Source organism: Endothiovibrio diazotrophicus, from assembly GCF_054657215.1.
In genome coordinates this window covers 56,695-105,149 of record NZ_BAAHXB010000004.1, presented here as the reverse complement: position 1 = coordinate 105,149, position 48,455 = coordinate 56,695, and the positions used below count along the sequence as shown (strand labels likewise).

The 48,455-nt window shown below is 68.2% G+C and carries 44 protein-coding genes (1 of these 44 running past the window's edge); 21 read left to right on the top strand and 23 right to left on the bottom strand.

All coding sequences use genetic code 11. The annotated features are described in order from the left end of the window. Positions 1–77: 77 nt before the first annotated feature. Entirely contained in the window at positions 78–1,478 is a 1,401-nt protein-coding gene (locus ACYQ2W_RS02365) for an MBL fold metallo-hydrolase (RefSeq protein ID WP_459862987.1), read from the bottom strand. 88 nt (positions 1,479–1,566) lie between these two features. On the opposite strand from ACYQ2W_RS02365, the gene ACYQ2W_RS02360 reads away from it, so the two are divergent. Together ACYQ2W_RS02360 and ACYQ2W_RS02355 are read left to right on the top strand one after the other, a co-directional pair. After that, on the top strand, positions 1,567–1,821 hold the full coding sequence (locus tag ACYQ2W_RS02360) for a CCDC90 family protein (protein WP_459862986.1): 255 nt from the start codon (positions 1,567–1,569) through the stop codon (positions 1,819–1,821). 64 nt (positions 1,822–1,885) lie between these two features. Then, positions 1,886–2,023: a hypothetical protein gene (locus ACYQ2W_RS02355; RefSeq protein WP_459862985.1), complete on the top strand. Its 138-nt coding sequence runs from the start codon at positions 1,886–1,888 to the stop codon at positions 2,021–2,023. A 162-nt stretch (positions 2,024–2,185) separates the two neighbouring features. Here ACYQ2W_RS02355 and ACYQ2W_RS02350 read toward each other — a convergent pair whose 3' ends face one another. Beyond that, positions 2,186–2,377: a hypothetical protein gene (locus ACYQ2W_RS02350; RefSeq protein ID WP_459862984.1), complete on the bottom strand. Its 192-nt coding sequence runs from the start codon at positions 2,375–2,377 to the stop codon at positions 2,186–2,188. A 106-nt stretch (positions 2,378–2,483) separates the two neighbouring features. Here ACYQ2W_RS02350 and ACYQ2W_RS02345 point away from each other — a divergent pair, with 106 nt between their 5' ends. The 4 genes from ACYQ2W_RS02345 to ACYQ2W_RS02330 all read left to right on the top strand — a co-directional run bounded on the left by ACYQ2W_RS02345 (position 2,484) and on the right by ACYQ2W_RS02330 (position 4,652). Beyond that, entirely contained in the window at positions 2,484–3,518 is a 1,035-nt protein-coding gene (locus ACYQ2W_RS02345) for a phytanoyl-CoA dioxygenase family protein (protein WP_459862983.1), read from the top strand. 144 nt (positions 3,519–3,662) lie between these two features. Continuing rightward, positions 3,663–3,917: an antitoxin gene (locus ACYQ2W_RS02340; RefSeq protein WP_459862982.1), complete on the top strand. Its 255-nt coding sequence runs from the start codon at positions 3,663–3,665 to the stop codon at positions 3,915–3,917. Then, entirely contained in the window at positions 3,914–4,231 is a 318-nt protein-coding gene (locus ACYQ2W_RS02335; protein ID WP_459862981.1) for a type II toxin-antitoxin system RelE/ParE family toxin, read from the top strand. The genes ACYQ2W_RS02340 and ACYQ2W_RS02335 overlap by 4 nt, the downstream gene beginning before the upstream one ends. Positions 4,232–4,241: 10 nt before the next feature. Next, on the top strand, positions 4,242–4,652 hold the full coding sequence (locus tag ACYQ2W_RS02330; RefSeq protein WP_459862980.1) for a phytanoyl-CoA dioxygenase family protein: 411 nt from the start codon (positions 4,242–4,244) through the stop codon (positions 4,650–4,652). Positions 4,653–4,702: 50 nt separating this feature from the next. On the opposite strand, the gene ACYQ2W_RS02325 is transcribed toward ACYQ2W_RS02330, so the two are convergent. Further along, complete coding sequence (locus ACYQ2W_RS02325; RefSeq protein ID WP_459862978.1) at positions 4,703–5,578, bottom strand: 2OG-Fe(II) oxygenase; 876 nt, start codon at positions 5,576–5,578, stop codon at positions 4,703–4,705. After that, positions 5,575–6,165 carry a hypothetical protein gene (locus tag ACYQ2W_RS02320; protein WP_459862977.1) on the bottom strand — a complete coding sequence of 197 codons (591 nt, stop codon included), beginning with the start codon at positions 6,163–6,165 and terminating at the stop codon, positions 5,575–5,577. The genes ACYQ2W_RS02325 and ACYQ2W_RS02320 overlap by 4 nt, the downstream gene beginning before the upstream one ends. Positions 6,166–6,299: 134 nt before the next feature. On the opposite strand from ACYQ2W_RS02320, the gene ACYQ2W_RS02315 reads away from it, so the two are divergent. Next, a complete protein-coding gene (locus ACYQ2W_RS02315; protein WP_459862976.1) occupies positions 6,300–7,202 on the top strand; it encodes a hypothetical protein in 903 nt (300 codons plus the stop codon). A gap of 3 nt (positions 7,203–7,205) precedes the next feature. Then, entirely contained in the window at positions 7,206–8,066 is an 861-nt protein-coding gene (locus ACYQ2W_RS02310) for a sulfotransferase domain-containing protein (protein WP_459862974.1), read from the top strand. Here the strand turns inward: ACYQ2W_RS02310 and ACYQ2W_RS02305 are convergent. The 3 genes from ACYQ2W_RS02305 to ACYQ2W_RS02295 form a co-directional block, all read right to left on the bottom strand. Next, entirely contained in the window at positions 8,030–9,301 is a 1,272-nt protein-coding gene (locus tag ACYQ2W_RS02305; RefSeq protein ID WP_459862973.1) for a sugar-transfer associated ATP-grasp domain-containing protein, read from the bottom strand. The genes ACYQ2W_RS02310 and ACYQ2W_RS02305 overlap by 37 nt on opposite strands. Beyond that, a complete protein-coding gene (locus tag ACYQ2W_RS02300; RefSeq protein ID WP_459862972.1) occupies positions 9,301–11,202 on the bottom strand; it encodes an asparagine synthase-related protein in 1,902 nt (633 codons plus the stop codon). The genes ACYQ2W_RS02305 and ACYQ2W_RS02300 overlap by 1 nt, the downstream gene beginning before the upstream one ends. A gap of 138 nt (positions 11,203–11,340) precedes the next feature. Further along, on the bottom strand, positions 11,341–11,628 hold the full coding sequence (locus ACYQ2W_RS02295; protein WP_459862971.1) for a lasso peptide biosynthesis PqqD family chaperone: 288 nt from the start codon (positions 11,626–11,628) through the stop codon (positions 11,341–11,343). 741 nt (positions 11,629–12,369) lie between these two features. Here ACYQ2W_RS02295 and ACYQ2W_RS02290 point away from each other — a divergent pair. The 4 genes from ACYQ2W_RS02290 (at position 12,370) to ACYQ2W_RS02275 (ending at position 14,720) form a co-directional block, all read left to right on the top strand. Next, on the top strand, positions 12,370–12,903 hold the full coding sequence (locus ACYQ2W_RS02290) for a phage tail protein (protein WP_459862970.1): 534 nt from the start codon (positions 12,370–12,372) through the stop codon (positions 12,901–12,903). Positions 12,904–12,930: 27 nt separating this feature from the next. After that, complete coding sequence (locus tag ACYQ2W_RS02285) at positions 12,931–13,452, top strand: phage tail protein (protein WP_459862969.1); 522 nt, start codon at positions 12,931–12,933, stop codon at positions 13,450–13,452. Between the two features lie 28 nt (positions 13,453–13,480). Further along, positions 13,481–14,020 (top strand): phage tail protein, encoded by a 540-nt coding sequence (locus tag ACYQ2W_RS02280; RefSeq protein WP_459862967.1) that lies wholly within the window; start codon positions 13,481–13,483, stop codon positions 14,018–14,020. Between the two features lie 91 nt (positions 14,021–14,111). Next, positions 14,112–14,720: a GNAT family N-acetyltransferase gene (locus tag ACYQ2W_RS02275; protein WP_459862966.1), complete on the top strand. Its 609-nt coding sequence runs from the start codon at positions 14,112–14,114 to the stop codon at positions 14,718–14,720. A gap of 98 nt (positions 14,721–14,818) precedes the next feature. On the opposite strand, the gene ACYQ2W_RS02270 is transcribed toward ACYQ2W_RS02275, so the two are convergent. The 3 genes from ACYQ2W_RS02270 to ACYQ2W_RS02260 form a co-directional block, all read right to left on the bottom strand. After that, a complete protein-coding gene (locus tag ACYQ2W_RS02270; protein ID WP_459862965.1) occupies positions 14,819–15,124 on the bottom strand; it encodes a DUF6916 family protein in 306 nt (101 codons plus the stop codon). Positions 15,125–15,371: 247 nt separating this feature from the next. Beyond that, positions 15,372–16,088: a 2OG-Fe(II) oxygenase gene (locus tag ACYQ2W_RS02265; protein ID WP_459862964.1), complete on the bottom strand. Its 717-nt coding sequence runs from the start codon at positions 16,086–16,088 to the stop codon at positions 15,372–15,374. Between the two features lie 61 nt (positions 16,089–16,149). Next, positions 16,150–17,295: an FIST signal transduction protein gene (locus ACYQ2W_RS02260; protein ID WP_459862963.1), complete on the bottom strand. Its 1,146-nt coding sequence runs from the start codon at positions 17,293–17,295 to the stop codon at positions 16,150–16,152. A 196-nt stretch (positions 17,296–17,491) separates the two neighbouring features. Between ACYQ2W_RS02260 and ACYQ2W_RS02255 the strand changes: the two genes are divergently transcribed. Next, a complete protein-coding gene (locus ACYQ2W_RS02255) occupies positions 17,492–18,337 on the top strand; it encodes a phytanoyl-CoA dioxygenase family protein (RefSeq protein WP_459862962.1) in 846 nt (281 codons plus the stop codon). A 369-nt stretch (positions 18,338–18,706) separates the two neighbouring features. Here the strand turns inward: ACYQ2W_RS02255 and ACYQ2W_RS02250 are convergent, their stop codons facing one another. Further along, positions 18,707–19,576 (bottom strand): RpnC/YadD family protein, encoded by an 870-nt coding sequence (locus ACYQ2W_RS02250; RefSeq protein WP_459862961.1) that lies wholly within the window; start codon positions 19,574–19,576, stop codon positions 18,707–18,709. A 41-nt stretch (positions 19,577–19,617) separates the two neighbouring features. Beyond that, complete coding sequence (locus ACYQ2W_RS02245) at positions 19,618–19,926, bottom strand: hypothetical protein (protein ID WP_459862960.1); 309 nt, start codon at positions 19,924–19,926, stop codon at positions 19,618–19,620. A gap of 834 nt (positions 19,927–20,760) precedes the next feature. Between ACYQ2W_RS02245 and ACYQ2W_RS02240 the strand changes: the two genes are divergently transcribed. Both ACYQ2W_RS02240 and ACYQ2W_RS02235 read left to right on the top strand, forming a co-directional pair. Next, positions 20,761–20,979, top strand: a complete 219-nt coding sequence (locus tag ACYQ2W_RS02240) for a hypothetical protein (RefSeq protein WP_459862959.1) — start codon at positions 20,761–20,763, stop codon at positions 20,977–20,979. A gap of 390 nt (positions 20,980–21,369) precedes the next feature. After that, positions 21,370–21,855, top strand: a complete 486-nt coding sequence (locus ACYQ2W_RS02235) for a hypothetical protein (protein WP_459862958.1) — start codon at positions 21,370–21,372, stop codon at positions 21,853–21,855. A gap of 223 nt (positions 21,856–22,078) precedes the next feature. Here the strand turns inward: ACYQ2W_RS02235 and ACYQ2W_RS02230 are convergent, their stop codons facing one another. After that, positions 22,079–22,945: a hypothetical protein gene (locus ACYQ2W_RS02230; protein ID WP_459862957.1), complete on the bottom strand. Its 867-nt coding sequence runs from the start codon at positions 22,943–22,945 to the stop codon at positions 22,079–22,081. 332 nt (positions 22,946–23,277) lie between these two features. Continuing rightward, the gene (locus ACYQ2W_RS02225) at positions 23,278–25,140 is read right to left on the bottom strand and encodes an ABC transporter ATP-binding protein (RefSeq protein ID WP_459862956.1); all 1,863 of its coding nucleotides are present in this window, start codon (positions 25,138–25,140) and stop codon (positions 23,278–23,280) included. 81 nt (positions 25,141–25,221) lie between these two features. Between ACYQ2W_RS02225 and ACYQ2W_RS02220 the strand changes: the two genes are divergently transcribed. Next, positions 25,222–25,509: a lasso peptide biosynthesis PqqD family chaperone gene (locus ACYQ2W_RS02220; protein WP_459862955.1), complete on the top strand. Its 288-nt coding sequence runs from the start codon at positions 25,222–25,224 to the stop codon at positions 25,507–25,509. A gap of 134 nt (positions 25,510–25,643) precedes the next feature. Here ACYQ2W_RS02220 and ACYQ2W_RS02215 read toward each other — a convergent pair whose 3' ends face one another. Next, positions 25,644–26,789 carry an FIST signal transduction protein gene (locus tag ACYQ2W_RS02215; RefSeq protein WP_459862954.1) on the bottom strand — a complete coding sequence of 382 codons (1,146 nt, stop codon included), beginning with the start codon at positions 26,787–26,789 and terminating at the stop codon, positions 25,644–25,646. Positions 26,790–26,822: 33 nt separating this feature from the next. On the opposite strand from ACYQ2W_RS02215, the gene ACYQ2W_RS02210 reads away from it, so the two are divergent. The 5 genes from ACYQ2W_RS02210 (at position 26,823) to ACYQ2W_RS02190 (ending at position 30,413) form a co-directional block, all read left to right on the top strand. Continuing rightward, entirely contained in the window at positions 26,823–27,206 is a 384-nt protein-coding gene (locus ACYQ2W_RS02210) for a Txe/YoeB family addiction module toxin (RefSeq protein WP_459862953.1), read from the top strand. Positions 27,207–27,268: 62 nt separating this feature from the next. Beyond that, a complete protein-coding gene (gene prmA / locus ACYQ2W_RS02205; RefSeq protein ID WP_459862952.1) occupies positions 27,269–28,156 on the top strand; it encodes a 50S ribosomal protein L11 methyltransferase in 888 nt (295 codons plus the stop codon). 59 nt (positions 28,157–28,215) lie between these two features. After that, on the top strand, positions 28,216–29,052 hold the full coding sequence (locus ACYQ2W_RS02200; protein WP_459862951.1) for a DUF3426 domain-containing protein: 837 nt from the start codon (positions 28,216–28,218) through the stop codon (positions 29,050–29,052). A gap of 257 nt (positions 29,053–29,309) precedes the next feature. Continuing rightward, entirely contained in the window at positions 29,310–29,780 is a 471-nt protein-coding gene (locus ACYQ2W_RS02195; protein WP_459862950.1) for a hypothetical protein, read from the top strand. A 156-nt stretch (positions 29,781–29,936) separates the two neighbouring features. Continuing rightward, positions 29,937–30,413, top strand: coding sequence for a hypothetical protein (locus ACYQ2W_RS02190; protein ID WP_459862949.1), 477 nt, complete (start codon positions 29,937–29,939; stop codon positions 30,411–30,413). 16 nt (positions 30,414–30,429) lie between these two features. Here the strand turns inward: ACYQ2W_RS02190 and ACYQ2W_RS02185 are convergent, their stop codons facing one another. From ACYQ2W_RS02185 to porA, 8 genes are all read right to left on the bottom strand, one after another. Continuing rightward, positions 30,430–31,518, bottom strand: a complete 1,089-nt coding sequence (locus ACYQ2W_RS02185) for a hypothetical protein (protein WP_459862948.1) — start codon at positions 31,516–31,518, stop codon at positions 30,430–30,432. Between the two features lie 271 nt (positions 31,519–31,789). Next, a complete protein-coding gene (locus ACYQ2W_RS02180) occupies positions 31,790–32,533 on the bottom strand; it encodes a SapC family protein (RefSeq protein ID WP_459862947.1) in 744 nt (247 codons plus the stop codon). Continuing rightward, a complete protein-coding gene (locus ACYQ2W_RS02175; protein WP_459862946.1) occupies positions 32,530–33,621 on the bottom strand; it encodes a FecR family protein in 1,092 nt (363 codons plus the stop codon). The genes ACYQ2W_RS02180 and ACYQ2W_RS02175 overlap by 4 nt, the downstream gene beginning before the upstream one ends. Beyond that, complete coding sequence (locus tag ACYQ2W_RS02170; RefSeq protein ID WP_459862945.1) at positions 33,621–43,067, bottom strand: two-partner secretion domain-containing protein; 9,447 nt, start codon at positions 43,065–43,067, stop codon at positions 33,621–33,623. Before ACYQ2W_RS02170 ends, ACYQ2W_RS02175 begins: the two co-directional genes overlap by 1 nt. A gap of 11 nt (positions 43,068–43,078) precedes the next feature. Beyond that, on the bottom strand, positions 43,079–44,701 hold the full coding sequence (locus ACYQ2W_RS02165; RefSeq protein ID WP_459862944.1) for a ShlB/FhaC/HecB family hemolysin secretion/activation protein: 1,623 nt from the start codon (positions 44,699–44,701) through the stop codon (positions 43,079–43,081). Positions 44,702–45,106: 405 nt separating this feature from the next. Then, positions 45,107–46,798 (bottom strand): FAD-dependent oxidoreductase, encoded by a 1,692-nt coding sequence (locus tag ACYQ2W_RS02160; RefSeq protein ID WP_459862943.1) that lies wholly within the window; start codon positions 46,796–46,798, stop codon positions 45,107–45,109. Positions 46,799–46,912: 114 nt separating this feature from the next. Then, positions 46,913–47,902 (bottom strand): thiamine pyrophosphate-dependent enzyme, encoded by a 990-nt coding sequence (locus tag ACYQ2W_RS02155; RefSeq protein WP_459862942.1) that lies wholly within the window; start codon positions 47,900–47,902, stop codon positions 46,913–46,915. Positions 47,903–48,023: 121 nt separating this feature from the next. Next, a protein-coding gene (porA, locus tag ACYQ2W_RS02150) for a pyruvate ferredoxin oxidoreductase (RefSeq protein WP_459862941.1) crosses the window boundary here: on the bottom strand, positions 48,024–48,455 show its 3' portion. 744 nt of this gene lie beyond the right edge of the window; 432 of the gene's 1,176 nt are visible here — the last part of the coding sequence; the start codon falls outside the window, past its right edge — the gene reads right to left on this strand; it ends in the stop codon at positions 48,024–48,026.

Sequence of the window (48,455 nt, the reverse complement as noted above, 5' to 3'; positions counted from 1 at the left end):
TTCGCGTCGGCGCGGTAGCGCCGACCTACGCCTATGAGCGTAGCGGCGGCCGCCTGATCGGCTGGCAGGGGAGGCCGTTACCCCGGAACAACGATCTCGGCCCCCGGACAGTGGGGGCGGAGCGCTCCGGCCAGCGCCCGCTTCGCCTCGTCGTCACCATGGACCAGGCGAATCTCCCGCGGCTTGCGGCGCATCCGGCGAACGAAGCGGATCAGGTCGTCGCGATCCGCATGGGCGGAATAGCCGCTCAGGGTGTGAACCCCGGCGGCGATGTCGTAGCGCTCACCATCGAGTTCCACCCACCCGTGGCGCGGCCCGTAACGCTGGATCGTCCGGCCGGGGGTCCCCGCCGCCTGATAGCCGACGAACAGCACGTCGGTCCGCGAATCGCCGAGCAGCGCCTTGAGGTAGTTGACGATCCGACCGCCTGAACACATCCCGCCCCCGGCGATCACCACGCAGGGGCGGGCACGGCGGCGCAGGTACTCCACCGTGCGCAGGTGGTCGGCGTGATCGTCGATCACCGTCACCTGTTCGAAGGCCAGCGGGTGGCGGCCGGCGGCCCGGCGGCGCTTCGCCTCCCGATCCCAATACTCCGCCAGCGCCCGGTAACCGGCAGTGAAGCGGGCCGCCAGCGGCGAGTCCACCACCACCTCCAGGTCATCCCACACCATCCCATCGGCGAGCCGGCGGTCGCGGTGGCGGTGGATCAACTGCTCCAGCTCATAGAGCAGCTCCTGGGTACGGCCGATGCTGAAGGCGGGGATGAGGATCGTACCGCGGTCGCGCAGCGAGCGCTCCACCACCGACCGCAACCGCTCGCGGCGCGCCTTGCGCCCCTCGTGGAGGCGGTCGCCGTAGGTACTCTCCAACACCAGTTGGTCGCAACCGTAGGGGACGCGCGGCGCCGGCAACAACGGCGTGTAGGGCGCGCCCAGATCCCCGGAGAAGAGCACGTTCCACGGGCGCCCGCCGGCATCGCGCAGGCGGAAACGGAGGTAGGCCGAACCGAGGATGTGGCCCGCCGGCTGCAACGTCAGTTCCAACGCCGCGGCGGTCTTGCCGATGGACGTGCGCCGACCGTAGGGCAACGGGCGCAGACGGGAGCGGATCAGCTCGAGGACGCGTTCGATCAGCCGCCGGTCGCGGGTGAACCCGATCTTCAGCGCATCCTCCAACATCTCCGGCAGCAGCAGCGCGGTGGGTTCGGAACAGTAGATGGGGCCGTCGAAGCCGGCGGCCAGCAGGTAGGGGAGGCGACCGCAGTGATCGAGGTGGCAGTGGGTCACCACCAGCGCACGCACCCGGCGCAGGTCGAAATCGATCTCCGGCCCCGCCGCGCTTCCCCCGCCGTCGCCCCGCTCATCGCCCTGGAACAGACCACAATCGACCAGCACCGACTCATCATCGCTCACCACCAACTCGTGGCAGGAGCCGGTCACCCCGCGGGTCGCGCCGTGGTGCAGGATCTCGAACATCGTCAGCCTCCTTGCTGAAATAGCGAGTCGGGACGTTAACAACCGCAGCGGTTTGACTCAAGTTCACCGCGACACTATTTTGCGTCCCATGACTACGGTGACCTTCGACACGCTCGACTTCACACGACGGCTTCGTGATGCCGGCTTCAACGAACAACAAGCGGAAGTCGTGGTTCGCGTGCTCGCCGAAGCCCAGGACACCCTGGTTACCAAGGAGCACTTCGATACTCGCATGGAGACGATGGAAGCCCGCATCAACGGGGAGATGAAGCTCATCAAATGGATGTTGGCCTTGGTCGCCGCGGTCAACGTCCTACCGATCCTCAAACACCTCTTTCCATAATGGCCACCATCACTTTCGATACGCTCAAATTCGTCCACAAACTGAAGAGCGCAGGCTTGCCGAGTTGGTCACCAAGGAGTACCTGGATTATCGCGCCGCCGAATTGAAGGCCGATCTGATCAAATGGATGGCTGGCCTCCTGCTTGCCCAGGCGGCCTTGGTCGCCACCCTGGTCAGGCATTCTCTGAATGCCGGCTCCTAGGAGCCTGTCGGACTATGGATGAATCGGCCGCGAAAGCGGGATGGCGGCCCTGCCCTTTTCCGAAAATCCTCGTCAAATAGCTCACTATTCTCCTCGAATTTTCGAAAAATTGGTGCCGCCCTCCCACTCCCGCAACTCGATCCCCCATAGTCCGACAGGCTCCTAGGCGCGGGCCTGGAATCCCGCCCCGTTGGCCAAGCGCATCCCATCTCCCACCAGCAACCGATCGATCTCGGCACTGCGTCCGTCGCGCTTCGCCCGCGCCCGCGGGTAGGTCTCATGGACCTCGATCCCCCACTCCTGCATGAGGCGCAGGGCACAGGGCATCACCTGCTCCTCCACGAACTCGCCCAACCGGTTGCCCAGTCTTCTGAACCATCGCGCCGACTGGCCTTTTTTGGATAAGATCGGCCGGGACACTACGTCTGTTTCGATGCGGCAATCCGATGGGGGGCAGGGGATGGATCACGAGGAACGGGAGATCGACGCCGGGGATAGCGGCACACTCGGCGTGCGTTGTCTGAAGCGCTTCTGGCGCGGGCGACTCGACATGCTGGAAAACGGGGGGCAACGGACGATGGGTCCGCGGGATGAAAACCTGGACCTGATCCTGCAGGACGGACTGGGGCTGGGGATCGTCGAACCCGACCAGTTCCTCTTCCGGGAGCGGCCGAGTTTCGAGGCGTTCGAGCAGTGGATCCGCGATACGCTCGGCGGTGAGGTCGATGGCGCAACGGTCGCGCGCGTCAACCGCGCCGTCGCCGACTGCCTCGACCGGCCCCACCACGACTACCCCCTGCCGACGCCGATCGCCGATCCGGTGCTCTCCGCCGACGACCTGGCCTTCTGGGAAGAGCACGGTTACGTCGTGCTGCGCAACGCGGTACCCGCGGAGGACGCACGCGCCGCGGAGCTTGCGGTGTGGGAGTTCCTCGGCATGGACCCGCAACGGCCCGAGACCTGGTACGACGCCTCGCACGCCTTCTGGGCCGCACTGTTCCACCATCCCGCACTCGCCCGCAATCGCGGATCGAAGCGCATCCACAAGGCGTTCGCCCAGCTCTGGGGCACGGAGAACCTGCTGATGAGCGTCGACCGCGCGAGCCTCAATCGCCCGCTGCGCAACGACGGCGTCGACCTCTCCGGCCCGAGCGCCCTGCACTGGGATTCGAGCATCCATCAGCCGATGCCGTTCGGCGTGCAGGGGATTCTCTACCTGAACGACGTCGTCGCGGAGCAGGGGGCCTTCCAGTGCGTCCCCGGCTTCCATCGCCGCATCGGCGAATGGCTGCGGGAGCTCGATCCCGCGGAAGACCCGCGCGCGGCGGCACGGGAACTGGAGGCCGTTCCGATCGCCGCCGGGGCCGGCGACCTGATCATCTGGCGGCACGAGCTGCCCCACGGCAGCAGCCGCAATCTCGCCCGCTACCCGCGGGTCGCGCAGTATATCAAGATGTATCCACCGGACTTTCCGACCAATCCGGTCTGGGAGTGAATCGGCGCCCCCCCGTCGCCTGCCGACGATCTCCTCGCCGGTGCAGCGGGCGAAGCGCTACGGCCATAACACAAATCATGACGATAATCGCAAGGCGTAATTTGTGCTAATGTGGGTTTGTGGGAATTTATGGAGCAAATACACATGAGCCGTTTAACCATCGACATCACCAGCCAGCAGCATCAGAACTTGAAAGCGCTGGCTGCTCTGCAAGGCAAGACGATTAAGCAATACGCACTCGAACGGCTATTCCCCGGCGATGCGAATGGCGACCAGGCATGGGAGGAACTGAAAGTCATCTTGGGCGAACGCATCAACGACGGGCTGGCCGGGAAGGTGTCCCGCCACAGCATTGGTGAAATGCTCGACGAAGAATTGGCCGAAGACAACCGCACTTGAGCCAACCCGATTACATCCTGACGGCGGCGGCGGAAGCCGACATGCGCAGCATCATCCGCTACACGCGCAAGCGGTGGGGAAATGCACAGGTACGCCGATACGTTGCCGCTCTGGAACAGGGAATTGCCCGCCTCGCAGCCGGTCAGGGGGCTATCGAAGACATGGACGCGCTCTATCCATCGCTACGCATGGCGCAATGTGAACATCACTACGTGTTCTGTCTGCCGCGCGAAAAAGCGCCGGCGTTGATCGTGGCGATTTTCCACGAGCGTATGGACTTGATAACTCGATTGAACGATAGGCTGAACAGGTGAAGCATCACCGATGAACACGGTTACGTCGTTCTGCGCAACGCAGTGCCCGCGGATCAGCGTCGACCTCTCCGGCCCGAGCGCCCTGCACTGGGATTCGAGCATTCATCAGCCGATGCCGTTCGGCGTGCAGGGGATTCTCTACCTGAACGACGTCGCCGCGGAGCAGGGGGCCTTCCAGTGCGTCCCCGGCTTCCATCGCCGCATCGGCGAATGGCTGCGGGACCTCGATCCCGCGGAAGACCCGCGCGCGGCGGCACGGGAACTGGAGGCCGTTCCGATCGCCGCGGGGGCCGGCGACCTGATCATCTGGCGGCACGAGCTGCCCCACGGCAGCAGCCGCAATCTCGCCCACCACCCGCGGGTCGCGCAGTACATCAAGATCTATCCGCCGGACTTTCCGACCAATCCGGTCTGGGAGTGAATCGGCGGATATAGGCTATCGACAACAGGAGGTTGCCCTTTCGCGAGCCCCTAACCGCGGTGCATCCAGGCGACCAGGGCAAAGCGGCTCTCTTCGAGGTTGGCCGGTCCATGGACCGGCGTCACCTGGTGGTAGCAGTCGCTGGGGAAGATCAGCAGGCTGTTGTCTTCGGGGGTGAGCCGGGTGAAGCGTGTCTCCATCTGCCCCGCGCGACGATCCGTATCGAACAGCAGCACGTCACCACCGGTAAAGCGGCGCGGGGTGCGGTGGAAGTAGTAGACCGCCGTCACCGCCCGGCGGGTGCCCCCCTCCCTGGCGAGGGTATCGGTATGGATCGAGAAGTGGTCCCCATCGCCATAGGAAAGCAGGTGCAACTCCCAGCGGGCCGGCACAAACGGCGCGATGCCGAGGGTGGCGAGACACGGTTCGATCAGCCGGCCCAACCGCTCCGTATACCAGTCACGAATCCCGCGCAACTCACCGCGGTGGAGGCCACGGGAGACCCGGTCGGCGGAGACCACCCCGTAGGCATTGTCGTAGCGGAAGACGCGCGAGGAGGTAAACGCGTTGCGCTGCTCCTCCACCACCCCCCACAAGCTTGAGCGCTGCGCCTCGTCGAGCGCCTCGTCGAGCAACACGAAGGGCGCCGGCGCTGCCGCTTCATCGTATTGCCCGGCACCGCTCGCATCGCCCGCCAGCAGCCCCGCGACGTAGCCCGCAGCCTCCCGCCGCGGCCCCTCCTCGGCAAGCCGGCGATACTCCCGCAGCGCCCCGCTCAAATCGCCGGTGCAGCGCAGCATCTCCGCCAGCCGCCAGCGCAGCCCGCCGTCCGCGGGCCGCTCCGCCAGACGCTGCACCAGGACCGCCAACGCCCGCTCATGCAGGATCTCGGCGCAATCACAGACATCGTCGTAGGTGACATTCATGGCTCATCGTCCGCGGCAACGGGGTCGAGGGCGGGGGTGGGATCGGCGGCAGCCACTTTGGATACAAAACCGGTGCCCGGCCGCCGGTCGTAACGCCACTGCGCCAGCGGGCCGTCGCGATCGACGAAGTGGAAGAAGACCTGGGCGTGGTGGGTACCGCTGAAGGGCTCGCGCCAATGGGGCACCTCGCGACCGAGCAGCAGCAGACCGTCGCCGGGCGGCAGTTCGACGCACATCGCCTCGCCGCCGCTCTCCAGACAGATCGGCCACGGCGAGGGCGCCTCGTATCCCAGGGTCACCGTCAGCGTGAACTCGCAGGCCTCACGGTCGACGTGCCGCGGCAGATCCGTGGCACGGGTGTAGATACGCAGATAGGAGTAGGTGGGCAGCAGCGACCTCCCGGTGAGCGCCTCGATGCGCGGCCGGATGTGGCTCAGCAACGTCTCGAAGAGGGGATCGGCGTACTTCGAGCACCTCTGCCGGCCGGTGAAGGCGTCATTGTCGAGCTGCCCCCGGGTCATCCGCAGCATGGCGTAGTCGTAGGCGAGCGCGGTCATCTCGGGGGAGAGCAGGCGGGAGATGTGCACATAATCTGCGCGAAGAAACTCGCCGAGTGGAGCCATAGGGTTGCGGAAACGGATGAGTTGCTTTGGTCCCCGGCAGTATCCACCGCGAGGATGTGCGATGCAATCGGTGACATGCACGCGGGTATAATGCGCCGATGCTCTATACGTCCTACGGTCTCGTCATCGCCAGCGAATTGGCACTCCCTGAACTGATCGCCTTGCCGGAAGGCCGGGAAGAGGCGGAGGCCGACGTCCGGATCGGCTTCGGCGCGATCGCGCCCGAGGGACTGGCCGGCGGCGAGCAATTGGGCCCGTTCCTGTGGGCCAGCCGCGACGCGCTGTGGCTCCACATCACCGGCGTGGCCCGTTTCCTGGTCACCCGCGGGCGCGAGATCCGCGTCGACCCCGAGGCGGGAATCGACGAGGAGAGCCTGCGGACCTTCCTGCTGGGCTCGGCCTTCGGGGCGCTGCTGTTCCAGCGCGGTCTCCTGGTCCTGCACGGCAACGCGATCCGCATCGGCGACCAGTGTCTGGTCTGCGCCGGTCCCTCCGGCGCCGGCAAATCCACCCTGGCGGCCGGATTCATGCAGCGGGGCTACCCGATCCTGGCCGACGACGTCGTCCCCGTGGACGCCCGCTGCCGCGCCCTGCCGGGCTTCCCGCGCATCAAGCTGTGGCGGGACGTGGCCGACTACTTAGCCATCGACACGGCGGGGCTGCGCCGCCTCCGGCCCGGCTTCGAGAAGTTCAACCTCCCGGTGGTAACCGACGGCGCAAGCGAACCGCTCCCCATCCGCTGGGTCTACATCCTGAACAGCGAGCATGTCGATGCCCTGCGGATCGACCCCATCCAGGGCATGCATCGCTTCGGACCGCTGTACAAAAACACCTACCGCATGCGCTTCCTGAACGGCATGGCCCTGAAGCCGGAGCACCTCAAGCTGTGCGGCCAGCTGGCCGCCCGCATCCATCTTGCCCGGATCACCCGCCCCCGGGCGAACTTCGACCTCGATACGATGATCGACGCCCTCCTCGCCGACATCGCCGCGAACCCCTGAAACATGGGCGGCATCTACTGGCTGGCCTCCTACCCAAAATCGGGCAACACCTGGTTCCGGATCTTCCTGAGCAATCTGCTGGAGGACGGCGACCGCCCGGTGGACATCAACGAACTCGCCACCGGCATGATCGCCAGCGATCGCATGTGGCTCGACGAGGTGCTCGGCTTCGACACCGCCGAACTGAATCCCGACGAGGTGGAGCAGCTGCGGCCCGCGGTCTACCGCTGGTCCCTCCACGACCCGGAGGTCAGCTACCACAAGATCCACGACGCCTATACCCGGACCCCCGCCGGCGAACCGCTGGTCAGCCGTGAGGGGACACTCGGCGCCTTGTACCTCCTGCGCAACCCGCTGGACGTCGCCCCCTCTTACGCCAACCACAACCGGAGCAGCATCGATCAGGTCATCGAACGGATGGGCGACCGGAACTACACGCTGTGCGATCCGCGCAGGGGCCTGCACCACCAGGTCAGGCAGCGGCTGCTCAGCTGGTCCGAGCATGTCCTGAGCTGGGTCGACGCCCCCGGTCTCAATTGCCAGATCGTCCGCTACGAAGACCTGCTCGCCGACCCGCTGCCCACCTTCACCCGCGCGGCCCGTTTTCTCGGGCTGCCGGATTCCGCCGAGCGGGTCGCCAAGGCGATCCGTTTCAGCGACTTCCGGGAGCTCGCCCGCCAGGAGGATGAGAAGAGGTTCAAGGAAAAGCCACACCAGGACGTGCGCTTCTTCCGCCGCGGCAGGAGCGGCACTTGGCGGGAACAGCTCGACGAGGCCCAGGTGCGGCGACTCATCGCCGACCATGGCGAGGTGATGCGACGGTTCGGCTATCTGGACGGGGAAGGGAACCCGCTATCCGGCTGAGCATGCGGGTCCGCCTCCGCGTGCAGAAACCCGCCCCGCAGCATTTGCGGCGTCGCCACCTCCCAACCGCTGTTGCCCTCCAGCAGCCGCGGCCCCTGCGGGGTCACCACCCAATCCCAGGCGATGGCCCACAACTGCGGAAACCGCCCATGGGCGCGGTGGCAGGCCTCCACCAGCTCCGGCCAGTGAGGTACCGGCGTCTCCGGCGCCAGCTGCTCCATCACCGCGGTGTAGCGCTCCTCCCCGGCCCGATCCAGCGGAAAACCTCCGGGCAACGGCAGGATCCCGCCGCCATCGGGCGCGACAGGCAGGATTAGATAGCGGGGACGGCCTCTCCGCGGATCCCAGCCGGCCGGAAGTTCCAGGGTGGCGCAGAGACATTTCACCCGCTCCCCGAGTCGGTGCGAAATGTAGCGTAGGGTAATCGCATCCCCGCCCACCGCCAGGGGCGCCAGCGCGGGGTGGTTCTCCAGGCAGGGCTGGACCAGGGCGTCGTCCTGCCCGCGCAACGCCCGCCAAGCGAGCTCGACCGCCGCGGGATCGCTCAGCGGCTGCCCGTCGAATCCCCGCCCCCGGAGCTCCTCGCCCTGGCGCCATACGGTGAACGCGCCGATCCCCCGGTTGCCCGAGCGGGTCTTGCAGAACAGCCGCCCCCCCTTCGCCAGCCAGGAGGAGAACGCGGCATCACCGCCCCGGGGAACGCAGGCCAGGGTCGGAACCGTCGGCACCCCCAGCGCCGCCAGCACCTCATCCAACCGCGGCTTGTCCGCCAGCAACGCCACCGCTTCCCGCCCGCCGCCCAGGCCCCGATTACGCCACCGGTGATAGGCGGCGACCTCCGGGACGAAAACATAGTCCCATGCCCGCGCCGGATCGAGAAGGAGACGGTAGCGGTAGACCTCGCCGGGCGGGATGCCGTGGCCAAGCGAAAGGGCCACCAGCCGCGCCAACTGACGCGCGCGCGACAGGCCGCCGCGGGCTTCGGTCTCGCCGCTCCGGGCTCGCCACACCCGCCACACCGCCCGCCAGCCGGAGAAACCGACCCAACGCAGCCACAGCCACAGCTCGACCGCCAGCCACACCGCTCGCGGCCAGTGGGGCCGGGCCTCCCACCACAGCCGGCGGTGCAGACGAACCCGCTCATCCGCACCCGGCCAGAGATAGCGCCAGCTGACCACGCCGTGGGGCAGGGGGGTGCGCAGCAGTGCCCGGATCCGCCGGCTCCAGGTGGCCACTAGTCCACCGGCTCCCCGTACAGCCAGTGGTTAAGCCAGCGAACGGCCCGGCTGGTACGGCGGAAGGGAATACGGAAATCGGCCGGGACCTTGCCCCGGGCCGCCCGTTCGATCTGCTCGCGCCACTTCTCCCGATCGAGCAGCTCCTCCAGCGCCGGGTGCAGGCGGGCCTCGTGGCGGCGGGCCCGCTCGCTGGCGCTGACGACGCCGCGATCGTGCCGCCTCTCAAGCGGGGCCGCATAGCCCATATCCTTGTTCGACGCCCAGACGGCCCGCCGGGGCACCGTGCCGTCGATGGCGCGGCGGTGAAGATAGCGGCCGACTCCCCCGGGGCCAACCTTTTCGATGCTCGGCGTGGAGAGGTACTGCTGGACCAGGCGCACATCCCACAGCGGCCAGCGGTAGTCGACCCCGTAGGAGGCGGCCACCAAGGTACTGTTCTCCAGCCGGGTGGGGATGTAGGGCATCTGCAGCAGGCCGTCGACGATCCACTGGTTGATCCGTCGGTAGGGAGCGTCGTAGCGGGCCGTCTCCAGGTACTCGCGATGCAGACCGAGCCGCTCCACCACCTCGGGGCGCAACGCCTGGTGGGGCCAGCGCAGGGTCCAGGTGCGGAGGAAATCGGGCCGGTAGTCCGGACTGCGACGGCCGAGGGTGGCCGCCTTGCCCAACCGCAACAGGCGGGTCAGCGGATTGCCCGGCAGGATTCCCCACAAGGCGCCGTAGGCGTGCCGGTCGAGCAGCTCCATGCGCAGCTGGGAGCCGGGGTTGGTCACCACCTCGTCGCCACCGAAACCGGAGAACAGGGTGCGGATGCCACGCAACCCGCACTCCTGGTAGAAGGGGGCATAGCCGGTGCCGTCGCCGTGCTCCTCCGGGTAACCCAGCACCTGGAGGCCGCGCAACTGGCTGGCCGAGTCGACCCCGTCGAAGGCCTCCGGGGCGGTGATCAGATAGTTGTGGCGGATCCCGCTCGCCCAGCAGTTCTCCAGGATGAAGGCCGGCTCCCGCTCGCAATAGGCGAAGCCGAAGCCATGCAGGCGCTCGGCGGGATCATCCAGTTCGCGGGCCAGATAGGCGATGACGGTGGATGAGTCGACGCCGCCGCTGTTTTCGCTGCCCAGGGGGTAGTCGCTGGGCACCCGGCAGCGGATCGCCTCGTCGAGCACATCGCCGTAGGCCTCCAGCCACTGCGGATCGCGCCGCACGGCAGGCGGGGCGTCATCACGCCAGGCATGCCAGCGGCGCAGGCGGGTTCGCCCCTCGCCGTCCGCGACCAGGCAGTGTCCGGCGGGGAGTTTGCGGATCTCCCGGTAGCCGGTGCGCTCATGGCTCTTGGAGAGGCCGACCAGGTAGCGCGCCATCCAGTCGAGGTCGGGGGTGGGTTCCAGCCCCTCCAGGCCGCGCAACGCAGCGGCGGCGGTGGCGAACAGCAGGCCCCGATCCGAGGGCCAGTAGTAGAGGGGTTTCACCCCCAGGGGATCGCGGGCCAGGAACAGGGTGCGGGCCTCGGTGTCGACGACCGCCAGGGCGAAGTCACCCAGCAGCCGCTCCGGCAACCCTTCGCCCCAGCGGCGCCAAGCCGCCGCGACCAGCGGGGCATCGGGGAGTGTGGCCAGACGGCCGGCGTCGACGCCCACCTGCCGGGCCAGCTCGGCGCGGTTGTCCAGCCGCCCCCAGAAAGCCACCGCCAGCGCCCCCTCGCGCCACGGGGCCTGCGTGGCGTGGCTCGACCAGGGGAGATTGAAGCGCTGGGACTCCACCAGCAGGGCCGGCGCCCGCGACCAATGGCCGGCGAGGTCCGGCGCCAGGAAGGGGTGGAGGCGCTGAAGCCAGCGCTGCGGATCGATCCAGCTCGTTGGGGGCGATGCCCCGAACCGGGCGAACAGGCCGGCAAACATCTTAGAGTGCCTTATGCCTGCGGAGTACGGAGGGGGGGATTCAACCGGGAGAAGGAGGTAGCGCCATCAACGTAGCGGCCCCTGGGAACCAACCGCCTCGCGTCGCAGGCGTATCGACGCGGAATCCCGCAGGTCATCTCAACGCGGGACCGTGCTGATCAATCGATGGGCCTGAAGTTCGCCGATGAAGGCGATCATGTCGGCTTGGCAGGTGGCCTCGTCCACATCGAATTCCGCGCAAACGGCGCGGACGATCTCCTCGATGGAGAGGGGGTGCTCCAGCAACTGCCAGACGCGTGAACCGACACCGCCGATGCCGAAATATTCGCCTCGCTCAATGCTCATCATCACCGTATCGCCATCCATGTCGGCGGCGACCAGATCGGGGGAGCGGACATAAGAGACGAGCGAGTCGGATGCAGACATTGGGGGACCGTTGTTGGACACGACTGGTTAACAATTTCAAAGTGGGGAGCTGTGCTCCGGCAACCGACAGCACACGCCAGGAAAGGCATGTCGTCAACTGGGACCGTATGCAGGCCCTCCCGTCTCGCCGGGGCTGGGGGATTTCCCCTCCGTGGCGCCTACTCCCAACTTGCATACCGATGGGGGGACATAGCGCAGCTTTTGCCGGCGCTCCACGGCAGCATAGGGGGGAGCTTCGGGGTGGGGCGCGGAGTCGACTTCCCCTTGCGGACGGTTATTACACTGTTGTTTCATTTTGACTTCCTCCTGAACGTCCAAGCCTCAAGACCAGTCCCGCGAACGCCGACCATCATAGCGAAAAATGCGGTTCACCATCAAAACCTGTTGATAGTCTCAGGCTCGGATGGATCGGCGCACAGGATACCGAAAGAGGGCACCAAAGAGTACCACGAGACCAGCGACGCCTACACCGTCGCCAACGGTGGGGCGGCAGCGAAAAGAAACGACGCGGGAAATCACAAGCGACACCGCTACCCCGTCGTGCAAATGACACGCCGGGAAGGCGTATCCAACGGCGCGGAAAATGCGTCGGAAGACCGACCCGCAGGCGCGCACTCCCAACGAGTTGACAGCGCCAAAGAGCGTGCGGATACTCCGAACGACCGGTCAGCTCCGCTAACCTGGGACCGGCCGGCCCCACCACCCCACACCAACGAACAATCAAGTCAGGGAGACGCCCCTATGTCAACCCCTTTCATCGGAGAGATCAAACTCTTCGCGATCAACTTTGCGCCGGAGGACTGGTCCGTCTGCGACGGCCAGGAGCTGCCGATCAGTCAAAACGCCGCGCTTTTCTCGCTGCTCCAGGAGCAGTTCGGCGGCAACGGCAACACCACCTTCAAACTGCCGGACTTCCGCGGCCGCGTCCCGGTCCACCCCAGCGGCGACTATCCCTTCTACCAACAGGGCTTTTTCGGCGGCTCTGAGACGGTCATCCTTAGCCAAGATGAGTTGCCCGCCCACCGCCACACCGCCCAAGGCGTCACCGCCGACGGCGTTGTTGCAGCAGGCGTAAGCAGGGTCCCCGCCAAAGCGATCGACGCCGTCACGAACCAGCCTACGAACAACTGGAGCGCCCCCCCCGCCAACCTCGTCGAGATGGCGCAGGGCTGCATTTCCCCCACCGGCGGCGGTCAGTCGCACGCCAACGTCCAGCCCAGCACGGTCCTGCTGTTCTGCATCTCGCTGGCCGGCCTCTATCCCCAGCGCGGCTAACCCACCCGATTTCCAGGAGAAAACAAGATGACTGAAGGATTTCTCGGCGAGATTCGAATGCTCCCCATCCAATACACCCCGCAGAAGTGGACCCCCTGCTACGGTCAGCTGATGACCATTACGGGATACGAAGACCTCTACTCGGTGGTCGGCACCGCCTACGGCGGCGACGGGCGGACCAACTTCGGCGTACCCGACCTGCGCGGCCGTATCCCGATGCACCGCGGAACCGGGCTCGGCCTGACCCCGCGCCTCCAGGGGCAGATGTTCGGGGTGGAAGGCGTCACCCTGGACATCGACCAGATCCCGAACCACAACCATGAGTTGATGGCGAACTCGGGCGCGGCGACCAACGAGCTCCCCACGAACAACGTATTCTGCAAAACGACCTACACGTCCTACGGGGAGTACGTCAGCAACCGGATGGGTCAGTTCAACGACGCCTTTCTGCTGCCGACAGGCAGCGGGGGAGAGCACAGCAACCTGATGCGTTTCGCAGTGGTGCCCTTTTTCATGTGCATCAAAGGCGTCTACCCGAAACGCTCGTAGCCGACATCAATTATCAGGAGAATTCATCATGGCTGACCCGTTTCTTGCGGAGATCCGCATACTGCCCTACTACTTCGCCCCGGAAGACTGGGCCTACTGTGAGGGGCAGATCTATCCGATCCAACAGAATCCCGCCCTCTACTCCCTGCTCGGCATCACCTGGGGTGGCGACGGGCGCTCCACCTTCGCCCTGCCGAACATGCTCGGCCGGGTGCCGATGGGCAATGGCACCGGCCCCGGCCTGACTCCCCGCATCCAGGGACAGACCGGAGGCTATTCCGAGATCCAGCTGACCACCGGCCAGATCCCGAGCCATGATCACGACGTAAACGTGCGGAAAGGCCCCGGTGAATCCACCAATCCCGAAGGCCTGTACCCCGCTTTCAATACCGAAGTCTATCCGAACGCCACCCTGTGCTATGAGGCCCCCGATGGCACCGACTACGTCAACATGGCCCCTCAGCAGGTCAGCGTCACCGGCGCCAGCGAGGGGCATGTCAACACCCAGCCCTGGCTGGCCGTGAACTTCTGCATCTGTACCGACGGCTACTATCCGCCACGCTCCTGAGCGAGGTTGGCGGCCCGGGGCGGAACCCGTTCGCGGTTCCGCCCCTTTCTTTTCCGACGCACCCGTCCCACCGTTTCGAGCCCTTGCGACCATGCCCCACGTATTCAACCCCATCCCCTTGCCCGCCCTGCTGTTGGCCCGGGGCGTCGCTTTCCGCGAGATGACCGACGACGACCTGCCGGCGCTGAAACGCATCTTCGTCTCCGGCCGCTGGGACGAGATGGCGCGCCTGGAGGACTGGAACGACGCCCAAAAGACCGCCTTCCTGGAGCAGCAGTTCGACTTGCAGCACCACCACTACGCCACCTACTTCGTCGATACCGACTTCGGCGTCTTCGTCGCCGGCACGGAGGTGATCGGGCGGCTGCTGCTGGACCGGCGCGCGGACGACCTGCGCATCGTCGATATCCAGTTCGGCGAGGGGTGGCGCGGCCGCGGCCTCGGCTCGGCGGTGCTGCGCCAGCTGAAAGAGATCGGCCGGGAGAACGGGCAGAGCGTCTCGATCCACGTCGAACACCTCAACCCCGCGCTACGGCTCTACAACCGGGAAGGTTTTCTGGTGACCGGCCAGGAGGGCCCCTACTGGCTGATGCACTGGTTTCCGGAGGGACATCCGGGATGGAACGCCGACCTCAAGCCCGCCCCGCTGCCCGATTTCGGCTGGATCCGCGACGGCTGGGATAGCGCTCCGTCCAACTGACAATCACGGATGCAGTGGGCCCGCGGAAAGGGAAAGGGCCGCAAACGAAAAAGGCGCCTTGACGGCGCCTTTTTTCTCTTCACCCGATCAGGTCCGGATCAGTTGAAGACCGCCTGGTAGGTGACGCAATCCTTGTCGTCCTCCGCCACCGGCACGATGAAGATGTCGGCATCGCCGAAGGTGTCGTTCTTCACGTTGTAGGTGGCCTGGGGCGCATACTGCGTCGGCTCACCCTTGAAGAAGACCGAGAACGGCTCGCGCTTCGCATCCGGGGCCTTGCGGTCGGCGGGTGCCATACGCACCTGGGTGAGCGTCAATTTCATCTGCCCGTTATTGACGGTGCAGGTAAACTCCTGCTCGACGCATTTCTCGAAATCGGCGTGGGTGATTTTGCTCAGGTCCATCAGATGCCTCCCTCGGCTTAAACGGGCTGTTTGTCGGTGTTGGATCGTTAGAATAGCCGCCCCCCGACCGCCGTGTAAAGCCGCGGTTACGTGAAAAAAAGGGGGCGATTTCCGGGCGCCGTTCGCGGCCGCGAGAGACGCTCGGCGATACACGTGCAGCGGCCGAAACGGGCGTGCCCCCCCCCGGAAGAAACCCACCACGCCAACCCCACCACAACCCCGGATCTCCGGCGAATTCGGACTGCGGTCAGCGAAACCACACGGTGTAGTTGATCCTCACCCACTCCCCCATCGCCTCGGCCATCGGCTCGACCTCGTGGGCGGTACCTGCGTAGGGATCGAACAGCAGCAGGCGGTTGCAAATCGGTTCGACGAACTGGCGGCCGCCGTCGTTGCCGAACATGACAAAACGTCCGTCGTACTCCGGGCGCCACTGCTCATGTAGATACAGGACCATGCAGGCGACACGATTTTCCGCTGCATCGCTGTGCCGACGGAGAAAATGACCCCGGTCGAGCCACTTCAATTTGATACCCTCCGGCTCGCGGGCCGGCCGGCCGACGATGGCACTCAACCACGCAAGGAACGGTGCCGAACGCATCAACATGCGAAAGGCGGCATCCAGCAACACGGGTCCGCTCATTTCGTAACCGGGCTTGGGACCTTGGTAGATGCGTTCGGAGATGAATCGCCGCCCCTCGGGTGCCGCCTCGAAGGTCGCCTCATCCACCCAGCCTGGCGGATCGTAAAGCTTGTGAGCCGGTTCCATCCGGCCCTCTTCGAGCACCAGCGTGCGGATGGCGGCGAGCCGCTCGGGCTCCAGAAACCCGTCCAGGTAGAGGTAACGGTCGGGGCTACCCTGAAAACGCCGCGCCGCCTCGGCAATGGCCTCCGGGGTCAGATGGGCGGGCTGAATCCAGCGACCCAACGATTCCAGGTCGGTCGTCGACAATGCAATGGACAACGTTCTCTCCTTTGGCTTCAAGCGCGGGTTGTAACCGGCGGAACGGGGGGCATCACCGCCATCACGCCTCGCCGAGGAAGGTGATGGTCATGGTCTGGTTGTGCAGTTTGCATTCGGTGGTGGTGGAAAAGGGGGCGATCTCGCCGTAGGAGTAGAACCCGGCCAGGGTGGTGGACTCGCCGAGCACCCCGGCCACCGCCTCCACCTCGTCATCGACCTGGTCGCCCATCACCAGCTTGCGACCGACGCAGCTGACCAGGATCGCCAGCCCGCCGCCGGTGTCCGGCGGGAGCAGCGAGAGGGTGCGCCGCGCCGCCTCCTCGGCGCCCTCCACCAGCGCATCGTTGGTGGCATGCATCAGCCGCAGGTAGCCGTCGGGATCGATCTCGCCGGCCAGCGTCACGCTCCCCTCGGCCTCGTCGACGCCGAGGATGGTGCGGATCAGGCCCGCCGTGCTGTGGTCCTCGCGCAGCATCTCGAAGGGGAAGAGCAGCCCCGAAGCGGGCAGCCCCTCGGCGTACTCCCCCAGGTAGTCCTTGTAGACCTGGAGCGCGGGGGCGCCGTCCAGCTCGTAGAGCACGTTGCCCGCGCAGCGGGTCACCTTGCGCGGCGGGCCGAAGGAGGACCAGCCGCCGAAGGAGCCGTAGCCCAGGGTCAGTGCCTCGCCGTAGAGCCCCACCGCCACCACTTCGTTATCGGAGACCCCGCCGGGGGAGAGGGTATAGGTGGTGCGGAAGGCACCGTTGTCCCCCGCCAGGCCGCCGGTGATCGGGATCCCCCACCCAACCACCGCGATCACCCCGGAGATCAGCGCCGAACCGTTGATCGCCACCCCCTTGCCGAACAGCAGCACGCCGCGCAGCTTGGGCCGGGCGAGCGCCTTGCCGAGACGCACCCCGGCGTTGAAGGAGTTCTCCATGGCCTCCACCGGCGCGGCGGCCACCGTCACTCCCACCCGTTCGAAGCGCACCGCGGTGACCACCGCGGTGTGTTCCGTCACCCCCTCGCCGGCGATCTCCCCGGCGGTGCTGCACCCCACCTGCAGGGCATTCGGGCAGCACTCGCGCAGCCGCGTCGCCAGCGGCGAATCGGTGAAGTATTCGACGCTCGCGAAGATCAGGATCAGCTGCGGCTCCAGCCCCTCCAGGGGGGCGAGGTCGGCGCGTGTGGGGGAGGTGGAGTCGATGACGAGCTGGCGGGTCTGCATGGGCGAGGATCTCCGTCCTGCGAAGGGGTGGATATCGGGCTGTTCGTTCGCCGCCGGAGCGACCGCGGCGGGAAGGCGGTATTATCCCCGGCATCCCGCGCGGTCGGCAAATATCCGGCGGCCACGACAAACCACAACGCCACCTCGCGAAAGCGCGCTGGCGAACCGCGGAAGTTGGTGAAAAGAGGTGGAGACGATGAAGGAGGAATTTGCACAGCGCTTCACGCAACACGGGGTTGCCGTCGTCGAGGGCGCGGTCCCGCCCGCCGCGCTACGCTGGGCCAACGAGACGGTGGGGCGCTTCATCGACCGCCAACTGACCTACCCCCCCGCTCCCGGGGTGGCCCGCGTCGAGCACGACGGACGCAACCACGTCATCAGCATCGGCCGACTGGTGCCGAACCTCGGTGCGCTACCCCTCTATCTGATGGGGCTGCCGGCGGTGGCGGAGGCGGCACGTGCCGCCTGCGGTCCCGACGCGGTGTGCACTCACGACTGGATGGTGGTGAAGAGTGCCGGCGACGGCCAGCGGATCGACTGGCATCAGGATATCGCCCACGACGGTCGCCACACCGCCGTCAACGTCGGCATCCACCTCGATGAGGTCGGCCAGGACGCGGTTCGCTTCATTCCCGGCCCCCGCCGGGGCGTGGCGGATGTCGGCGCGCTGCGCGAGCAATACGACTACGACTCCCCGGGCTTGATCGCGCCCACCCTCTCCGCCGGCGACCTCGCCGTACACGATGTGCTCCTGGTCCACGGCTCGCCGCCGCTCGCCCACGGCCGGCGCAAAACCCTCTACCTGGAGTTTCGCGATCCCGCCATGCTCGTGGACCACCCCGGCATCCCGGCCGCCTACGTGGCGCTGCGACATCGGCTCCTCGCGGCGGCGCAACGGCTGTATCAACGGCTGGGCGATGCGCCGGAGGGCGACCCGGCGACGCTGCTGGACGAGGAGAGCCGTCAACTGATCGAGGCGCTGGAAACCCACCAGATCTTTCTCGAACCGGCCAATTACGGCTATTTCGGCGGCCAGTATTAGGGGCGCGGATCCGCCACCGGAGTCGCCTCGATCGTCCCGCGCAGCCGCCCACCTCGACCATTCTTCCCTCTTCCAGCACGACGATGCGATCGGCGGACGCACGGTGGGGAAGCGGTGGGCAACTACCAGCAGCGTGAGGTCGCCGTGGAGACTATGTTCTAACGCCCTTTGAAAGCCCCGTAACCGGCCGCGCCCTTCCCGACCCGCGGGACCCGTCTCGCTCAGTGCAACTTCGAGGATTAGATCGGGCTCTCCGGGACTTCGGCGATCTCCACGTTCGGGATACGTGCCGACTACGCCCTCGATGTTCCGCCGTCCGTGGCAAGGATGAGGTTAGAAGAGCGCCATCCGGCCGAGCTCGACCGCCCCCTACCGAAAGATCTCTTCGATCTGCTCGGCGCTCAGGATCCGGTCGGACCACTCCAGCAGGGTGTCCGTATCCGCTTTCTCGATACGATCGCGGTACGTAGCGGCAATATCGTCGCCGAATTTTCGCTTCACCTGCCTCAGGAGCACGGCAGCCTCTCCCTGCTGCATTCCCTGCTGCATTCCCTGCTGCATTCCCTGCTGCATTCCCTGTTGCATTCCAAGCCCATAGGAGGGCAGGTCGGAGTACTTGACTTGGCTGAGCATGGCTTCTTCCTCTTGAAGGATCTGTTGCAGGTCACGGTTGGTCGAGAGGATCTCGAGCATAACCAAGTAATCACGAAAACGCGCCTCGTTTTCCCCCAGCAATATTCGGAGACGCTCGAGAATATGGCGCACGACGACCCTTTCCGGCTTCCCTCGGAAATCGCACAGGATCGCCATCACCAACGCATCGGGGTTGTCTTGGGACAGCAGGCGCTCGCAATCGATCGCGTGCATGTCCAGCACCTGGTACCGGTAGGAGAGGCCCGGCTCCTCGAGTCCGTCGACCATATTCAGGTTCGGACGACCGATGTAGACAAGGTATTGCCGTATCGGGAGTCCAGGATGGGCGAGCGCAATATCCGTACGGTAACGCAGCATTCGCCAGGGCATCTCGTGCTGATTGTCGTTCTGGATCTCGATATGCAGCAGAAATACCCCGTCGGCACCGCGCACTTTCACCACCAGATCGGCGCGCCGCTGCTCGACCCGTTGGATCTCGGTATCCACCAGCTCGGCTTCATCCACGTCGAGGCCGAACAATAGGCGGGCGATGTCCAACGCGATGCGTTGAAGCAATTGTTTCGAAATAATGTCTTTGGCGGTCATGGTGATCGCAATTCTACACCGGTCGCCGCTGGCCTGAGGGCTCAGTGCAGCTTCGAGGAGTAGATCGGGCTCTCCGGGAGCGCAGCCAGTACGGCAATCACCGCGAACCTCTCGACATCGTTCTCGCGATCGATCGCCTCCCATGCCTCCCTCCACAACACGACTCCGTTCTCCCGGGCATACCGGCCGATCATCTCTCGATAGCGCCGCATGTCGGCACCCGCGAACCTTCCCGCATCGGCACTCAGAAGGCGGCCGATCTCCGTACCGAAGGCCCGTGCCGTGGCTTCCGGCTCGACGATCGCCAAACGTTGCCCTTCGATTTGACGCAGGATGTAGCCGACACCCATGTCATGGCCCTTTTCGCCAAGGGGGCGGGTGTGTTCTCCGGATCTCGGGCTCGGTTCCCTTTTAGGCAGCTAGAAGAAATAACTTGAACATTTATCCCGCCCGCTTTAGTTGAGGCCAAAGTGTTCAAGTTATTTTTGCTAGGATCCTTAGGCGGTGTCTCCGCGACTGATACGGATTGGGCCGGCCAAGACGATACGGGACGGAGTAGCGTCAAAGCAGCGAAAATCCTCGCAGCACTCCCGCCAGCTTCTCATCCTCCTTGGCCATCTCCCGCAGCATCTTCACCAGCCGGGTCAGTCGCGAGCCGTCCTCGTGCTGGAGCTCTCAGGAGCCTGTCGGACTATGGATGAATCGGCCGCGAAAGCGGGATGACGACCCCGCGACTCGATCCCCCATAGCCCGACAGGCTCCTAGGGCGCTGGTCGAAACGCGCTGCCGGCGGGATATCGAATACTGGTCCTATCGATTCTGACTTCCCGTAGGTCGGCGCTACCGCGCCGACACGAACGAGGGCAGCGGGCTTACGGCTTCGACGATCACGCGGAATGGAACGCTCCATTCGGGAAGCACGGCGGATACAACGGAAGAGTGGTGCCTCCGTTTCCGTCGGCGCGGTAGCGCCGACCTACGCCACCTCAAACATCGGACACCACGAACCGGAAAAGCACTCGGGGAACGAATAGAGATGCAAACGGCACTTGAGCGGGATTTTGCGCAGACCGGGATCACCACCGTCTCGGCCGGCAGTCTCACCATGCACGACGTACTCCTGGTCCACGGCTCCCCCCCCTTGGCCCACGGACGACGAAGAACCTTGTATCTGGAGTTTCGCGATGCCGCCCTGGTGGCGAACCACCCCGGCTCCCCCCCCCCCCCCCGAATACATCGCCCTGCGACGCCGGCTCCTCGACACCGCGCAACGCCTCGCCGGACGACTGGGCGAACGGCCGGAGGGCGACCCTGCAGCGCTGCTGGACGACGAGGCGCATCGGCTGATCGACGCGCTGGATGCACAACGGGTGGATCTCGATCCGGCCAACTACGGCTGGTAAGCCCCCCTCGATCACCCGGTGCAGCGCTCACCCGCGCTTCTCCTCCCTCTTCAACCACCAGCGCCTGGGAGCACCTCAAGGCGCCGATGGAGCGTGCCGTGAACAACCATGAACGCGATGCGCCGGTAGAACCGATGGCACAGATGATCGGAAAAACCGAGGCGTAGGCGAGCGAGACGATCGACGAATCCGGCGTGATCCGCCAGAGCGAGGAACAGGCCGCCGCTATTCTCCTCGAATTTTCAGAAAATCGGGGCCGCCCTCCTGCCCTCCCGCGACTCAATCCACCATAACCCGACTAGCCCGCGCACCGTCACGGCTGCCCCCACGGCCACCCCAACTTTGGTCTGATATACTGCGAACATCCTCACTCCCCGAAGAGACGCCCCCATGGCACTGGCGGAAGAAGACATCCTGTTCATCAAGGAGCACATCGGCGAATGGCTGGCGGAGCGCAGCCTCGGCAAGCCGCCCGCGGTCTACGAGGTCGAGTTGCGCGAGCGGATGGTCCGTGTTGAAGAGGAGCTCAAGCACCAGCGCGAGCTGATGCGGCAGGGATTCGAGCTCATGGAGAAGCGCTTCGAAGAGCAGTCGGACGCGATGGAGAAGCGGTTTGCAGCCGTCGACCGACGCTTCGAGGAGCAGCGCGACGCGATGGAGAAACGATTCGAGGCCGTCGACAAGCGCTTCGAGGCCGTCGACAAGCGTTTCGAGGCCATCGACACGCGTTTCGAGGCCATCGACAAACGTTTCGAGGCGGTCGACAAACGCTTCGAGGAGATGGGCCGGCGAATGGACCGCTTCATGTTCTGGTCGTTCGGCACCACCGTAGCCGTGGGCGGGCTGGTGGTGACCATCCTCAAGGTATGGAATTAACGATCATGGACGGAGGTCGAGCCACCCGGACGATGAAAACCGGGTAGGGTGTGCCGACGATAGGAGGCGCACCGGTCGGAGAGGACAGAGCGCCTCGTACCTCGGCACACCCTACGATCGCGTCCGCATCTCCGCGTACTTTCACAGCGAGGGACGCGGAAAGAACAAATCACCCCACATCAATGCAATCAGCATCACGCCTTGCGGAAGCAGCGAGAGGGGCTCAGTGCAACTTGGAGGAGTAGATCGGGCTCTCCGGGACGGGGCCCTCGCCGAAGGTGAGCGGCTGCACCGCTTGCAGAAAGGCGTCCTGCGGCGTCCGCCGCAGCACCCACGAGCGCCGCTGTGCGCCGATGCCCGCGGTGATGCCGCCGGTGACGACGCCTTCTTCCCCCCACGCCACCTCGGCCGCATCGTCGAACAGCAGGTCGTAGCGGCTCTGCGGCGCTTCGCCGAGCAGCAGCAGACCGCGGCCGTCACGGTAGATATAGAACTCGCTGCAGCGGGAAAAGGCGAGCTGCTCCTCCAGCAGCTGGGCACAGACGGGATCACGCCGCCACGCGGGTCCATCGCCTGCGGCGGGAGCGACGTTGTCGATGAACCACTCGCGGTTCAATTCCTCGATGATGGCGGGGATACGCAGGCTCGCCCCTTCTTCATACTTGGGGATGAAGCGGTCGATGTAGCCCGCCTCCACCGCCTGCCTCACCTTTTTGACGCGCGCCGTGGCACTGTAGATGATCCCCTTCAGCGGGTAGAGGCGGAGCAGTCGGCGGGCCAGCGCAACGCCGTCGTCACCGCGCAGTTCGTAGTCGCTGAACAGCAGCGTGATCAGATCGAAGCGCCGCGGGTCGCGAGGATCGCCGTAGACCGGGGCATCGCCGGCATCGGCCGCCGCCGGCCGCAACGCCTGGCGATAGACCTCCTGCAACCGCTGCGGATCGTCGAAGACGCGGGGGCGACACATCCGCGGGAAATGCAACGCCGTCAGTTCCAGGGCCTCCCGCGCGGAGTCGATCACGCAGACGGTGGTGGGGTGGCAGTAGAACGGGATGACGGGGTATCGTTCACGAAAGTTCGCATTGTCCATTTTTCTTTATATTTCATAGTGATCGCTAATGCGATAGCGGGCGTCTCTCCGGGAAGGACCCTTCGCCGAAGGAGAACGGCCGCACCGCTTGCAGATAGGGATCGGGCCGGCCAGAAACGATACGGGACCGACCGTCAAAGCAGCGAAAATCCTCGCAGTACTCCCGCCATGAGGGCCATCAGCCATTCTTTGCGCATTGTCTCAGTCTCGCATGTTCGGGTTATTGCCGTGAGGGTACGAGTATACCAGTTGACTCCCGATGCCCTGCCCGTTTGATAGCGATGGGTGCGGCACGCGCGGAGTCGTGCGCGGAGTGAAACCGCCACGGAGCATCAAGGAATCGGTGTCCGAATAGAGCGAATCGAGAAAGTGGGCTCCTCTCCGAAGATCTCCTCCTGCGGCGCATCCGCCGCAGGGGCTCCATCGACCATCCGGCGCAGCCGCCCCCCGCTCTTTTCGGCCAGTTCCTGCCACCCCCCCACTTCGACCACCCTACCCTCTTCGAGCACGACGATGCGATCGGCATGGCGCACGGTGGAGAGGCGGTGGGCGATCACCAGCAGCGTGAGATTGCCGTGCAGCGCGTCCAGCGCTTCCTGGATCAGCCGCTCGTTCTCGCGGTCGAGCGCACTGGTGGCCTCGTCGAGGATCAATAGCTCCGGCTCCTGCAGCAGTGCGCGGGCAAGCGCGATGCGCTGACGCTCACCGCCGGAGAGCCGCACCCCCCGCTCCCCCACCACGGTGTCGATCCCCTCCGGCAGGGCGGCGACGAAGCCCTCGGCGGCGGCCAGCCGCAGCGCCCGCGCCAGGGCCGCCTCGTCCACCTCGGGGGCGGCCCACAGCAGATTGGCACGCACCGTATCGTGGAGCAGAAAGGTCTCCTGGGGAACGTAGGCCACCCGTCGGCGCCAAGCCCGGCGCAGCCCCCCCTTCAGGGGCACACCATCCACCGAGATGCATCCGGCGTCGGCCACCAGCAGCCCGGCGATCAGATCCGCGAGCGTCGACTTGCCGCCGCCGGAGGGGCCCACCAGGGCCACCGTCGCGCGGACCGGGATATACAAATCGATTCCCGCAAGCACCGGTTGCGCGCGCTCCTTGCGATAGCGGAAGGCGACCCCCTCCAGCCGCAGCCCGCGCCGGAACGGGGGCGGCTCGACGGTCTCGTCCGGCGGCTCCGCCGCCTCCGCGCAGGCCGTCTCCATCGCCCGGAAGGCGGCGTAGGCGGGCAGCATGTGGAGGATCTGCTGGTAGTTCTGCTGGAGCCCGGAGAGCATCGGCGCCAGCCGCGAGAAGATGGCGATCAGCACCAGCAGCTCCGTCGCCGGCAGCCGCACCCCCTCCACCGCCCACCACACCATCATCGCCAGCACCGCCGCCGCCCCCCACTGGTAGACCACGCGAGCCAGCCCGTGCAGGCGCTGGAAGGCGAGCTGGGCTCGGCGCTGGCCCTCGGCGTGGCGGACGAACTGCTCCACATGACGCGCCTCCGCGCCGTGGGCCTTGGCCGCCTTCATCCCTCCCAGCAGCTCGCTCGAGGCGGCAAACAATTGGCGCTGGGTCCGCGAGAGGCCGCTCCCCAACTCGACGGTACGCCGCTGGATGCGCCGCAGCGGCAGCATCAACAGCACACCGAAGAGCAGCGCGACCCCGGTGAACGCGGTGGAAACCCCCACTGCCGCCAGCAGATAGGCGGCGGCCAGGGCGGCACCGGTGGCAAACTGCAGCACGTGATAGGTCCCCTGACCGATGCGCTGCACCTCACTGGTCAAGGCGTGGGTGAAGTCGGAGGTGCGGGTGAGACTGAAGAAGGACCACTCGCTGAAGGCGATGTGCCGGTAGAGCCGGCTGCGCAGGTGATCCGTAAAACCGAGGCGCAGGCGGGCGCTACGCAGGTCGCGCCAATGGGCGAGCAGCAGCTTCGCCCCGACCAGCCCGACGAACAGCGCCAGCAGGCCCGGCAGGGTCAACGGCAGGCCGAGCGTATCGAACAGCCGCCGCACGCCCTCCGCCATCGGGTGGTCGGGACGCCCCTCCAGCCCAACCAGCGCCAGCAGCGGCAGCAACAGCATCAACCCGACCCCTTCCAACAGCCCGACCCCCAACATCACCCCGAGGGTCACGGCGAGCCCCCCGCGATAGGCGGCCAGCTCGGCGAGGTAGCGACGCAACTGAACGGTGGTCTGGATCTCCATCGCCCGGGATTCTACTAGGAAGTGCGCGTGCAACGACGATAGAATCCGGGAATGGATACAGGGAAACGAGGAGAGACCGGCGTGGCGATCGACAAATCCATCGTGATCCGCCAGAGCGAAGAGCAGGTCGCCGCCGAGGTCGACGGCGAAGTGGTGATGATGAGCATCGAACGGGGCAACTACTACGGCCTCGACGAAGTGGGCAGTCGGATCTGGCAGCTGATCGAGACCCCCACCACCCTGGACGCCCTCTGCGACGCCCTCACCGCAGAGTTCGACGTGGACGCCGCCACCTGCGAGAGCGATGTGACGCGTTTTCTCGAAGAGCTCGATGAGCAGGGACTGGTACAGATCGACGACGGACGCTGATCGCCCTCCCCACCCCCGCCACGCGGCCGGCATCGCCTTCCTGCGCCGACGGCCGCGGCGGCAGTCTCAAACCGCGCTCCTCCAGCAGGCCCGCCGGCCCCGACATCCTGCGGGGTAACGGCGCGCCCTCCGCATCACGACTCGCCGAGAAAGGTGACGGTCATGGTCTGGTTGTGCAGCTTGCATTCGCTGGTGGTGGAAAAGGGGGCGATCTCGCCGTACGAGTAGAAGCCGGTGAGGGTGGTGGTCTTACCGAGCACCTCGGCCACCGCCTCGACCTCGTCATCGACCTGGTCGCCCATCACCAGCTTGCGACCGACGCAGCTGACCAGAATGGCCAGCCCGCCACGGGTATCCGCCGGGAGCAGCGAGATGGTGTGCTGCGCAGCCTTCTCGGCGCCCTCCACCAGCGCATCGTTGGTGGCATGCATCAACCGCAGATAACCTTCCGGATCGATCTCGCCGGCGAGTGTCACGCTCCCCTGCGCCTCGTCGACGCCGAGGATGGTACGGATCAGGCCCGCCGTGCTGTGATCCTCACGCAGCATCTCGAAAGGGAAAAGCAGTCCCGAGGCGGGCAGCCCGTCGGCATACTCTCCCAGGTAGTCCTTGTAGACCTGGAGCGCCGGGTTGCCATCCAACTCATAGAGCACGTTGCCCTCGCAGCGGGTCACCTTGCGCGGCGGGCCGAAGGAGGACCAGCCGCCGAAGGAGCCGTAGCCCAGCACCAGCGCCTCGCCGTAGAGCCCCACCGCCACCACGCCGACATCCGACACCCCTTCCGGGGAGAGGGTATAGGTGGTGCCGAAAGCACCGTTGTCGCCGGCCAGGCCGCCGGTGACCGGAATCCCCACCCCCACCTCCGCGATCACCCCCGAGATCAGCGCCGAACCGTTGACCTCCACCCCCTTGCCGAACAACAGCACGCCACGCAGCTCGCTGCGGGCGAGCGCCTTGCCCAGACGCACCCCGGCATCGTAGGACTCCTCCATGGTGTCGATCGCGGCGGCGGCCACCGCAACCTCCACCCGTTCGAAGCGCACCGCGGTGATCACCGCGGTGTGTTCCATCACCCCCTCGCCGCCAATCTCCCCGGCGGTGCTGCACCCCACCAGCAGGGCGTGAGGACAACACTCGCGCAGCAGCGCCACCAGCGGCGAGTCGGTGAAGTGCTCGACGCTGGCAAAGATCAGGATCAGCTGCGGTTCCATCCCCTCCAGGGAAGAGAGGTCGGCGCGGGTGGGAACGGTGGAGTCGATGACGAGCTGGTGGGTCTGCATGGGTGATGATCTCCGTCCTGCAAACGGTGGGTGATGCTTCGTGCGGGAAACAGGCGTGTATCGCCCGCCTTCGGAGCGACGGCCGGAAACCAAAGACGACCCCGAGCGCCTCCGCCACAACTTCGCCGGAAGGCGGAGGGGGAGCCATATCGTCCCTGGCGAATCCCGCCTGATCGGCCGATGTTCAGCCGCCACGATAAACCACAACGTGATAACACGTCACGACGCACCGCCAAACGCCTGCTGGAATTGGTCAACGCCACCCTGCGCGCCCCCTTCGACGGTATCGGAAAACCGGAACCCTTGAGGTACCTCGGACCCGACGTATGGTCCCGCCGCGTTACCCGGGAGCACCGCTGCGTCCATCGGGTCAAGGCGGACCGAATCGAATTTCTCCGGGGGCGCTACCACTATTGAACAGCGGCTCGCGACCCATCTGTGGGACAATGCCCCTTCGATCCCCAACCCGACCACCCGCAATGCCCTGGCTCCAACTCACCCTCGAAGTCGACCCCGACACCGCCGAGCGCGCCGAAGAGGCGCTGCTGGAGGCGGGCGCCCTCTCGGTCACCCTCAGCGACGGTGCCGACCAGCCGCTGTTCGAGCCGCCGCCGGGAACCACCCCGCTATGGCGGAGCACCCGGGTGATCGGCCTGTTCGAGGCCGACGGCGACATCGAGGCGGCGCAGGCGATCGTCGCCGCCGCCCTGCCCCACGCGCCGCTACGGCTGGAGGCGCTGGAGGACCGCGACTGGGTACGCGCCTGGATGGACAACTTCAAGCCGATGCGCTTCGGCGAGCGGCTGTGGGTGGTACCCGGCGGCTTCGAGCCGGAAGAGCCCGAAGCGGTGAACCTGCACCTCGACCCGGGGCTCGCCTTCGGCACCGGCACCCACCCCACCACCGCGCTCTGCCTGGAGTGGCTCGACGCCCACCCGCCGCAGGGACTGCGGGTGATCGACTACGGCTGCGGCTCCGGCATCCTGGCGGTGGCCGCGCTGCTACTCGGGGCGAGCGAGGCGGTGGGAGTGGACAACGACCCCCAGGCGCTCACCGCCTCGCGCGACAACGCCGCCAAGAACGGCGTGGACGCACGCCTCACGGTGCTCGCCCCCGAGGCGCCACCGCCGCAGCCGGCGGCGGTGGTGGTGGCCAACATCCTCGCCGGACCGCTGATCGAGCTGGCCCCGCGGATCGCCTCGCTGGTCCGCCCCGGTGGCGCCCTGGTGCTCTCCGGCATCCTCGCCCGCCAGGCCGAGGAGGTGTCCGCCGCCTACCGCCCCTGGTTCGAGATGGCCCCGCCGGCGAGCCGCGAGGAGTGGGTACGGCTGGAAGGACAGCGCACCGACAGAGACGGCGCCTTTTGAGCAACACCGCCCTTTCTGGTAAAAACAGACCTTGAACTGCCCCACCGGTCGACCCCGCCATGTACGCCCAGTGCCCCGCCTGCCAGACGGTCTTCAACATCAGCGACGCCCAGCTCGAGGCGGCGGCGGGCAAGGTGCGCTGCGGCAGCTGCCAGGAGACCTTCAACGCCTTCGAGCACCTGCTCGACCGGCTGCCGGGTGGGGCGCCGCCGCGCCCCGCCGCCCCGCCGCCGCTCCCCGAGGGGCCTGAGGAGACGTTCGACCCCGATCTGGACCTCGCCTCCGCCCTCGATACCCAGGAGCTGATGGGAGGTTTGGGGATCGGCAATCCGACGACCGAGCGGGCCGCCCCCACGAAGAGCACCGAAGCGCCGCCGCCCGGCGAGACCCCGGCACCCGCCAAGCCGCGCAGCGGCGGGCGCGATCTCGGCCTCCTGTGGGGGGCGGGCGCGGTGGTGATGGTGCTGCTGCTACCGCTCCAGTTCGCCTGGCTCAACCACCAGCAGCTGGCGCTGGCCAAGCCGGGGCTGCGCCCGCTGCTGGGGACCCTCTGCGCGATCAGCGGCTGCACCCTGCCGCCGCGCCGCGACCTCAAGGCGCTCACCCTGGTGGACCGCCAGGTGCGCTCCGACCCCACGGCACCCGGCGCCCTGCTGCTCGAAGGGGTGGTGACCAACCAGGCGCTGTTCGCCCAGCCCTACCCCACGGTGGAGGTGACCCTCTCCTCGCTCAGCGGCAAGCCGGTGGCGCTGCGCCGCTTCACCCCCGAGGAGTATCTGGCCGAGGCCAACCCCGACCTCACCGCCGGCCTCCCCGCCCGCGGCTCCGCCCCGCTGCGCCTCGAGGTCGCCGACCCCGGCGACGACGCGGTCTCCTTCACCTTCGACTTTCTCTGATCGCCGCAGGCCCGGCGCGGTCCGCCAACGCCCTGGAACGGGACGCGGAGGACGCGAGGACGCAGAGATCGCAACGTGGACAGCAGCGGCGGATGGGGGCGATACCTCTACTTCGGCGGCCCCGGCTACGACAGCGTCAATTGCCCTTGAGTCGCGTGGGCACCTGATGCTCGGTCCACCCCAACGTTGCCAATGCACAACCGTTGGGGTGGATGGAGCACCGGTTCCGCAAACAGGTCTGCAAGGAGACACTACCCATGAACGTGCTGCGCGCCACCCTACTATCGCTGCCGCTCCTGCTGGCGACCACCGTCAGTCAGGCAGTCGGTCTCCGCTTCACATTCCACGACGCCGAAGGGAATCCGGCCACATCCGATATCGCGGCAACCTTCGAAATCGGTGGGATCTATTTCGTCAGGATCACCGGCGGGATGCCGACATTCAACTCGTCCGAAGAGGTATACATCGACCCATCATTCTTCGATTCATCCACTGGACAACCCGACTCAGTATTGGGCTATGCCCTATACTGCGAACCCTACCTCTATCTGTTTGTGGACAGTACGGTGGAAACCCATGGAATCGAGTATCCAACGCAAAACCTTTTCCTATTCCGCTTCAATTCGGGCTCCGAGCTCGAGCTGACCCACCTCTACCGCGCCAATGATTTCTTCGACGGACTTTTCACCTATCCCGAACCCGTCGTCTACGAAATGATCGACCATTAGCCAATCCACTCTCCACACAGCCGTCACCTCGTCGATGGTGAAAGCCGGAGCAACGCCGCCCCACACACCCGAATCCGGCGAATCGCCGGTCCTCCCCGGCCGAACCGAAACACCGCTCCGGGCGGCGGGTCCCATAAACGACCAGGGAGACGCGAGATGAACACGCTCAGCGCCACGATACTATCGCTGCCGCTCCTGCTGGCGGCCACCGTCAGTCAGGCCCTTTCCCTCAAATATACGGCCCGCGATGCCCAAGGGAGGCCGGCCACCTCCGAGATCTCGGTACTCGACCAGTCCAACGGGGTCTACTCCGTCGAAATCACGGGCGGGATGCCCAAACTGGATAGGTCCGATCACGTATATATCGACACGCACTTCGGACCGCTTTTCGGACAAACGGAAACGGTCGCGGACTACGCCATCTATAACCCTCCGGCGCTGTACCTGATCGCAAACAGCCACATGTCGGGGGGCAAGGTCCTCATCCCGTCTAAGACGCTATTCATATTCCGTTTCAACCCGAGCTACGGATTCGTCTTGACCACCGCCTACGCCCACGCCTACGCCGGCACGGTGCAATATCAAGGCGAGACCGTCTTCCCGGAAATGCCCATCTACCAACTGATCGAATAACCCGCCCTCGCGGATCTCACCACGCCTCCATCACCTCGTCGACCGGGAAGGCGAGGCCGACGTTGGCCCACACGTCGTGGACCCGGCGGATCGCCGGCTCCGCCTTGGCGAACCACTCGGGGTGGCGGTCGCGCTTGTCGAAGACGCGGAACGCCTCGGGGGTGAGGCCGCTCTCGAAGCGGTTGTGGAAGGATTGCGCCTGGCGCTCCATGCGCTCGTCGCCGTAGGCGACGATGCGGGTATTGCGGTTGGCGGAGAGGCCGGTGGTGGCGACGTAGTAGTGGTACTGCTCCCAGTACTGGAGGTAGGCGTCGAAGTAGTCCAGCCCGAGCAGCTCCTCGGCGCTGAAGCCGCGGGTGTACTGGAGGTCGCGGCGCACCCAGTCCTCGATGTTGCTGCGCACGGTGAAGCGGCCGCCCGCGGGCAGCCCGCCGGACTTGTCGTAGGTGGAGATGCAGGAGGTGACCGGGTGGCGCACGGTGAACAGGTGCTCCACCGATTCGCCGAGGATGCGGTGGAAGAAGCCGCCGGCGTAGCTCCCCTTGGTGAGCTTCTTCGGCACCACGATCTTGCCGGTGTGGGGGCGGGCGTCGCCGAAGTAGATCTCGACCATGGTGAGGAACTCGGCCATGGTGTGCAGGCTGGTGGTCCAGGCGTTGACCCCGGGCTCGAAGCGGAACGGGCTCGCCTCGGGGAAGCCGTCGTGGGCGATCACGTTGGGCACCCGCTCGGGGTCGTAGCCCAGTGCGCGGTAGAGCTCCTTGGTGAGGTAGGAGCCGCCATGGCGTGGCACGCCGATGATGTTGATGAAGTGGAAGCGGAACTGGAGGTCGCGAATTGTCGCGTAGTCGCCGGTCAAGAGTGCGACGAACAGCTCGTAGGCGCGGCCCACGTGGCGCTGGCCGAGCGGCGACTCCATCACCCGCTGGGCGTTCTGCCGGGCGCGGGCGAACACCTCCTGCTGGGCGGTGCTCAGCGCCTCGCTGAGCTGGTTGTGCCAGTCGGTGGCGTCGAACGGGGTGCCGTCGATCACCTGGAGCAGGAAGTCGATGAATACCGGCGAGGCCGGAATCTGCTGGTCGGTCAGTTTGATCTCTACGCCCATGGGGTGCTCATCCGTCGTCGTATTCGTGGTCGGAAAGGGTGCTTTTTACCATGAAGGGCAGGAAGAGGAACGAAGGGCATGAAGGGTGTGACCGCCGCTCGGACAGTGTCGTAGGGTGGATAAGCGATAGCGCATCCACCGAGCGCCGATCAGGCAGAAGGGAAGCCTCGCCGGGAGGCCTCCCCTCGCGTTGCGGTGGATGCGCTATCGCTTATCCACCCTACAGCACCTGGTCGACTTCATTCCTCCTTGTCACTCCTGCGCTGCCGAATCATCTGCCGCCCGACAGACGATGCCGATCGAGCAGGCGGGTGAAGTTGTCGAGGGAGATCAGGTGGCCGTAGATGCGCGATAGCCAGCCGGCCTCCATCAGCGCCCGGATCTTCTTCGGAGAAAGGCGGTTGAGGCGCCTTTCGTCCACCCGATAGAGCTCGGTCAGGCGCAGTTGGGTCCCCCCCGGGGGCCGTGCCTGCATCTCGAAGCGCTCCAGCAGTCGGTGTTCGACCAGCGCCGCGCAGAACGCTTCGGTGGCGGGCCGGGCCGCCTCCATTTCGTCGATCAACCCCTCCACTCCCCGCCACCGTTCGGTGGCCACGCCATCGCCGTCGAGGTACGGTTCGGCCCCTTCGGTCAGTGCCTGCCCCTCGACGCAGATCAGCGGCCGCGACGCCTCTTCGGCACTGCCGCGGGCGGCCACCGTGCAGAACGGGAAGCGGCGCACATAAGCGGGGAGGTAACGCCCGTCGGCCCAGCGGCCGTCGGCCTCCAGCCAGAGGTTGCGATGCGGCTCCAGGCCGGTGAGCGCCATCGGCAGGAAGCGGTCGGCGACGGGGACGAAGACCACCGGGTAGTCGCGGCCGGCGGCGAACAGCTCGGCGCTGGCGAGCGGGATCGCGCCGAGCGCGGCGGCGAAACCGGCGGCCCGTGCCGGGTCGCAACCGCGGCCGCGGTGCAGGCGCCGGTCGAAGGGGACGATGGCCCGGTAGCCGGGGGGCGCCGGGGGCGCCTCGCTCAACGGATGCACTCGGTGGTCACCGGGGTGGTGGTGCGCGACGGAATCTCGAACTCCTCCGGGGCCTGACCGCCGCCGACGCTCCCCTCGCCACCGCCGGCGGGCAGCTCGGTACCGCCGCCCTCCCCGCCGCCGACGTCCCCCGCGCCGCTACCGTCACCCCCGCCGCCCTCCGCGGTACCGCCGGAGGCGCTGCCGGATGCCTCTCCACCCGCGCCATCCTGCTGGCCGCCCTCACCACCGCCCGATCCGCCGTCGCCCCCATCGCCACCACCCGACGCCCCGGAGGAGGAGCCGTCGTCCGCGGACTGCCCGCCGCCGTCGCCGCCCCCCTGATCTCCGCCATCCCCCCCCTCGCCGCTCGCCGCACCACCGCCGGCGGCGCCGTCGCCCTCCTCCTGGTCGCCGCCGTTACCGCCGCCGGCGGAGGGGTCGGGCATGTTGTCCACGCTCAGGATCGGCGGCGGCGTCGGCAGCGTCACCGTCTGCTGCTGGGGGTCGGTGTAGCCGAACTGACCGGCGCGGAACACCTGCCCGCCGACGCTGGTGGCGCCGGAGGTGGTGCCGGTGTAGAGGCCATCGGGGGGCGGCTGGACGCCCCGGTTCATCAGGTCGATGCAGTCGCCCTGGCAGTAGCGCCCCTGGTGGTCGGTGCCGCGGATGCCGATGGTGGCCACCGGGGTACCGATCTTGACGTTCTCCTTGTCGCGGTGGCCGATGGCGCCGGTGATCGAGCGGAAGCCGCCCTTGAGCAGGGAGAAGACGCTCTTGTCCTGCTCCGGGGTGCCGGCATCGCGGTACTCGTCGATGCGGAAGCGGGAGCCGGGGCGGAGGAAGAGAAAGGCGCCATCACTGAAGCGGATGCGCAGCGAGCTGTTGGGACCGGTGGCCAGGGTCTCGCCGGGGTAGACCACGTCGCCCCGCTGAAGCGACCGGATATCTCCGCCGGGAGCGACCGCGGTCACCTGGCCGCGGGCCATCAGCAGCTTGCCGGCGGGCTCCGCCGCGGCCAGCGGCAGGGCCGGCCAGCAAAGGACCAGCAGCAGCGCCGCGACGACGCCCCGCCCCGTGGTCGTCCAACCCCTGCCCATCAGCGGCACACCAGGGTCTGGCCGTTCACCCCGCCCCCTTCGAGGGCCATCATCGGGCGCTCCGTCAGGTTCTCGTTGCGCTCCTCCTCGGGCTGGGCCGTGTTGTCGCCTCCACTGCCCTCCTCGCCGTTCCCGTCGCCTTCGCCCTGGTTGCGGCGCTCCTCCTCGTCGTCACCGCCGGCGACCGTGGAGCCGGCACCGGGCGGAGAGTCGTCCGCGGGCGGCTCGTCATCGGGCAGGGCGCCACCGCCGGAGGCAGCGCCGTCGTCGGGGTTGGTGACGTCATTCACCGTGGACTCGACGTCGTTGACCACCTCCTGCACGCCGTCATCCGACGGGGTCGGAGTGGGTGTCGGGCTCGGGCTTGAAGTCGGGGTCGGTTCCGGGGTCGGCGTCGCCGTCGGGGTGGGCGTCGCCGTCGGCGTCGGCGTCGGCGTGGCCGTCGGGGTGGGCGTCACCGTCGGCGTCGGCGTGGCCGTCGGGGTGGGCGTCACCGTCGGCGTCGGCGTAACCGTCGGGGTGGGCGTCACCGTCGGCGTCGGTGTAACCGTCGGGGTGGGCGTCGCCGTCGGCGTCGGTGTAACCGTCGGGGTGGGCGTCGGCGTGACCGTCGGAGTGGGCGTCACCGTCGGCGTCGGCGTCGGCGTAGCCGTCGGGGTCGGGGTTGCCGTCGGCGTCGGGCCGTACGTCGGAGTCGGGGTCGGAGTCGGGGTCGCCACCACCGGCTGCGCTTCGGCCACGGTGCCGCTGGAGACCACGGTGGCCTGCACCTGGATCTCGCGGCTGCCGTCGTTGGCGTAGAAGAGGTTGAGGGCGCCGACGTCGAGGGTGCCGCCGCTGCCGCTGCCGGGGTCGTCGCCGATCACCACGTCGCCGCTCTGGCTGGTCTGGCCGAGGCTCACCGAGGTGCCGGGCCGGGAGACCGCCGAAACGAAGGTGTCGTAGGCGAAGTAGGTGATGTTGGGGTCGAGCCCGGCGCGGTGGCGGGTCGCCGGCACGCTGCTGACGAACTGGATGGTGCGACCGTTGGTGTAGGCGCTCATCTGCACCAGCAGATTGGGGCCGCTGGTGACGCTGCCGGTGAGCGCGCTGTCACCGTTGAGGTTATCGGTCTGCAGCCACAGGTAGCTGCCGCCGATGGTCAGGTCGTCGAGGTCCAGCTGTAGCGACTGGCGGCCGAGGAAGGCGGCGTTGGGGCCGGTGCTGGGGGCGGTCACCCCCTTGGAGACCATCACCTCCAGCAGTCGGCTGTCGCCGCCGATCGCCTCGCCGCTGCCGAGGGTCATGGTGGTCTGGCTGAGGGCGATCAGGCCGTAGGCGTCCATCAGCAGCGAGTCGCCGCCGATCGTGCCGGGCGCGCTGTCGTAGATGTCGCCGCCCGCGTGGAGGGTGACCGCGCCGCCACTGAGCGCATGTCCGGCGAGGACCACATCGCCCTCCGTCGAGGTCAGGTCGAGCGTGCCGGTACCACCGGCGACGACCTCGGCGCGGCCCCCGTTGAAGGTGACGCTGCCGGCATCGGCGCCGCTGCCGTCCCCCCGGGCGGCCACCTGGAGCGAGGCGGAGGAGGCCGCCGTCGCGGAGAGCTGCCCCGCGACGGTGATCCCGCCGCCATCGGCCGCCGGATTCGCGGCCACCGCTTCGAGCCCGCTGGTGAGCATCAGCGAGGCGTTGCCGGTGAGCCCGGTGGCGCTCACCCGGCTCTCCGCGGCGGTGGTTACGTAGCCGGCGGTGGCGGTGGCGAAGAGCTCGGCGTCGGCGCCGGTGGCCGACAACGAGGCGCCGCTGCCGAGAGTGAGGTAGTCGAGGCCGTGCAGCGTCAGTTGGCCGCTGCCGTAGGGGGCATAGGCGGCCAGCCGCGCGCCGTCGGCCAGCGCGATGCCGTGGCTGGCGGGGCCGGCGCCGTAGTCGGCGGCGTCGACGCTGAGGGTGGCGTCGCCGCTCAGCGACTCGGCGAGCAGCGTGGCACCGGTGCCACCCGGGGCGTCGAGGGTCACCTGGCCGGCATCCACGGAGACCGACGCCACGCCGTGACTGCCCCGCGCCAGGGCGTAACCGGCGGCGTTTTCGCTGAGCAGTTGGGCGACGTTGCCGCCGCCGTCGGTGGAGAAGCCGACGCCGAGGCCGCTGGCGGCCGGCAGCAGGCTCACCGCCCCGTCGGCGGCAACGGAGATCTCGGCGCGGTCGCTGCTCGCGTTGCCGTTGGCGACCGCCAGCAGCAGCGGCCGGCCGACGCTGTCGCCCACGGCCACGCTGGTGGAGAGGGTGCTCCCCGCCCCCTGACGGGCCCCCACCTGGACCGTGGCCCGCTCACCCGCCGCCGCCACCAGTCCGTTGAGGGTCGCGCCGTAGGTGAAGCCGAGGTTGCCGAGGACGCCGCCAACCGCTGCAGCGGTCCCCTCATTGGCGAAGTCGGTACGCAGCTGGATCGTATCGCCGAGCAGGGTCACCGTGGCATCACCGGCGGCGGTGCTGCCGTCGAGGAAGAGGGTGGCGTCGCTGCCGCGGAAATAGTGACTCGGCCGCAATCCGGCGATCAGGTTGCCGGCGGTGAAGTCGAGCGCGCCGCCGCCGGCGTCCACCGTCAGGTTGGCGGCTCCACCGGCACTGAGCGCCTCCAGGGGGGCGGCGATGGTGACCCCGACCCCCGCGACGGTGAGGGTGGCGTCGCCGGAGGCACCGGAGACCGCCGCCTGCAGGCCGCCGCCGAGTTGCGCCCCGCCGTTGGCGGCGGCGACCGAGACGGTGGCGGCGTCGTGGGCCAGGGCCCGCACCAGGGCCCCGGAGTCGAGATGGAAGGCGGAGCTGCCGGTCCCCGCGGCGGAGAGGGTGATCGAGGCGTCGACGGCGGTCCCCGCGGCATCCGCGTGACCGGCGAAGACCGTCAGCGGCGCGGGGGTGAGGTCGTTGGCGGCGTTGGCGACCCCGGCGGCGGCCGGGGCGATCGCCAGCGTGCCGGCGGCGGTGATGGTGATCGCCGCATCCTCGCCGCTGCCACCGCCGCTGGTGCCGAAGGCGGCGATCATCGGCCCGTGGATCGCCACGTCGCCGTCGTGGGCCTGGAGGGTGATCGCCGCATCGTTGCCGGCGGCGCCGATCAGACCGCCCACCCGCAGCGGCACCGACCCGCCGCTGGAGTGACCGAAGCCGGCGCCGAGGGTGAGGGTCGAACCGCTCACCGCCACCGTGCCGCTGCCCGCCCCGGCGAGGGTCGGGAAGAGCACCCCGTAGGCGCTGCCGGTGCCGCCGTTGGCGGCGAACCCGGCCAGCGGGATACCGTCGATGCTGGCGGCATAGCCGGCGTAGAGCAGCCCGTTGCCGGTGAGGGTGAACGGCGCCCAGCCGGCGGCGGAGCTGCCTGCGTCGATCGTCACCGCGGCGCTGCCGCTGTTGCCGGAGTCGGCCAGGAAGGCGGCGACCGCGCCGGCCACGTCGATGCCGGAGCCGGCGTCGAGGGTCACCTTGGCGTCACCCGCGCTGCCGCTGTTGAGCGCCCGCACCTCGGCACCCCCCTCCAGCGTCAGGGTGGTGCCGGCGGTGAGCCGCGTGGTGGCGCTGAGGCCGGTGGCGCCGATGCTCACGCCGCTGCCGACGTCGATCGAGCCGCCGGTTGCGCTCACCGTCACCGCCGCGCCGCCGGAGGAGGCGTCGGCGCTGATCCCGTGATCGACGCTCAGCGAACCGGCGGCGGTCAGGGTGATCGCGGCACCGCTGCCGCCGCTGGCGGTGAACTCGCCGTTCTGCACGATCCCGCCGCTGCCGGCGGTGATGCTGAGGGTCGCCTGCTTGCTGGCGTCGGCACTCAACGCCCCGGCGCTCACCTGCCCGGTGGCGCTCAGCGCGAGGGTCGCGGCGTTCGCCGTGCCGACGGTGAGATCGCCGGCGGTGGCCTCCGCTTCGAGCGCACCGGTCATCGTCAGGGCGACCGCGGAGAGGTCGAGGTTGGGCGCCTCGTAATGCTGATTGGGGGCGGACAGGACGGAGATGCCGGCGGGCAGGACGAAGTCCCGCTCCCCGGCGATCACCTCCAGGCGGTCGGCGATCAGCACCGGCCCGTTCAGGCCGATGGCGCCGGCATCGCTGCCGACGCCGTCGCCGAACGCCGCCACCTGGAGCAGACCGGTTGCGTTGGCGGCGTTGGCGGAGAGGAATCCGGCGATGTCGACGTCGCCCCCGTCGCCGCTGCCGTCGACGCCGCTGGCCACGCTGAGGGTGGCGCCGCTCTGGCCCGCCACACCGAGACTGGCGCCGCCGCCGACATTGACCCCACCGGCGGTGGCGGTGACCGCCACCGAGGCGTTGGCACCGCCAGCGGCGATCCGCGCGCCCGGGCCGATCTGGAAGGCGGCGCTGCCGGTCCCGCCGGCGGTCACCGTGACGCTCGCCTCGGCGACGCTGCCCGCGGGATCGGCGGGGCCGGCGAAGAGGGTACGCGCGTCGGGGACGACGTCGCCGGTCGAGGTGGCGACGCCGGCCGCGGCCGCTGCGACCGTCACGGCGTTGCCGGCGGTGACGGTCAGCGCCGCCGCGCCAGCGCCCAGCGCGGCGACCTGCGGACCATCGATGGCGACGTCGCCGCCGTGGGCGTTGAGGGTAATCGCCGCGTCGTCCCCGGCGGCGCCGATGAAGCCCACGACCGATGCCGGGCCGAGGGGGTCGTCGGGGGCGAAGTCGGCGCTGAGGTCGAGGGACGAACCCTCGACGGTGACCCGCGCGCTCCCCGCCCCGTTCAACGCGGGAAGAACCAGGCCGTAGCTGGCGCCGGCACCGACGTTTTCCGCGACACCCAGCAGCGGAATGCCGTCGGCGGAGGAGGGCACGCCGTCGGGACCGGCGTAGAGCAGGCCGCCATCGAGGAGGTTGACGGCCGCCCAGCCGCCATCGGCGCTGCCGGCGTTGATGGTGAGGGTGGCGGCACCGCCGTTGGAGGCGTCGCTCAGCACTGCGGTAACCGCGCCGGAGAGGGAGACGGCGGAACCGGCGGCAAGGGTGACGGTGGCGTCGCCGCTGCTGCCGTTGGCGGTGGCGGCCACCTGGGAGAGCGCGCCCACGGCGATCGTACCGCCGGCGTCCAGCACGGTGACGGCACTGCCGCCCGCGGCACCGAACGCGGCGCCGTTGCCGATGGCGATGTCGCCGGCAGCATTCAGCTTGGCGCTCGCGGACTGGCCACCGGCGGACAACAGGGCCTCCGGGCCGAGGGTGATGTCACCGCTGGTGGTGGTGATGTCGAGGGTGGCGGCGCCGCTGGTGGCGGCGACCCGGATGTCCTTGTTCAGGGTCAGCGGGCCGGCGCCGGTGATGGCGATGGTGGCGCCGCCGCTGGCGTCCGCGGTGATCGCGTCGTTCTGGGTGAGGCCACCGGCGCCGGTGGTGATGGCGATGGTGGCGCCCGTATCGGCGGAGGCGTAGAGGGAGCCGGCGCTCACCCCGCTGCCGGCGGTGAGGGTGATGTGCGGCGCGCTCAGGTCGTCGACCACCACGTTGCCGGCGGCGGTGACGGTGATGCCGCCGCTGCCGCTGGCCGAACCCACGGTGGCGTCGCCGCGGGTGGCCACGGCGGTCAGCGATCCGGCGAACTCGCTGAAGACCTGGCCGGGGACGGTGACGCTGGTCCCCTGGAAGTGGAATTCGTCGCCGCTGAAGGTGGTGGCGAAGAACAGGGTGAGGGGCCGTTCGTCGGCCTGGACGGCGATGCGTCCGTTGGCGACGTGGCCGCGATCCGCGGCGACCACGCCGGCGACGCCGCTGAGGGAGAGGGCGCCGGCATCGCTGCCGGTACCGTCGCCCCAGGCGGTGAGGCGCACCTCGGGCAAGGCGCCGTTGGCGTAGGCCTCCAGGCGGCCGCTGACGTCGAGGTTGCCACCGTCGGCGCTGCCGCTGCCGTGGCTGCCGAGGCCGGTGGAGAGGTCGATGGTCGCCGGTGCGGCATTGCCGGTGCCGGAGGCGTAGAGGGCGGTGCCGGAGCCGATGTTCAGGCTGCCGCCGGAGACGTTGACCCGGACCCCCGCGCTGCCGGCGCCGCGAGCGAGCGCGCCGCCGCTGGAGGTGACGCCCACCGACTGGCCGCCGCTGACGGCGACCTTGGCCGTCCCCGCGGCGATCGCGCTGAGCGCCAGGTGGTGGTAGCCCAAAGGGACGTCGAAGAGCTCGCCGGAGACACCCTGAATCCCGATCGTCCCGCCGGCCGCCTCGATATCCACGGTGGCGTCACCGCTGGCGGCGTGGGCGCCGACCCAGGTGCCGCCCACCAGCACCCCGTCGGAGGCGGTTCCGGTAACGGTGACCGATGCCTTGCCGTTGGCGGCGTAGACCGCACCGAGCACGCTGTTGGGCGCCCCCGCCACCTGGAAGGTGTCGTCGAGGGTGACGGTGCTGCCACTGAGGGTGATCTCGGCGGTGCCGCTGCCGACGGCCGTGGGGGTCTCGATCGCCCCCCCCTGGGAGTTGCCGAAGGAGAGGCCGGCGGAACCGAGGGCGAGAATGGCACCGCCGTTGAGGGCGAGGGTGCCGTTACCCGCGTCGAGGGCCACCCGGGTGGTACCGCCGCGAGTGGGATCGGGGGTGGCGGCGCGGATCAGGGCGGCGTGGGTGCCGGAACCGAGGGTGATGCCGCTGCCGGCAGTGAGGGTGATCGCCGCGCTGCCGCTGCCGCCACCGCTGCCCAGCAGGTCGGCGGTGATCGCTCCCTCGGCGGTGATCGCGCCGCTGGCGGCGCTCAGGTCGATGCTGGCCCCCTGAGCGCCTTCGGCATGCAGCGAACCGCCCCAGCCGGTCTTCAGATAGTTGTTGACGGTAACGGAAACCGCCGCACTGCCGTCGCCAGCGGAGGCGCTCAGCGTGACACCGTCATGGATGCGGGTGGAGTCACCGGTCGACTGGTTGGTGACCGCGAGACTGGCGTCCCCGGCGGTCGCGGTGACCGTCACGTCGTGGCCGAGCAGCATCCCCGCCTCGTTGGCCACCAGGGAGAAGGCGGCGCTGTCACCGCTCGCGGTGATCGCGGCGTTCTGGGTAAAACCGGTGCCGGCGACGAGGGTGACCGCGGCGCTGCCCCCGGTATGGCTGGCGTGAAGGCTACCGGCGGTGAGGGCGCCGGCGGCGGTGAGGGTGATGTTCCGCGCATCCACCGCCTGCACCGAGACCGCACCGGTGGTGGCGGTGGCGGTGAATTCGCCGTCGCTCAGCGCGACGTCGACGCTGTTGCTGGTGAAGTCGACGGTGGCGGCGGTGAGGCTCACCGCGGAGGCGGCGAGGGCCGGGTCGTAGGCGGCCACCGTGAGGGCGCCGGGGGTGGTGACGGTAACGGTGCCGAAGGCGACGTTGTCCCCCAGCGCCAGGGTGAGGGCGCCGGCACCGGCGGCGCCGTTGACCGTGACCTGCGGCATCTCCATGGTGTCGATGTCGTAGCCGGTGCTGTTGCCCAGCGAGAGGGTATCGACCTTGGTGTTGAGGTCGATGGAGGTGAAGCGGGTGGTGTCGCCGCTACGGCCGATCTGCAGGGTGCCGGCGGTGATGGTGCCGGCGCCGGTGACACGGCCTTCGCTGCCACTGAGGGTCACGGTAACCGCGTCGCCGGCGGCGTCGATGTCGCCGGCGATGTCGACGGCACTGCCACCGGTCAGATCGAGCGCCGCCGTGGCCTCCGCATAGCGCAGCAGTCTGGCGCCACCGAGGGTGAGACGGCCGCCGGCGTCGAGGGTGACGTCGACGGAACCGGCACTGACGTTGCCCGCGCTGATGGCGCCGACGGAGAGGTCGCCGCCGGCACTGAGCGCCACCCCGACGGGACTGAGATAACCGCCGGCGACCGCCACGTCCCCAACCTCGATGGCGCCGCCGGAGGCCGTCAACTCAACGGGGCCGACGGTGGCGATATTGCCGAGTGCGATGTCGCCCCCCCCGGTGCCGGCCCGGGCGATGAAACCGCCATCGGCGACGACGTCGATGCCCGACAGGGCGATGCTGCCGTTGGTGCCGGGTGTGACGCTGACACTCTCACCGATCAGGCCGGAGACCAGGCCGTTGGTGGCCCCGGCACCGATGCTGCCGATCGCCAGGGCGAGCATGCCGCCGCTCCCGGCACTTTGGGTGCCGCTGCCGCTGATGGTGAAGGGACCACCGCTGGAGGTGATCTGCGACTCGGCCACGATGACCACGTCGGCCCCGTGACTCAACTGATCTTCGATATAGCTCTGGTAAAGGGTGGCGGCACCGGCGGTGCTCGCGCCAGCATCGTTGGAGGTACCACCGGCGGCGATGGTGACGGTGGTGGGATCGATCAGCAACCGGCCGCCGCGGCCCGTCTCCACCTCGCCGCGCAGGCGCAGCGCACCGTGGCCGGAGACCTCGACGAAGCCGCCGCCGGCGGGCGCCGCGCCGGCGGCGACGATGTGCGCCTTCCCGGTGACGTCGAGATCCCGTTCGGCGACCAGCCGCACACTGCCGCCGTGTTCGCCGGAGACGTCGATGCGGCCGCTCATGTCGATGTCACGATCACCCGAGACCCGCACCGCACCGCCGTCGGCGCCCGCCTCGCCGGAGGCGTCGAGGCGTCCCTCCAGCGCGACGTCGCCGCCGAAGCCGGCGAGGAAGATCTCGCCGTCGTGCTCCTCGATGGAGCGGGCCTGGACCAGCCCCTCGTGGTTCACCGCGGTGGTGACCAGGTCCTCGGCGGTACGGGCGGTCATCACCACCCGGCCGCCGTCGGCGTAGAGTTCGCCGCGGTTGCGCACGCCCGCCAGGTCGGTGAGCGCCTCGCCGTCCACCGCGAAGCTGATCAGCCCGTCGCCGGCGACGTCGAGGGCGACCCGCTCGCCGGCGGCGAGCACCACGTCACCGAGCCGCGCCTGGATCACCCCGGCGTTCTCCACGTAGTCGCCGGCGAGCACCACGTAGCCGCCGTCGCGGGCACGGAGAATGCCCTCGTTGACCACCCGGCCGGCCACCTCCCGCCCCTCGCCGCGGGCGAACCGGTAGCGCCCGGCGAGGAAGTCCTCGTCGTCGATCTGCAGGGTGGTGGCGACCAGGCCGGCCACGTCCACCCGGGCGCCGGGGCCGAAATAGACCCCGTTGGGGTTGACCAGGAAGACCTGGCCGTTGGCCTCGATGCGACCGAGCAGTTGGGAGGAGGCGCCGCCGGTGACCCGGTTGAGGATCGTCGCGGTGGTGCCGGGCTGGCGGAACAGCAGGTACTCGTCGCCGCCGACGGAGAAGCTGTTCCAGTTGAGGATGGCGGAGGCACTGGTCTGGTCGACGACGGTGGTGTGGGCATCGGGGCGCTGCACCGCGACCTGGCCGGCCACCATCTGCTCACCGTAGGGACCGGCCAGGGCGAGACCGGGAAAGGCCACCGCGGCGGCGGCTAGCCCGCGCGACCGCGGGGCGCCGTGGAGCAGCCGATGGATCGCTTGGCGGACACTCCCTGGATGATGATTTGGTATCACGCTGCCACTCCTCAGAAGGTTGCCGAGAAGCTCGCCCACAGGCGGCTGGCGTCCGCCTCGCCGCCGGAGGGGCGACCGGCGGTGGGTTTGGCCCACTGGAGATCGACCGCATAATTGTCGTTGCGGGCCACCAGCAGGCCGACCCCCACCGCCGACAAATGGGCGTCGGCCGCCTCCCCCGGGGCCGGCGCGAGGCGCCGTACCGCCCCGTAGTCGGCGAACAGCCGCAGGGTGGCGTCGAGCCCTTCGCCGAGCGTCATGCGCCGGCGCAACTCCGCGGTGAACAAGCCGCCGCGGTCGCCGCGCTCGGCGGCGAGCAGGTAGCCGCGCACGCTGTCGGGCCCACCGAGGCTGAACTTCTGGGTGTCCACCAGGGGATCGGGGGACCACACCAGTTGGCCCCGCAAGTAGAGGCTCAAGCGCTCCGCCAGCCGCCGCTCGTGACTGGCGTCGACCACCAGCCGCAACCGCTGACGGTTGTTGGCCTGACCGTCGGGATTGCGGCGGAAATTGCCGCCGAGGGTCGCCGAGAGCGTGCTCACCATCCCCTCTTTATAGATGAAACTGGCGTCGACGCTCGCCTCCAGCAGGGTCAGCCGGGTATCGCTCACCGGCGTCCCGAGGGCCGTGGACTCCGCCTCCTGGTGACTCAACGCCAGCCCCAGCACCACGTTGCGCTCGCGGCTGCGCACCCAGGGATAGCTGTAGTCGAGACGGCCGGTGGAGGTGTTGCCGGCGATGCCCAGGGGCTGGAACAGCCACCCCACCTGGTAGTCGGCGTAGGAGTAGGAGGCGCCGAGCCGGGCGCCGTCGCGGCCGACGGGAAGGTCGTAGCCGAGGGAGACGTTGTCGAGCAGCCCCTGCTCGGTGCGGGTGTAGCCGATGTCGAGCGCATCACCGCGACCGCCGGGATTGTTCCAGCGCAGGGCGGTACCGAACCGCCACTCGCCCACCGCGCGGGTGCCGTGGTTGTCGAGGCTGACGCTGCCCTCCCAGCGCTTCTCCTCCATGCTGAAGACGATGTCCGAGGTGCCGTACTTCGCCCCCGGCTGGACCACCGAGCGGGCGGTCAGCCCCGGCAGGTCGTCGAGCAGCAGCAGGCAGCGCTCGAGGTCGGCGAGGCGGAGCACCGTACCGGGAGCGATCCGCGCCAGGCGAGCGGCGAGGAAGTCGTCGCCGTAGCCTTCGTTGCCCTGGAAGCGCAGGGCATCGACCCGTCCCTCCACCACCGCCAGGCGGATCACCCCGCCGCTCACCTTCTGCGCCGGCACGGTGACGATGGCCAGCGGAAAGCCCCGTTTGTGGTAGTAGCCGGTGAGGACATCGGAGACCCCGTAAATCTCCTCCAGGGTGAGGTCCCGACCCTCCCACTCCTCAACCAGCGCCGCCAGCTCCTCGATGGGGATCGACTCGTTGCCGTGGATGACAAAGCGGTTCACCCGCACCCGCTTGCCCCCCTCGGGCAGCGGCGGCCGGCTCGGTGCCGGCGTCTCCACCGCCGGTCCCGGCTCCACCGGCACCACCGCGCGGGGCCGCTTCAGGCTCTCCTGCACCGTCCCCGCGCTGGGCGGCACCGACTGCGCCAGGGCCACGGCGGGCAGCAGCAAGGCGGCGAGGAGGACGGTTCTGGACATCGGGTGGACCTGCACAGGGACGAGTTACGGGATAATACGTAGGATATTGCCCAATACATCTTACCGAGATTCCGGCCGCTGCGGGATAGAGAAGCGGTCGCATCGGAATCACGTGGACGTAAAAACCGACCGTTTGGCGGAAAAATCGACCGCTAACGGAAAACTCCGGAGATTGGAGGATTTCATCGGGAACCCTTGGGCCTCTTCGCGCACGCCGTCCATCCTCCGTCGAGGGTACGATATTGGACCCGGCGACCGGCAGATGCCCGGTAATAGATCACCGACGAGGAGTAACCGGCGGCAAATCGCTCCGACACGCCCTCGTAGGGTGGATAAGAAAACGGGGCGCCGCAGCGCCCCGTTTGCTCTTCCAAACCCATGATGAAAAGCGGCGCTAGCCGATTTTCATAGCTCGTCCTCCATCGCGATAAAGCCGCACGGGCACTCCTCGGCGCACAGCCCGCACCCCTTGCAGAAGTCATAGTCGAAGACGTAGTGGGAGCCGTCGGCGGCCAGCTCCTGGATCTTCAGCACCGCGCTGTCGGGACACAGCGTCCAGCAGTTGTCGCAGGCGAAGCAGTTGCCGCAGGAGAGGCAGCGCTTGGCCTCGCGCTGGGCATCGCCCGAGCCGATCCCCTGCTCGATCTCGGCGGATTCGCCGCGCTCTTCCACCGGCAGCACCGGCTCCACCGGCCGCAGGCCGGCAGGATAGTAGTTGAGGTTGAGCGCCTCCAGGCCGACCGGCTCGCCGACCTTCTCCACCGTCGGCTCCAGGCCGTGGATCCGGCGGTCGATGGCGTGGGCGGCACGGCGGCCGTCGCCCACCGCGCCGCTCACCGTGCCGGTGGTGCCCCGGCGGGCGTCGCCACCGACGAACAGCGCGGGGTGGCCATCGAGACGGCCCATCGCGTCGGCAGTGAAGCGGGTGGCGTTGTGCAGCAGCCGCTGCATGCCGAAGTGCTCCACCTCCTGGCCGATGGCGGGGATCACCTGGTCGACGTGGAGCACCGTTTCGGTCCCCTCGAAGGCGACCCGCTCGGGCTTGCCGTTGCCGCGGTCCATCTTCTTCATGTGGACCATCTCGATCCCCACCACCTGCTCGCCGCGCAGGATCAGGCGACGGATGCCGCGGTGCTCGTGGAAGGTGACCCCCTCCTCCATCGCCTGGTCGATCTCGCGGGGGATGGCGCTCATGCGGTCGGCCTCCAGCACGTCCGGACCGGGCAGCCCCTGGTGGGTGACCACATGGACCTCTTCGACCCCGGCACGGCGCAACACCCGGGAGAGATCGACGGCGGTGTTGCCGCCGCCGACGATGGCGACGCTCTTCGGCCGCACCACCTCGCCGACGGCGACCCACTCCTTGAGCAGGTCGAGGCCGACGTGGAGGTCGCGCGGGGTGGCGCCATCGATGCTCCACTCCCGCGGCCGCTGGGTGCCGGGGCCGAGGAACACCGCGCGGTAGTCCGCCTCCAGCTCCTCCAGAGACATCTCGCGGCCGAGCCGGTGGTGGGCACGGAACTCGATGCCGGTGCCGAGGATACGGTCCACCTCGGCGTCGAGGATGGTGCGCGGCAGGCGATAGGCGGGGAGCGCGGTGCGCAGGGTGCCGCCGGCGGCGGGCAGTTCGTCGAACAATGTCACCCGGTAGCCGAGGCGGATCAGGTGGTAGGCGCAGGAGAGGCCGGCCGGGCCGGCGCCGACCACCGCCACCGGCGGGGCATCGGGGGCGGGGCGGGTCATCGGGTAGTCCCACCCCTGCTCGATCGCCTGGTCGCCCAGGTAGCGCTCGACGCCGTGGATGGCGATCGGCTCGTCCACCCCGCCGCGGTTGCAGACGTTCTCGCAGGGGTGGTGACAGACCCGGCCGGTGACCGCCGGCATCGGGTTGGCGGCGACGATCGCCTCCCAGGCGGCGCGGGTGTTGCCCTCCTCCAGCCGCGCCAGCCAGCTCTGGGCGTCCTCGCCGGCGGGGCAGGCGACGTGGCAGGGGGCGGCGAGGTGGTGGTGGACCGGGCGCTGGACCCGCCAGGTGCCGGTCTTGAAATTGGTGGAGGTGCCGGCATGGGCGTAGGCGCTGCGGGTCAGAGTAACCATCTTGGTAACCTTATGAATGCTTGATTCTTAATGTTGAATGTTGAATGAGAGGAGCGCGCGACGCGCGTTCCACGAAGCATTCAACACTCACCATTCGACATTGGCCGAAAGGCACTACGCCCAACGCATCCCGCCGCGCCGAACGGTATCGGCCCCCTCGGTGTCCATCGGGTCGGGACCATCGCCCATCAGACCGTAGGTCTCGATGTTGTGGTCGGCCAGCGCCTGCAGGTGCTCCTGCTCCTCGCGGGCGCGGTGATCGTCGGCGAACAGGTGACGGAAACGCGCCTGGGCCTTGAGGTACTCGGCCACCGGGTGCTTCTCGCGGATCGGCATCACCCCGGCGAGCCGCCCGCGCTCCAGCTCGATCACCGGGTAGAGCCCGCTCTTCACCGCCAGGCGCGCCACCGCGATCGACTGGTCCCCTTCGTGGCCCCAGCCGAGCGGGCAGGGGGAGTGGATCTGCAGGAAGGTAGGGCCGTCGATCGCCAGCGCACGGCGCACCTTCTTGCGGATGTCGGAGGGGTAGGCCACCGAGGCGGTCGCCGCGTAGGGGATGTGGTGGGAGGCGATGATCGAGATGATGTCCTTCTTCAGGTGGCGCTTGCCCATGCGCTCCTTGCCCGGCGGCGAGGTGGTGGTCATCGCCGCGTGCGGGGTGGAGGAGGAGCGCTGGATGCCGGTGTTCATGTACGCCTCGTTGTCGTAGCAGACGTAGAGCACGTTGTGTCCGCGCTCGAGCATGCCGGAGAGCGCCTGGAAACCGATGTCGAAGGTGCCGCCATCGCCGCCGAAGGCAAGCACCTTGGTGGAGCGTCCCTGCGCCTTCAACGCCGCCTCCATGCCGGAGGCGATGGCCCCGGTGTTCTCGAACAGCGAGTGCATCCACGGCACCCGCCAGGCGGACTCGGGCCACGGGGTGGTGAAGATCTCCAGGCAGCCGGTGGCGTTGGCCACCATCACGTCGGGGCCGGCCGACTCCATCACCAGCCGGGCGGCCAGCGCCTGCCCACAGCCGAGACAGGCGCGGTGGCCCGATTCGATGCCCTGGAAGCGGGGCTGTTTCTTGCGCAGCTGGGCGATGTCGATTGCGGTTTCGTTCATGTTGCGATCCCAACTCTCAATTAGGTTCTTGCCACGGAGGCACGGAGTTCACGGAGCAGAAGAATTTCGATATGGACGCCATTTCGTCTCCGTGCCCTCCGTGGCTCCGTGGCGATCGAGGTCAACGGTCTTCTTCGGGCAGTTTGTTCAGGTCCGCGTCGAAGACGCTGAAGCGGATCGGCGTCTCGGCCGCTGCCACTGCATCGAGGATCCGCGGATAGATGTCGAGCGGGATGTCGCGACCGCCGAGGCCAACGGCCAGACTGTGGACCCGCGGCGCCTGCTCCAGCTCGGAGAGCGCCGAGCGCACCTCGCCGGCAACGATGCCACCACCGCCCAGGGAGAGGGCGCGCTCCACCACCGCCAGATCCTTCAATCCGGCGCAGGCCGCCTTCAGCGCCTCCACCGGGAAGGGGCGGAAGGAGCGCAGCTTGATCAGCTTCACCGGCCCCCGTTCGGGGTACGCCTCACGGGCATCCTTCAAGGTACCGAGCACCGAACCGGTGACCAGGATGGCGGTCTCCGCCTCCTCCGGGCCGTCCACCTCCAGCAG

Bases quoted from the DNA above. Each gene is read 5' to 3' on its own strand.
- ACYQ2W_RS02365 (WP_459862987.1), bottom strand. From the start codon at position 1,478: ATGTTCGAGATCCTGCACCACGGCGCGACCCGCGGGGTGACCGGCTCC.
- ACYQ2W_RS02360 (WP_459862986.1), top strand. From the start codon at position 1,567: ATGACTACGGTGACCTTCGACACGCTCGACTTCACACGACGGCTTCGT.
- ACYQ2W_RS02345 (WP_459862983.1), top strand. From the start codon at position 2,484: ATGGATCACGAGGAACGGGAGATCGACGCCGGGGATAGCGGCACACTC.
- ACYQ2W_RS02340 (WP_459862982.1), top strand. From the start codon at position 3,663: ATGAGCCGTTTAACCATCGACATCACCAGCCAGCAGCATCAGAACTTG.
- ACYQ2W_RS02330 (WP_459862980.1), top strand. From the start codon at position 4,242: ATGAACACGGTTACGTCGTTCTGCGCAACGCAGTGCCCGCGGATCAGC.
- ACYQ2W_RS02325 (WP_459862978.1), bottom strand. From the start codon at position 5,578: ATGAATGTCACCTACGACGATGTCTGTGATTGCGCCGAGATCCTGCAT.
- ACYQ2W_RS02315 (WP_459862976.1), top strand. From the start codon at position 6,300: ATGCTCTATACGTCCTACGGTCTCGTCATCGCCAGCGAATTGGCACTC.
- ACYQ2W_RS02310 (WP_459862974.1), top strand. From the start codon at position 7,206: ATGGGCGGCATCTACTGGCTGGCCTCCTACCCAAAATCGGGCAACACC.
- ACYQ2W_RS02300 (WP_459862972.1), bottom strand. From the start codon at position 11,202: ATGTTTGCCGGCCTGTTCGCCCGGTTCGGGGCATCGCCCCCAACGAGC.
- ACYQ2W_RS02295 (WP_459862971.1), bottom strand. From the start codon at position 11,628: ATGTCTGCATCCGACTCGCTCGTCTCTTATGTCCGCTCCCCCGATCTG.
- ACYQ2W_RS02290 (WP_459862970.1), top strand. From the start codon at position 12,370: ATGTCAACCCCTTTCATCGGAGAGATCAAACTCTTCGCGATCAACTTT.
- ACYQ2W_RS02285 (WP_459862969.1), top strand. From the start codon at position 12,931: ATGACTGAAGGATTTCTCGGCGAGATTCGAATGCTCCCCATCCAATAC.
- ACYQ2W_RS02280 (WP_459862967.1), top strand. From the start codon at position 13,481: ATGGCTGACCCGTTTCTTGCGGAGATCCGCATACTGCCCTACTACTTC.
- ACYQ2W_RS02275 (WP_459862966.1), top strand. From the start codon at position 14,112: ATGCCCCACGTATTCAACCCCATCCCCTTGCCCGCCCTGCTGTTGGCC.
- ACYQ2W_RS02270 (WP_459862965.1), bottom strand. From the start codon at position 15,124: ATGGACCTGAGCAAAATCACCCACGCCGATTTCGAGAAATGCGTCGAG.
- ACYQ2W_RS02260 (WP_459862963.1), bottom strand. From the start codon at position 17,295: ATGCAGACCCGCCAGCTCGTCATCGACTCCACCTCCCCCACACGCGCC.
- ACYQ2W_RS02255 (WP_459862962.1), top strand. From the start codon at position 17,492: ATGAAGGAGGAATTTGCACAGCGCTTCACGCAACACGGGGTTGCCGTC.
- ACYQ2W_RS02250 (WP_459862961.1), bottom strand. From the start codon at position 19,576: ATGACCGCCAAAGACATTATTTCGAAACAATTGCTTCAACGCATCGCG.
- ACYQ2W_RS02245 (WP_459862960.1), bottom strand. From the start codon at position 19,926: ATGGGTGTCGGCTACATCCTGCGTCAAATCGAAGGGCAACGTTTGGCG.
- ACYQ2W_RS02240 (WP_459862959.1), top strand. From the start codon at position 20,761: ATGCCGCCCTGGTGGCGAACCACCCCGGCTCCCCCCCCCCCCCCCGAA.
- ACYQ2W_RS02235 (WP_459862958.1), top strand. From the start codon at position 21,370: ATGGCACTGGCGGAAGAAGACATCCTGTTCATCAAGGAGCACATCGGC.
- ACYQ2W_RS02230 (WP_459862957.1), bottom strand. From the start codon at position 22,945: ATGGACAATGCGAACTTTCGTGAACGATACCCCGTCATCCCGTTCTAC.
- ACYQ2W_RS02225 (WP_459862956.1), bottom strand. From the start codon at position 25,140: ATGGAGATCCAGACCACCGTTCAGTTGCGTCGCTACCTCGCCGAGCTG.
- ACYQ2W_RS02215 (WP_459862954.1), bottom strand. From the start codon at position 26,789: ATGCAGACCCACCAGCTCGTCATCGACTCCACCGTTCCCACCCGCGCC.
- ACYQ2W_RS02210 (WP_459862953.1), top strand. From the start codon at position 26,823: ATGCTTCGTGCGGGAAACAGGCGTGTATCGCCCGCCTTCGGAGCGACG.
- prmA (WP_459862952.1), top strand. From the start codon at position 27,269: ATGCCCTGGCTCCAACTCACCCTCGAAGTCGACCCCGACACCGCCGAG.
- ACYQ2W_RS02200 (WP_459862951.1), top strand. From the start codon at position 28,216: ATGTACGCCCAGTGCCCCGCCTGCCAGACGGTCTTCAACATCAGCGAC.
- ACYQ2W_RS02195 (WP_459862950.1), top strand. From the start codon at position 29,310: ATGAACGTGCTGCGCGCCACCCTACTATCGCTGCCGCTCCTGCTGGCG.
- ACYQ2W_RS02190 (WP_459862949.1), top strand. From the start codon at position 29,937: ATGAACACGCTCAGCGCCACGATACTATCGCTGCCGCTCCTGCTGGCG.
- ACYQ2W_RS02185 (WP_459862948.1), bottom strand. From the start codon at position 31,518: ATGGGCGTAGAGATCAAACTGACCGACCAGCAGATTCCGGCCTCGCCG.
- ACYQ2W_RS02175 (WP_459862946.1), bottom strand. From the start codon at position 33,621: ATGGGCAGGGGTTGGACGACCACGGGGCGGGGCGTCGTCGCGGCGCTG.
- ACYQ2W_RS02165 (WP_459862944.1), bottom strand. From the start codon at position 44,701: ATGTCCAGAACCGTCCTCCTCGCCGCCTTGCTGCTGCCCGCCGTGGCC.
- ACYQ2W_RS02160 (WP_459862943.1), bottom strand. From the start codon at position 46,798: ATGGTTACTCTGACCCGCAGCGCCTACGCCCATGCCGGCACCTCCACC.
- ACYQ2W_RS02155 (WP_459862942.1), bottom strand. From the start codon at position 47,902: ATGAACGAAACCGCAATCGACATCGCCCAGCTGCGCAAGAAACAGCCC.